The sequence below is a fragment of the Modicisalibacter luteus DSM 23508 genome (genome assembly GCF_000378505.1).
GTDB lineage: Bacteria > Pseudomonadota > Gammaproteobacteria > Pseudomonadales > Halomonadaceae > Modicisalibacter > Modicisalibacter luteus.
The window spans coordinates 114546-171525 of sequence record NZ_KB899998.1; the positions used below are offsets into that span (position 1 = coordinate 114546).

General features: G+C 60.6%; 54 protein-coding genes (2 of these 54 only partly in view). 19 read left to right on the forward strand and 35 right to left on the reverse strand.

What is annotated here, in order from left to right; translation table 11 throughout:
* Positions 1-964 carry the 5' portion of an alkaline phosphatase D family protein gene (locus tag F568_RS0115265; protein ID WP_019019620.1) on the reverse strand. The gene continues 788 nt to the left of window position 1, outside the view, so only the first 964 of its 1752 coding nucleotides appear in the window; the start codon lies at positions 962-964; its stop codon lies off the left edge, out of view.
* Between the two features lie 134 nt (positions 965-1098).
* Here F568_RS0115265 and ubiD point away from each other — a divergent pair, with 134 nt between their 5' ends.
* The 6 genes from ubiD (at position 1099) to F568_RS0115295 (ending at position 6488) form a co-directional block, all read left to right on the forward strand.
* Positions 1099-2586, forward strand: coding sequence for a 4-hydroxy-3-polyprenylbenzoate decarboxylase (gene ubiD / locus F568_RS0115270; RefSeq protein ID WP_019019621.1), 1488 nt, complete (start codon positions 1099-1101; stop codon positions 2584-2586).
* 30 nt (positions 2587-2616) lie between these two features.
* Positions 2617-3411: an NAD(P)H-flavin reductase gene (locus F568_RS22990; protein ID WP_019019622.1), complete on the forward strand. Its 795-nt coding sequence runs from the start codon at positions 2617-2619 to the stop codon at positions 3409-3411.
* Entirely contained in the window at positions 3408-4121 is a 714-nt protein-coding gene (folM, locus tag F568_RS0115280) for a dihydromonapterin reductase (RefSeq protein ID WP_019019623.1), read from the forward strand. Before F568_RS22990 ends, folM begins: the two co-directional genes overlap by 4 nt.
* A 68-nt stretch (positions 4122-4189) precedes the next feature.
* The gene (locus F568_RS26105) at positions 4190-4318 is read left to right on the forward strand and encodes a hypothetical protein (protein ID WP_019019624.1); all 129 of its coding nucleotides are present in this window, start codon (positions 4190-4192) and stop codon (positions 4316-4318) included.
* 554 nt (positions 4319-4872) lie between these two features.
* Positions 4873-5943 carry a 3-deoxy-7-phosphoheptulonate synthase gene (locus F568_RS0115290; protein WP_019019625.1) on the forward strand — a complete coding sequence of 357 codons (1071 nt, stop codon included), beginning with the start codon at positions 4873-4875 and terminating at the stop codon, positions 5941-5943.
* A 29-nt stretch (positions 5944-5972) separates the two neighbouring features.
* A complete protein-coding gene (locus tag F568_RS0115295; protein WP_019019626.1) occupies positions 5973-6488 on the forward strand; it encodes a DUF3087 family protein in 516 nt (171 codons plus the stop codon).
* 1 nt (position 6489) lies between these two features.
* On the opposite strand, the gene F568_RS0115300 is transcribed toward F568_RS0115295, so the two are convergent.
* Positions 6490-7251, reverse strand: coding sequence for an NAD(P)H-dependent oxidoreductase (locus F568_RS0115300; protein WP_019019627.1), 762 nt, complete (start codon positions 7249-7251; stop codon positions 6490-6492).
* An 89-nt stretch (positions 7252-7340) separates the two neighbouring features.
* On the opposite strand from F568_RS0115300, the gene F568_RS0115305 reads away from it, so the two are divergent.
* Positions 7341-8234 (forward strand): LysR family transcriptional regulator, encoded by an 894-nt coding sequence (locus F568_RS0115305; RefSeq protein WP_019019628.1) that lies wholly within the window; start codon positions 7341-7343, stop codon positions 8232-8234.
* Here the strand turns inward: F568_RS0115305 and F568_RS0115310 are convergent.
* The 13 genes from F568_RS0115310 to F568_RS0115370 form a co-directional block, all read right to left on the reverse strand.
* Positions 8213-8947, reverse strand: coding sequence for a hypothetical protein (locus tag F568_RS0115310; RefSeq protein ID WP_019019629.1), 735 nt, complete (start codon positions 8945-8947; stop codon positions 8213-8215). The genes F568_RS0115305 and F568_RS0115310 overlap by 22 nt on opposite strands.
* Positions 8944-9438, reverse strand: coding sequence for a hypothetical protein (locus F568_RS0115315; RefSeq protein WP_019019630.1), 495 nt, complete (start codon positions 9436-9438; stop codon positions 8944-8946). Before F568_RS0115315 ends, F568_RS0115310 begins: the two co-directional genes overlap by 4 nt.
* Positions 9435-10724 (reverse strand): hypothetical protein, encoded by a 1290-nt coding sequence (locus F568_RS0115320; RefSeq protein ID WP_019019631.1) that lies wholly within the window; start codon positions 10722-10724, stop codon positions 9435-9437. The genes F568_RS0115315 and F568_RS0115320 overlap by 4 nt, the downstream gene beginning before the upstream one ends.
* Positions 10721-11743: a type II secretion system minor pseudopilin GspK gene (gspK, locus tag F568_RS0115325; protein ID WP_019019632.1), complete on the reverse strand. Its 1023-nt coding sequence runs from the start codon at positions 11741-11743 to the stop codon at positions 10721-10723. Before gspK ends, F568_RS0115320 begins: the two co-directional genes overlap by 4 nt.
* On the reverse strand, positions 11743-12348 hold the full coding sequence (locus tag F568_RS0115330) for a type II secretion system protein GspJ (protein ID WP_019019633.1): 606 nt from the start codon (positions 12346-12348) through the stop codon (positions 11743-11745). The genes gspK and F568_RS0115330 overlap by 1 nt, the downstream gene beginning before the upstream one ends.
* A complete protein-coding gene (locus F568_RS0115335; protein ID WP_019019634.1) occupies positions 12345-12725 on the reverse strand; it encodes a type II secretion system protein in 381 nt (126 codons plus the stop codon). Before F568_RS0115335 ends, F568_RS0115330 begins: the two co-directional genes overlap by 4 nt.
* Positions 12722-13225, reverse strand: coding sequence for a GspH/FimT family pseudopilin (locus F568_RS22995; RefSeq protein WP_019019635.1), 504 nt, complete (start codon positions 13223-13225; stop codon positions 12722-12724). The genes F568_RS0115335 and F568_RS22995 overlap by 4 nt, the downstream gene beginning before the upstream one ends.
* Positions 13222-13671, reverse strand: coding sequence for a type II secretion system major pseudopilin GspG (gspG, locus tag F568_RS0115345; protein WP_019019636.1), 450 nt, complete (start codon positions 13669-13671; stop codon positions 13222-13224). The genes F568_RS22995 and gspG overlap by 4 nt, the downstream gene beginning before the upstream one ends.
* Before the next feature lie 17 nt (positions 13672-13688).
* Positions 13689-14894, reverse strand: coding sequence for a type II secretion system inner membrane protein GspF (gene gspF, locus F568_RS0115350; RefSeq protein WP_019019637.1), 1206 nt, complete (start codon positions 14892-14894; stop codon positions 13689-13691).
* Between the two features lie 69 nt (positions 14895-14963).
* A complete protein-coding gene (gene gspE, locus F568_RS0115355; RefSeq protein WP_019019638.1) occupies positions 14964-16487 on the reverse strand; it encodes a type II secretion system ATPase GspE in 1524 nt (507 codons plus the stop codon).
* Positions 16484-18562, reverse strand: coding sequence for a type II secretion system secretin GspD (gene gspD, locus F568_RS0115360; RefSeq protein ID WP_019019639.1), 2079 nt, complete (start codon positions 18560-18562; stop codon positions 16484-16486). Before gspD ends, gspE begins: the two co-directional genes overlap by 4 nt.
* Positions 18559-19455 (reverse strand): type II secretion system protein N, encoded by an 897-nt coding sequence (locus tag F568_RS0115365; protein ID WP_019019640.1) that lies wholly within the window; start codon positions 19453-19455, stop codon positions 18559-18561. Before F568_RS0115365 ends, gspD begins: the two co-directional genes overlap by 4 nt.
* Positions 19452-21182, reverse strand: a complete 1731-nt coding sequence (locus F568_RS0115370; protein ID WP_019019641.1) for a bifunctional UDP-sugar hydrolase/5'-nucleotidase — start codon at positions 21180-21182, stop codon at positions 19452-19454. Before F568_RS0115370 ends, F568_RS0115365 begins: the two co-directional genes overlap by 4 nt.
* Positions 21183-21452: 270 nt before the next feature.
* Between F568_RS0115370 and F568_RS0115375 the strand changes: the two genes are divergently transcribed.
* Positions 21453-23621, forward strand: a complete 2169-nt coding sequence (locus F568_RS0115375; RefSeq protein ID WP_019019642.1) for a PhoX family protein — start codon at positions 21453-21455, stop codon at positions 23619-23621.
* A gap of 97 nt (positions 23622-23718) precedes the next feature.
* Here F568_RS0115375 and ppk1 read toward each other — a convergent pair whose 3' ends face one another.
* Positions 23719-25929: a polyphosphate kinase 1 gene (ppk1, locus tag F568_RS0115380; RefSeq protein ID WP_019019643.1), complete on the reverse strand. Its 2211-nt coding sequence runs from the start codon at positions 25927-25929 to the stop codon at positions 23719-23721.
* A gap of 46 nt (positions 25930-25975) precedes the next feature.
* Positions 25976-26944, reverse strand: coding sequence for a porphobilinogen synthase (gene hemB / locus F568_RS0115385; protein ID WP_507236283.1), 969 nt, complete (start codon positions 26942-26944; stop codon positions 25976-25978).
* 281 nt (positions 26945-27225) lie between these two features.
* Here hemB and elbB point away from each other — a divergent pair, with 281 nt between their 5' ends.
* Positions 27226-27885: an isoprenoid biosynthesis glyoxalase ElbB gene (elbB, locus tag F568_RS0115390; RefSeq protein ID WP_019019645.1), complete on the forward strand. Its 660-nt coding sequence runs from the start codon at positions 27226-27228 to the stop codon at positions 27883-27885.
* Positions 27886-27931: 46 nt separating this feature from the next.
* Here elbB and tatC read toward each other — a convergent pair whose 3' ends face one another.
* The 13 genes from tatC to F568_RS0115455 form a co-directional block, all read right to left on the reverse strand.
* Entirely contained in the window at positions 27932-28726 is a 795-nt protein-coding gene (gene tatC, locus F568_RS0115395) for a twin-arginine translocase subunit TatC (RefSeq protein ID WP_019019646.1), read from the reverse strand.
* Positions 28723-29175 carry a Sec-independent protein translocase protein TatB gene (gene tatB, locus F568_RS0115400; RefSeq protein ID WP_019019647.1) on the reverse strand — a complete coding sequence of 151 codons (453 nt, stop codon included), beginning with the start codon at positions 29173-29175 and terminating at the stop codon, positions 28723-28725. Before tatB ends, tatC begins: the two co-directional genes overlap by 4 nt.
* Positions 29176-29181: 6 nt before the next feature.
* Positions 29182-29442, reverse strand: coding sequence for a Sec-independent protein translocase subunit TatA (tatA, locus tag F568_RS0115405; RefSeq protein WP_019019648.1), 261 nt, complete (start codon positions 29440-29442; stop codon positions 29182-29184).
* Between the two features lie 30 nt (positions 29443-29472).
* Positions 29473-29811 (reverse strand): phosphoribosyl-ATP diphosphatase, encoded by a 339-nt coding sequence (locus tag F568_RS0115410; protein WP_019019649.1) that lies wholly within the window; start codon positions 29809-29811, stop codon positions 29473-29475.
* Between the two features lie 60 nt (positions 29812-29871).
* Positions 29872-31494: a ubiquinone biosynthesis regulatory protein kinase UbiB gene (ubiB, locus tag F568_RS0115415; protein ID WP_019019650.1), complete on the reverse strand. Its 1623-nt coding sequence runs from the start codon at positions 31492-31494 to the stop codon at positions 29872-29874.
* Entirely contained in the window at positions 31491-32135 is a 645-nt protein-coding gene (locus F568_RS0115420; protein WP_019019651.1) for a ubiquinone biosynthesis accessory factor UbiJ, read from the reverse strand. The genes ubiB and F568_RS0115420 overlap by 4 nt, the downstream gene beginning before the upstream one ends.
* Positions 32136-32142: 7 nt before the next feature.
* Positions 32143-32889 (reverse strand): bifunctional demethylmenaquinone methyltransferase/2-methoxy-6-polyprenyl-1,4-benzoquinol methylase UbiE, encoded by a 747-nt coding sequence (ubiE, locus tag F568_RS0115425; protein WP_019019652.1) that lies wholly within the window; start codon positions 32887-32889, stop codon positions 32143-32145.
* Between the two features lie 122 nt (positions 32890-33011).
* On the reverse strand, positions 33012-33395 hold the full coding sequence (locus F568_RS0115430; RefSeq protein ID WP_019019653.1) for a gamma-butyrobetaine hydroxylase family protein: 384 nt from the start codon (positions 33393-33395) through the stop codon (positions 33012-33014).
* A gap of 74 nt (positions 33396-33469) precedes the next feature.
* Positions 33470-34798 (reverse strand): ATP-dependent protease ATPase subunit HslU, encoded by a 1329-nt coding sequence (gene hslU / locus F568_RS0115435; RefSeq protein WP_019019654.1) that lies wholly within the window; start codon positions 34796-34798, stop codon positions 33470-33472.
* Positions 34799-34815: 17 nt separating this feature from the next.
* A complete protein-coding gene (gene hslV, locus F568_RS0115440) occupies positions 34816-35334 on the reverse strand; it encodes an ATP-dependent protease subunit HslV (RefSeq protein ID WP_019019655.1) in 519 nt (172 codons plus the stop codon).
* 169 nt (positions 35335-35503) lie between these two features.
* A complete protein-coding gene (locus F568_RS0115445) occupies positions 35504-36193 on the reverse strand; it encodes an SPOR domain-containing protein (protein WP_019019656.1) in 690 nt (229 codons plus the stop codon).
* Between the two features lie 3 nt (positions 36194-36196).
* Positions 36197-37882: an arginine--tRNA ligase gene (gene argS / locus F568_RS0115450; RefSeq protein ID WP_019019657.1), complete on the reverse strand. Its 1686-nt coding sequence runs from the start codon at positions 37880-37882 to the stop codon at positions 36197-36199.
* Between the two features lie 160 nt (positions 37883-38042).
* A complete protein-coding gene (locus tag F568_RS0115455; protein WP_019019658.1) occupies positions 38043-40289 on the reverse strand; it encodes a primosomal protein N' in 2247 nt (748 codons plus the stop codon).
* Positions 40290-40447: 158 nt separating this feature from the next.
* Between F568_RS0115455 and rpmE the strand changes: the two genes are divergently transcribed.
* Together rpmE and F568_RS0115465 are read left to right on the forward strand one after the other, a co-directional pair.
* Positions 40448-40663, forward strand: a complete 216-nt coding sequence (gene rpmE, locus F568_RS0115460) for a 50S ribosomal protein L31 (RefSeq protein WP_019019659.1) — start codon at positions 40448-40450, stop codon at positions 40661-40663.
* Between the two features lie 238 nt (positions 40664-40901).
* Positions 40902-42173, forward strand: a complete 1272-nt coding sequence (locus F568_RS0115465) for a malic enzyme-like NAD(P)-binding protein (protein ID WP_019019660.1) — start codon at positions 40902-40904, stop codon at positions 42171-42173.
* A 92-nt stretch (positions 42174-42265) separates the two neighbouring features.
* Here F568_RS0115465 and F568_RS0115470 read toward each other — a convergent pair whose 3' ends face one another.
* A complete protein-coding gene (locus tag F568_RS0115470) occupies positions 42266-42982 on the reverse strand; it encodes a PRC-barrel domain-containing protein (RefSeq protein WP_019019661.1) in 717 nt (238 codons plus the stop codon).
* 469 nt (positions 42983-43451) lie between these two features.
* Between F568_RS0115470 and F568_RS0115475 the strand changes: the two genes are divergently transcribed.
* Complete coding sequence (locus F568_RS0115475; RefSeq protein WP_019019662.1) at positions 43452-45122, forward strand: methyl-accepting chemotaxis protein; 1671 nt, start codon at positions 43452-43454, stop codon at positions 45120-45122.
* Positions 45123-45296: 174 nt separating this feature from the next.
* On the opposite strand, the gene F568_RS0115480 is transcribed toward F568_RS0115475, so the two are convergent.
* Complete coding sequence (locus tag F568_RS0115480) at positions 45297-46301, reverse strand: aldo/keto reductase (RefSeq protein ID WP_026300582.1); 1005 nt, start codon at positions 46299-46301, stop codon at positions 45297-45299.
* Positions 46302-47020: 719 nt separating this feature from the next.
* On the opposite strand from F568_RS0115480, the gene F568_RS0115485 reads away from it, so the two are divergent.
* The 4 genes from F568_RS0115485 to F568_RS0115500 all read left to right on the forward strand — a co-directional run bounded on the left by F568_RS0115485 (position 47021) and on the right by F568_RS0115500 (position 51675).
* On the forward strand, positions 47021-48034 hold the full coding sequence (locus F568_RS0115485; RefSeq protein ID WP_026300583.1) for a DUF4917 family protein: 1014 nt from the start codon (positions 47021-47023) through the stop codon (positions 48032-48034).
* An 83-nt stretch (positions 48035-48117) separates the two neighbouring features.
* Entirely contained in the window at positions 48118-49047 is a 930-nt protein-coding gene (locus F568_RS0115490; protein ID WP_019019665.1) for a hypothetical protein, read from the forward strand.
* Positions 49048-49128: 81 nt separating this feature from the next.
* Positions 49129-50133, forward strand: coding sequence for a S1 family peptidase (locus F568_RS0115495; RefSeq protein ID WP_019019666.1), 1005 nt, complete (start codon positions 49129-49131; stop codon positions 50131-50133).
* 204 nt (positions 50134-50337) lie between these two features.
* A complete protein-coding gene (locus tag F568_RS0115500; RefSeq protein ID WP_019019667.1) occupies positions 50338-51675 on the forward strand; it encodes a deoxyguanosinetriphosphate triphosphohydrolase in 1338 nt (445 codons plus the stop codon).
* Position 51676: 1 nt separating this feature from the next.
* Here F568_RS0115500 and F568_RS0115505 read toward each other — a convergent pair whose 3' ends face one another.
* Positions 51677-52483, reverse strand: coding sequence for an ATP-grasp domain-containing protein (locus tag F568_RS0115505; RefSeq protein WP_019019668.1), 807 nt, complete (start codon positions 52481-52483; stop codon positions 51677-51679).
* A gap of 145 nt (positions 52484-52628) precedes the next feature.
* On the opposite strand from F568_RS0115505, the gene F568_RS0115510 reads away from it, so the two are divergent.
* Positions 52629-53414: a ribonuclease T2 family protein gene (locus F568_RS0115510; RefSeq protein ID WP_019019669.1), complete on the forward strand. Its 786-nt coding sequence runs from the start codon at positions 52629-52631 to the stop codon at positions 53412-53414.
* Here the strand turns inward: F568_RS0115510 and F568_RS0115515 are convergent.
* Positions 53411-54322 (reverse strand): nuclease-related domain-containing protein, encoded by a 912-nt coding sequence (locus F568_RS0115515; RefSeq protein WP_019019670.1) that lies wholly within the window; start codon positions 54320-54322, stop codon positions 53411-53413. The genes F568_RS0115510 and F568_RS0115515 overlap by 4 nt on opposite strands.
* A gap of 168 nt (positions 54323-54490) precedes the next feature.
* On the opposite strand from F568_RS0115515, the gene F568_RS0115520 reads away from it, so the two are divergent.
* Complete coding sequence (locus F568_RS0115520) at positions 54491-55363, forward strand: NAD-dependent protein deacetylase (RefSeq protein ID WP_019019671.1); 873 nt, start codon at positions 54491-54493, stop codon at positions 55361-55363.
* A 96-nt stretch (positions 55364-55459) separates the two neighbouring features.
* Entirely contained in the window at positions 55460-56128 is a 669-nt protein-coding gene (locus F568_RS23000; protein WP_019019672.1) for a hypothetical protein, read from the forward strand.
* A 64-nt stretch (positions 56129-56192) separates the two neighbouring features.
* Here the strand turns inward: F568_RS23000 and F568_RS0115530 are convergent, their stop codons facing one another.
* A protein-coding gene (locus tag F568_RS0115530; RefSeq protein WP_019019673.1) for an aldo/keto reductase crosses the window boundary here: on the reverse strand, positions 56193-56980 show its 3' portion. 211 nt of this gene lie beyond the right edge of the window; 788 of the gene's 999 nt are visible here — the last part of the coding sequence; its start codon lies beyond the right edge, outside the window; the stop codon is at positions 56193-56195.

A 56980-nucleotide genomic window follows, 5' to 3' on the forward strand; every position in this document is an offset into this window, starting at 1 on the left:
CGTCACGCGCGATGATTCGAGTGTCGAGCATCTGTAATGCGACGAGGTCGCCGAATCGGAAGCTGCGATAGATAGTCTCTTTGTCATCCTCCCTGGCCGGCCGGATAGGCAGCCACTCGAAGTAGGCCTGCAAAGCCTGATACTTCCGGGCCGTGAAATCACCTTCTCCCTCATTGTGATTCTCGGCACCACTTTCCCAGGCGTCGTTGGTGACTTCGTGATCGTCCCATACGACGATCCACGGTAGGCGGGCATGCAGTGACTGCAGATCGGTGTCAGTACGATAGAGCGCATAGCGCTTGCGGTAGTCGGTCAGGGTCAACAGTTCCGTGGCGTTGTCCTCGGGCAGCGTGCGGCCCAATGCCTCGGCGGCGTCGGTCGCATAACCGCCCATCCCGTATTCGTAGAGGTAATCGCCTAGGTGGAGTACGGCATCAAGCATCTGGCTGTCCGCTTGGTCTGCAATCGCCGCATAGGCATGGAAATAGCCGGCTGGATAGTTGGAGCAGCTGACCACTGCCAGACGCACTTGATCGGTGGTCAGCGGTAGGGTAGCGGTGATCCCCGTCGGTGAGCTTATCCCGGCGGCACGAAACCGATAATAATAGCGCGTACCTGGCAGCAGGTTGCGAACGTCAATCTTGACGGTATAGTCGTGGGCAGCGCTGGCGGTCATCTGGCCATCGTGGGTCAGGTCAGTGAACGCGGCGTCGCGGGCGACCTCCCAATTCACGCTGATGCTGCCACCTTCATCAAGGGGAGTGATGCGTGTCCACAGCATTACGCTGTCGCTGAGCGGGTCGCCACTGGCGACGCCATGCTGGAATTCCACGACGCGGCTGTTGGCGTTCCCCGTATTGTTGCCGTCGCTATCGCTACAGCCAGTCAGGCCGAAGGAGACCGATAGCGCACCAGCTGTCAGGGTCGATACCTTGAGGAACTCGCGTCGAGTCAGAGTGGGCATGATCGGGACCTTGAGAGTATTAGAACGTCTCGATGGTAAGGGTGACCCATGACGTCGGCGTGACTACACAAATGGCAGCCAGCCAGCACGTTGAGTGATACCCTGAGAGCATTCAATCGGACAGGAAAAGCCACATGAAATATAAGGACTTGCGCGAGTTCGTGGCGGCCCTGGAGTCGATGGGCGAGCTGCACCGCGTGAGCGCTGAGGTCGATCCCTATCTTGAAATTACCGAGATCTGCGACCGGACGCTACGAGCCTGTGGCCCGGCTTTGCTGTTCGAGAACGTCAAGGGGCACCACATGCCAGTGTTGGGCAACCTGTTCGGCACTCCCAAGCGGGTCGCGCTAGGCATGGGACAGGAGTCGGTCGAGGCATTGCGTGAGGTGGGCGAGCTGTTGGCCTTTCTCAAGGAGCCGGAGCCGCCCAAGGGATTCCGTGATGCCATCGACAAGCTGCCGGTATTCCGCCAGGTGATGAGCATGGGCCCCAAAACGCTGCGCAAGGCGCCAGTACAGGATGTCGTGCTCGAAGGTGAGGCAGTCGATCTCGATCGCATACCCATCCAGCACTGCTGGCCCGGTGACGTGGCGCCACTGGTGACTTGGGCGCTGGTGGTCACCAAGGGCCCGCACAAGGCTCGCCAGAATCTGGGAATCTACCGCCAGCAGAAGCTTGGCAAGAATCGGCTGATCATGCGCTGGTTGTCACATCGCGGCGGAGCGCTGGACTTTCAGGAGTGGCAGCAGGTCCATCCCGGCGAGCCGTTTCCGGTTGCCGTGGCACTGGGGGCCGATCCGGCGACCATTCTCGGTGCGGTGACGCCCGTACCGGACACGCTCTCGGAATACGCCTTCGCCGGGCTGCTCCGAGGCTCGCGGACCGAGCTGGTCAAGTGCGGGCATGCCGATCTCGAGGTGCCGGCCTCCAGCGAGATCGTACTGGAAGGTTTCATCTATCCCGACGATACCGCCCCGGAAGGCCCCTACGGAGACCACACCGGTTACTACAATGAGGTCGAGACCTTCCCGGTCTTTACTGTCGAGCGCATCACGCATCGTCGCGATCCCATCTATCATTCGACCTATACCGGCCGCCCCCCGGACGAGCCCGCAATCCTTGGGCTGGCGCTCAACGAGGTCTTCGTGCCGATCCTGCGCAAGCAGTTCCCCGAAATCGTCGATTTTTACCTCCCGCCCGAGGGATGCTCCTATCGCATGGCAGTGGTAACCATGAAGAAACAGTATCCTGGCCACGCCAAGCGGGTGATGATGGGCGTCTGGAGCTTCCTGCGCCAGTTCATGTACACGAAATTCGTGATCGTGCTCGACGACGATGTCGATGCCCGTCAATGGGAAGACGTGATCTGGGCCATTACCACGCGCATGGACCCGGCACGTGATACGGTAATGGTGGAGAACACACCCATCGATTATCTTGATTTCGCTTCACCGGTGGCCGGGTTGGGTTCGAAGATGGGGCTCGACGCCACCGCCAAGTGGCCCGGTGAAACCGAGCGCGAATGGGGCACACCCATCGTCATGGATGCCGAAGTCAGGGCCCGTGTCGATGACCGCTGGGACGAGTTGGGCATTCCGTTGCCCGCTGCGACGCATCGCTGATGCTCCCCGATCTAGCCATTTGAGGAAAGCATGACGCCAAGGACCCTGACCTGCCGGGTCATCTCGGTAGAGGACCTGACACCCGATGTCTTTCGCGTGCAACTGGAAGGCCGCAGCGAAGCGGTTGCCCACGCACCTGGACAATATCTCGAGCTGCTGCTCGATGACCAGACCTGGGTCCCGTTCTCCATCGCCAATGCCCACCGTGGCGACGGTACCATCGAGCTGCATATCCAGCACTGGCCGGAGCGTTCCAATTCGCAGCGCATGCGAGAGCTGATCCAGCAGTCGCAGCGGCTGACGATTCGCATGCCCAGCGGCGAATGTGTGCTGGATACAACAAGTGGGCGACCGATGCTGATGGTGGCGGCGGGGACCGGGTTCGCCCAGATGAAAGCCCTGCTCGAGGCAGCCTTCGCGGCCAACCGTGACCTGCCGGTCTCATTCTGGTGGGCGGTGCGTGAGCGTCGCGATTTCTATCTGGAGGCGCTGGCCCGCGAGTGGGCCGAGACGCATCCCAACTTCACGTTCCATGCCGTTTCGGAAACGCCGCTGGATGACGATTTTGCTGGGCCTCGCATCCATGCCCATCTCGGTCGTATCGATGAGGCGCTGGCAGCGACGCTCTCGGACGTTTCTGGCCATGACGTCTACCTGTCCGGCTCTCCGGGGATGGTCTATGCCTGTGTCGATGCATTGGCTCCGCGAGGGCTCGACGCGGCCCGCGTGCGCTCCGATGTCTTCGCCTACGCGCCGCGCGATCCTCTGATCCAGGTAGCCGACGACACTTCAGGAGACGATGTCGCTCGGGAGGACCGATCATGAGCGCCTCGCCGATTCTGATCACCGGAGGTGCCCAGCGCCTGGGACGTCACTGTGCCGAGCGCTTGGTCGACGATGGTCACGACGTCATCATCACCTACCGCCGTGAACGTGCCGAACTCGACGTGTTGCGCCAACGGGGGATTGTCACGCTGCGAGCGGATTTCTCCAGCGAGGCCGGTATCCTCGATTTCATCGACCACTTGAAATCGCAGATTCGCTCGCTACGTGCCATCGTGCACAATGCCAGCGACTGGGCGCCGGACTCGAGCGGCGAGGATGCCGGAATCAACTTCGAGCGCCTGTTCCGGGTGCATATGCAAGCCCCCTACCTGATCAACCTGCATTGCCGTGAGTTGCTCAATGCCTGCAGCGAGCCCCAGCGCGACATTGTGCACATGACCGACTACGTGGCCGGCACGGGATCGAAGAAGCACGCTGCCTATGCCGCCACCAAGGCAGGCCTGGAAAACCTCACGCTGTCGTTCGCTGCGATGTTTGCGCCTGACATCCAGGTCAACGCCATCGCCCCGGCACTGATCATGCTCAACGAAGGTGATGACGAGGCTTACGCCGCCAAGGCGAGGGCCAAGTCGGCTATGGCGATGGTGCCCGGGCCGGGCGTGATCTACCAGAGCCTGCGCTATCTGCTCGATAATCGTTATGTGACCGGCATTACCCTGCCTGTAGATGGTGGGCGCCACCTGCGCTGAGTCTGCGCTCGGTGTTGGTGTGCGCTAGGATGCAGTCATTCTTTCACGATTACGTTGGAGACAATGGCATGGCTGAATACGACCCCAATTTCAAGGACACTAGCGGTTTCATGACGCTCTTTCTGGGACTGGTCGTGCTAGTCGGCATGAGTTGTCTGCCGGCGACCATCGTCTGGGTCAAATATTTCGGGCTGTAACGTTGACCTGGGGCGGGGTTGCCAAACGGCATCATCCGTGTAGGATGAAAACTACGCTGAGTGATACGCCCTTAGCACACTAAACTCGGAGACGACCATGTCCGCCATTTCCGCCGCACACACAATCGTTGCCCAGCCTTCGCTGGTGGGTATGCGTGCGTGCCGTTGGGCAGGTTATGGCTATTGGTATTGGTTTAGTCGCGGTGCGCCCGGCGGTCCGGCCAAGATGGCCTGAGCCAAGAGGCGCACCCTGACCAGCAGGGTTGCCTCCATTCAAAACCCCCGGTCGGCAACCCGATCGGGGGTTTTCGTTTAGTACCACAGCACGTTTCACGTTCTCGATAAGGAGCCAGGCAAATGACCACCGCACCCGTCGTCCTCACCACGTATGGCAAGAACTATTACGGCTATGGCGAAGGGTATTGGCGATTTAGCGTCGCCCGGTCGGTCCAGTCAGCCGCCTCCGGCCGGGGCATTCTGGGTGGCACACGACAATCACGATGTCTTGATAAATAGTGACGCTCGCTACGGTGAGCCAGCCAGGAAATGCAACCATGACTGCTTCATTGCCCCAGCTCGAACCCCTGCTCGACCCCACCCCCACCCGCCAGAACGAGAATATCCTGCCAAGCCCGGTCGAACTGCGCCGGCAGGTCCCGCTCGATGGCGAACTGCGGCAAACCATTGCCCAACATCGCCAAGCCATCCAGGCCATACTCGATGGTAAAGATGAGCGTCTGTTAGTGGTGGTCGGCCCCTGTTCCGTTCACGATCCGCGTGCCGCGCTGGAGTACGCGGAACGCTTGGCGGCCCTGTCCCGTCGCGTCGAGGATCGCCTGCTACTAGTGATGCGCGTCTATGTCGAGAAGCCGCGCACCACGGTGGGCTGGAAGGGACTGGCCTACGATCCGCATTTGGATGGTAGCGATGACATGGCTCATGGCCTGGCCCTGTCGCGTCGACTGATGCGCGATGTCGCGGCCCTGGGCCTGCCGGTCGCCACCGAGTTGCTTCAACCGATGGCGGCGGCCTACTTCGATGACCTGCTTGCCTGGGCGGCAATCGGGGCACGGACCACCGAGTCGCAGATCCATCGTGAGATGGCCAGTGGGCTGGAGGCGATCGTCGGTTTCAAGAACGCCACGCATGGCGGGGTTGGGGTGGCCATCGACGCCATGCGCGCCGCCGCTCAGGGGCATCGCCACTTCGGGATGGATTTACATGGCCGGCCGGTGATGCACGAGACGCAGGGCAATCCGCATACACATATCGTGCTGCGTGGCGGTGATGGCGGTCCCAACTACGATGCCGAGAGTGTCGTCGACTGTCGGCGGCAACTGGAAGGGGCCGGCCTGCGGCCCAACCTGATGGTCGACTGCAGCCATGCCAACTCGCGCAAGGATCATCGGCGCCAGAGCGAGGTCCTGCTCGATGTGCTGGCGCAGCGTCTGGCCGGTGAGACCGCGCTCATCGGTGTCATGCTTGAGAGTCATCTCAACGAAGGCAAGCAGGCGCTCGACCTGGAGGCGCTTCGTTACGGTGTCTCGGTAACTGATGCCTGTCTGGGATGGGAGACCACCGAACATCTGCTCGATCATGCGGCGGCCCGTCTGCGCGATCAATAATACTAGCCGTTCAGGAGGAACTGCCCGGCATGCGTTTTCGTTTCGAGACCCACGATCCTGCACAGTACCGCCGCAAGGCGAAGTTCATGGCGGTGATCGTGGCCGGGCAGTTCATTATCTTTGGGTTGCTGTTTTCCCAGTTGCTGACGTCCCGCTTCGGCTCTAGCCTGGGCATGAACGCGCTTGGCGTGCTGCTCGGGCTATTGGCGACCAGCGTCGTCGTCGCCGTGCTGCGCGATCGGCCTGGGATGCGTGACCAGCGCTACGCTTGGGAGCTCAAACGTCAACTTTCCCGGGTCAGTGCCCATCTGCCGGCCTTGCGCCAGGCGGGGCTTGAGCAACATGATCCGCAGGCGCTGGATTTGCTGGCGTTCTACCATCAGGGCATGCAACAACTCGCTGACCTTAACGGCAGAACGTTCGACGATGATAGCGAGCGCTTGGCTGAGCGTCTGCGGGTACGTCAGGCTCGCGAGGAATGCCAGCTTCCCGAAGAGGTCGATGATGTCGACCTCAAAACACTGGAGGCATTTCGCCCAGCTTAGCTCAGGAAATAACGGCACCTGAATGCAAGGGGGACACAGGAAACTTGGCGGAGCCATCCTGATGCCAATCGGACCAACCATTGAATCTCAATGGCTTTTCCTCCTCCAACTGCGTTAGCCGACGGGACCAATCCAGCTTGAGTCTTTCCAGATGCGCTCGGAAGCTAGCCTCGGCTTGGTAGGAAAGCCCGCCGCCCTGAATGCCGTGGGAGAGAAAAGGCGAAAGAACGTCATAGCCCATGTAATACAGCGAATAGTGAATTGGCCACATAAGCCGCTCGATATCGCCTCCGCGCCCGCCGGGACCGAAGGCTGTCTGCGGCGCCCCGGTCGTGACCGAGCATATGGCCCGCCGTCCACGAAAATGCCCTTGATCGTAGCGCTGCCGCCCGGTGTATAGCCCGCCATAAACAAACACTCGATCGAACCAGCCCTTCAACATGGCGGGCTGCGCATGCCACCACAACGGAAACTGAAAAATCAGCAAGTCGGCCCGTTCCAGCCGGCTTATCTCCCGTTTTACATCTGCCGGGAGCCGGTCATGGTCGCTGGCGCTACGTTGCTCGGTAAGGGCGGAAAAGTAAACGGGGTCCTGTCGATGCGGATAGTGTTGCGGGCCTTCGACGGGATCGAAGCCTTCGGCATAGAGATCGGACACCTCCACATGATGGCCCTGCGCCTGCAGCGTGTCGATGGCGATATTCTTCAATCCCGCATTGAGCGAGTCGGGCTCGGGGTGGCTGTGGACAATGAGGACGTTCATGGCTGTCTCCTGGTGGGTGCGATGCATGTCCTCACGGTATCCTTTGCAAAACTGAAGTGGTATTCCTGATCGATGCAAAGGAGCTTTGCATGAATGAACAGAAGTTGCAGTGGGATGACCTGAGAATTGTGCTGGCCATTGCCCAGGAAGGCTCGCTTTCAGGGGCTGCCCGACACCTCAAAGTGAGCCATGCCACGGTCTTCAGGCGATTGGAAAGCCTGGAACGTCGGCTCGGCGCCAGGCTGTTCGAGCGGGGGCGACGTGGTTATGTACCGACGATCGCTGGTGAAGACCTATCGTCAACGGCAGCGCGCATGGAGGCGGAGTGGCTGGGGGCTCAGCGGCGGATCGCTGGTCAGGACCTTCAGCCCACCGGGACATTGCGAGTAACGACTACCGATGCGTTGTTCGAGGGACTGTTGGCCCCAATGTTTGCAGAGTTTCGCAACGCCTATCCTGAAATCGCGCTCGATGTCGTCATTTCCAATCAACTGTTCAACTTGACCCGGCGCGAAGCCGACATCGCGATCCGTCCTACTTCCTTTCCACCTGATACCTTGGTCGGCCGGCGCATAGGTAGACTCGCGCAAGCGGTATATGGTGCCAACGCCTTGGGCCATCAAGAAGCCGATACCTGGATCGGAGCCGAGGAAGGGTTGGGATACCGGGTTCTGGATCGTTGGATGAATGAGCAGGGCGCCAACATGGCATGCGCTTACCGTGTCGATAGCGTGCTCGGCATGCGAGCGGCGGTCCGTTCCGGGGCGGGCAAGGCCATACTGCCGTGCTACTTGGCTGACGATGAGCCCGGCATGGCCAGGCTATCGGACCCTATCGAAGCGATGGCTACCGACCTGTGGCTGCTGACCCATCCCGACCTGCGAGGCACGCTGCGAATACGCCTGTTCTTTGACCATATCGCCCACGCCGTCGCTGATGCCCTGTCACGCAACGCTTCGGACTACCAGGCGAACTCTCGGTGAACCTTGTCGTCCGTGGCGTTCGGTTCCAGCAAGCGCCGCCAGGTCGCCAGAGGATGATCCTGGGCGAGGCGACCATTGAGCTCACCGTGGGCGCCTCCACTGGCTGCCACGTCGAGCGTGCTGGCCAGTTCGAGCCCCGGCGGATCGTTCACGCTGAGTTTCAATCGATAATCGCCGTCGCTGCCACAGGTCAGGGCCAGGCGTGCTTGCCCTAGCGGGATGGGGTCCGGTGTCAGTAGTGTCAGGTCATCGCTGGTCAGGACGCCCTGCGTATTGACGCACCGTTGGCCACGGGTGGTCACAGCAAGCTTGCCTAACCAGTCGCCGGCCGGGGTGAGCGGCAGCTGCGACGTGTCGATGGCATGCAGCGAGCCGCCTTCGAGTTGCCATTCAACCGTCATACCGTCGATACGTGCCGTCAGTGACCAGGCATGGGCTGCCTCGCCCAGTGTGAGGTTAAGTTGTCCTGGCCACGTCACTTGCCAAACCGCGGGGCCTACCACGAGGGGGAAGGCGCCTTGCCGAGCGAATGAGAGCCGCTCGATTCGGCCATCCAGTAGACGCCCTTCGACACCCTGCCAGCCGATCCCGGTCGCCAGATCGTCTTTCACCCAGCCTGCCAGTACGGGCAGCGGCCAATAGAGCGACAGGGTGACGATAAAGACCAGTGCAATGGGCACTGCCACGAGGCCACGTAGTACCCAGCGTGTCATGGCGTTGCCTCCTCAAGTGCCGCCATCGGTTCGCGTTCGAGCTGGGCGACGAAACGCACCTCAACGGCCAGGCCGGCCTCATCGTCTCGCGCAAGCGTCCAGTCGAGCGCCCACCAGCCCCGCTGGGCCGCCCAGGCGCTAAAGTGCTCAAACGCGTCGAGGTTGTCGGCACGGCCGACCAGGCGCCAGCCATCGTCGCTTGCCTCCAGGCGGTCCAGGACCAGGGAGTGGCGCAGCGCTCCCTGCCGCCAGGTATCGGCAGTCATCGTCGTGACGGGAGGAAGGTCGGTAAGCAGGCTTGCCTCGTACTGCGACGGTGCATTCCACAATTCAGCGTTTATCATCTTTGCGAAATCGATCTGCTGAGCCAGTAAATAGCCGACCAGGGTCAGGCTGATGCCGGTGCCGATACTCAACCGCAGTCGCTCTGCCGCAGGACGGCGCTGCCAGGCCTGGCGTGCATTGGCAAATAAAGGTTTGGCGGGAATCATGAGCGGACCTCCTGAGTCAGCGCCACATGCAGCGACAGGCGTTGCGGCCTGGCTTGCCATTTGGCCTCGCCCAAGGCGGCGAGGTGCTTGGCGAGTTCGGCACCGTCGCTGGTAGCGTCTTCGTCGACTTGCCAATGCAAGGTCAATTGCGTGCCGGTGACATTGAGATAGGTCAGTTTCAGCGGTAGGGGACGGGTCTGCTGGTCTATACGCTCGAGCGTTGCCGTCAGCCACTGATTGCGTTGCTGGAGGAATTGCAGGGCGGCGTGCCTATCCTGTACCCGCTGCAGGGATGGGAAAGCGCCATCCTCGGGAAATATGTTTTCGAGCCGGGCCTGTGCGTTATGGGCCGAGGCGCGCTGATCGAGATAGCCTTGCCAGCCGACAGCCCCTAAATGCAGCAGCGCCAAGGCTGCAACAGCTATGGCCATGCGGCGTGTCGTACGAGAAAAGGGCAAAGGAGCGCGTCGTAGCGAGCGCGGTGACGGTGTTACGCCCGGCATGGATGGCAGCGTTACCGGCAAATGACGAGCATAGCGTTGCAAAATTTCGGTGGAATCCGTGCCAGACGCCGTATCGGCAATGTCATGCCACGGCCAGTGCCAGGTTTTCTCGCGTATTGCCGTGGGCAGGCGTTCTTGCCACTCGCGGGGCCAGGCCAGCCAATGCTCCGCGGGGGGCGCGTGCGGGGCCGGTGGCTCCGCCAGTGTCTTGATCATCAGACGGTGCGTGTCGGCTACTATGCTGACGTCGTCGGCCGATGTCGGAGAAGGCTGGGCCATGAAGACCGAGGCCCAGTGTGTCGTGCGAATGCCACGCGCCGCCAGCCAGCGTTGCCATGCCAGGAGTCGCTCGCGACCGATCACGAGCAGTTCCAGGTGACCCTGCCCCTGTTGTAGCGCTGCCAGTTCCAGTACTTCGCCATCAGTGCATAGCTGATCTTCGATGAGCAGCGGCCATTCGCGCTGACGTAGTCCTTTGGGGGCCGCCAGATGGAAATGACTGGTAGCGGTGGGGCCCAGCAGCAGCACGCTATCGTATTGCTGGCTGAGCTGCGCAAGCCGGGCGGGTACTGAGGCGTTGCTATTGGCGATCCGCCCAGCCTCGTCGCTGCCAGGCAGGCCTGTCATGGCCCAGTAGACAGCGACATGCTCGGCATCCGTTGATAAAGGCGCGGGCGATTCGCAAAGCAACAGTAGTCTAGGGCGCGACGAATCGACGGCACCGCGGCGGTTGGCAGGCAATCGTAGCCGGCCAAGAGGCAGCGAACGAAGCGAGGCTGTCATGGGGCGAAACCTTGAGGTGAAGAAGGGGGCGACATCATCCAGGCACTCAGGTCGTCGGTACGGGAAAGAATACGAACGCGCGATGCCGGCACGTAGGGTGACCAGCTACTGACGCCTTCTGCCTTGAGGAGGCGTCGAGTATGGAATCGGTATTCTCCGACCTCGACGGTAACGTCCAGCTCGAGGTAATCGGGCGTCAGCGTCAAACGATCGCCGTAGCGTTCGAGCCACTCGCTATCGCTACCGAGCTGAGCGCGCACCGCATCGATCCCCGAATAGCCGATGGCAGGGCGGGCATTGATCAGGCGGATCAGGTCGCCGCGAGCCACTTGACCTTCGAACAGGGCCTCGAGCAAGGGCAATTGTGCCAACTGCACGCTGTTAAGATTGAGGCGCCAGGCACCCATGTCGGGCAGTACGCATAAGTCTTTCAGGGTCTGGAAGCGGGCGCTGTCGAGCGGCTCCAGCCAATTGAGTTCGCTTATGTCCACCAACAATGTGTCGGCACTGACTCTTTGCGGCGAACCACGGGCGTAATCGACGCCATCCAGGCTGTTTTCGCGCGGCCGGGTATCGGCATCGATCCAGTCGGCAAGTCGGGCGACGAAGGCTGTCGGTGTCAGGTCGCCCAGGGCGGAGGGCGGACGGTCGGCTAGCAATCTGGTAAGTTGCTCGGCGGCGAGTGCCCCATTGCTACCGGCCAGGGCGTTGAGATTGAAACAGGTGCGCAGGTCGCGAACGACCAAGCGAATACGGCCTTCATCGGTAGGGTAGTCCAAAGGCTTGCCGGCCAGGCTTTGCCACCACAGGCTGGCTTGGCGTACGGCGGCATCGGTGAGGGCGCGTCGGGCGATGATCTCGGCCCCCTGGATATGAAAGCGAGCCTGGGTTTCTGCCTGCAGCAGGCCCAGGCGATGAATGTCGTTGCGACCGTCCTCGGCCAGCGAGGACAGGACCATGCCAACCAGCGCCAGGCACAACAGCACCATGAGCAGTGCGACACCACGTTGTCGTGACATCACGAGGCCTCCCAGTGTGGCAATAGCGCGCTCATCTGGTAACGGGCGCCATTTCGCCACCACTGCAGGCGAATACCCGACGGCAAGGCATTGTCGGGAGGTGATGCTACCCAGCGAGCTCCGTTGTAAAACTCGATCTGCACCCGCTCGACGTCGTCGAGCTGGGCCGCGGTCTGCCACTGAGGCGTGCCGGCGTCATCGAGCAGCCCCGTCGATGCCAGCCATAGGCGATGCTGCTCGCTATCCCATACCAGCCGCTGGCGGCGCAGGCGGGTGTAGTGATCGCCGATGGGCAGCGGCCAATCCCCTTGGGCTACCCATTCCAGCATGTGGGTATCTGGCAGGTAGTCGAGTGGCGCATTGAGTAATGGTTGCCCCTGGGCATGTACGGGCCGCACGACTAGCGCTTCCAGACGCCGCTCGAGAAGCTGGGCGAGGCGCGTATCCTGGCGCAGGGCTGATGGCTCATTGAGGCGCTCGCGTGTCGTCAGCATGCCGTTGACCAGTGCGGCAACGGTGACGCCGATCAGCGCGGTCAAGGCGATGGCGACAATCACCTCAAGCAATGTGAAGCCCCGTTGCGAAGGACGACGATAGCGAGTCATGGCGAAAAGAACAGAGTGAAACGAAAATCTGCGTGCTCGCGGTCGGCCTCGTCGAACAGGCTCAGCGTGCCTCGTCGCATGTTGCGCACCGGCGTGGAATCGACATCCAGTTGCCAGTAGCAGGGCTGGCCGGCTTGGTAGAATTCGCCTTCGTGGCGACCCGTGCTGGGCCAGTAGCGGGTCAGTGTGAACTCGGTACCCAGCGCGCGGGCACATAGGATTAGTGGTACGCGCTGCGTTTCGGCAAGACTGGCACGGGTGCGCTGATGCACGCCCTGACTGACCGCCACAGCCAGAATAGCCAGGATGAACAGCGCGATCATCACCTCGAGCAACGTGAAGCCGCTGCCGGAGCGCTTGGTGAAGCTTCGTGTCATAGGCGGCCCATCGCCTTGACACGATAGATGCCCAGCGCATCGACCTCCAGAGCACGCTGCGTGCCACCATGGCCAAGAATCAGTCGCCCGCCGATCACTTCGCCATTGGGCCACCACACCAATCGGGGCATGTCGGTATCGGGCGCTGACGGCGCGTTGGCGGAGACACTTTCTACCGAGAGAGGTATCGGCCAGGTCTGCGGAGCCAGGCGATGACTTTCGAGCGGCACCCAGCGCCACACGCCGGTGTCGGGTTCATAACGCCAGGTGACGAAACGGTAGCCTTGGGCATTCGCCTGCCAGCCGATGATCTGCTGGTCGAGGAAGGCCACGTCACGCGCCAGGGACAGGTCGCCGTGCAGCCGCTCGGCGGCGGCATCCAGACGCCGATGGTCATCGCCGCCCAGCCAGGCGATACTCAATGTCGTGGCCAGCGAGACGATCACGACGACGACCAGGAGCTCGAGCAGCGTGAAGCCGCGGGCGTGCCCAGGAGTCATAGCATCCAGTTGCCGATGTCAGCATCCAGGCCTTCACCGCCAGGCGCACCATCGGCCCCCAGGCTGTAGATGTCCACACTGCCATTCTCGCCCGGGCTGCGATACTGATACTCGTTGCCCCACGGATCGCTGGGCAAACGGCGAATGTACCCCTCTTCGCGATAGTTCCTGGGCTGCGGCTCCTGGCGCGGGGCCTCGACCAGCGCCAACAGGCCCTGGCGGGTGGAAGGGTAGCGATAGTTGTCCATGCGGTACATATCCAGCGCCTGCTCCAGCGTCGACAGGTCGGCGCGCGCCTTTTGCCGCATGGCGTCGTCCTGGTTGCTGAGCACGTTGGGCGCGACGATGGCGACCAGCAGACCAATAATGAAGATCACCACCATGATCTCCAGCAGGGTGAAGCCGCGTTCGCGACGGTAAGAGCGGGAAGGGCGGTAGTGTGTCATGGACTTTCCTCGGCAGTTCAATATTGCATGGCGCCGTTAAGACGCATGATCGGGAGCAGAATGGCCAGGACAATGGTCAGCACGACGCCGCCCATGGTCAGGATCATCACGGGTTCGAACAGGGCCAGCGCCATGTCGATGCGTCGATTGAAAGAGGTTTCCTGAGTATCGGCCACACGCTCCAGCATGCGGTCGAGCGTACCGCTGGATTCGCCGCTGGCGATCATGTGCAACATGGTCGGCGGAAAATGCCCGGTCTCGATCATGGCGCGGTTGAGGCTGACCCCGGTGGCGATACGTTCGGCCAGAATATCGACGGCGTTACGCATCACCAGGTTGCCGAGGGTGTCGCGGCTGACCTTGAGCGCGTCGAGCAGAGGGATGCCGCTGCGGGCCAGGATGGCCAGCGTGCGCGTCAGGCGGGCGGTATCCAGTAGCACGATCAACTCGCCCAGGCGCGGCAGGCGTAGTAACCAGGCATGCCAGCGATGTCGCACGGCGCGCCGACGCAACAGCCGTTGCGTGATCAGGGCGCCGAGCACGCCAGCGACCAGCAACCCCGGACCGGCGAGCTGAAGAAATTCGGAGACGGCGATCAGTGCGCGGGTCAGCCAGGGCAACGCCATGTCAGAACGTTCGAATTGCTCGGCGAGACGAGGCACGACGTAGGTCATCAGGCCCACGACGACGGCGATTGACACGGCCACAAGCACCAAGGGATAGACCAGCGCAGTGCGCGCCTTCTGACGCTGCTGCTGGACCCGCTCCAGATGGTCGGCCAGGCGCTCCAGAACCTGGGCGAGGCGCCCGGCCCGCTCTCCGGCTGCAACCAGCGAGCGATAGAGCGTATCGAAGGTGGCCGGATGCGTGCCCAGGCTGTCTGCCAGGCTATAGCCTTCGCGAATGCGAGCCACGATATCCAGCAGCATGGCGCGGGGGCGCTCTTTCTGGGCTTGCCGTGACAGCGCATCGAGGGCGTCGCCGATCGGAATGCCGGCATCGACCAGCGTCGCTAGCTGGCGGGTCAGTAGGGCCAGCGTTTCGTTGTCCACCCGGCCGCGTCGAGAAGCGCTTTTCGTCTTGTCGCGGACCGGTATCAGCTGGCGCGGGAAGAGGCCTTGGTCACGCAGCAACTGGCGCGCCTGACGCTCGCTATCGGCCTGCAAGACGTCTCTTCGGCGAGCGCCTTCAGGGGTCAGGGCAAGATAACGATAGGTCGGCATGCGGCTTCTCGTGCTGGTTTTCCTTTCCACGCGTGAGCGTGCCAGAGTCTTGTTGCAGTTTTCGGTCGCTTATTGGTGAATTGCCCGCAGCACCTCGTCGACACTGGTTTCCCCGGCCTGAAGGCGGTTCACGGCGCACTGCACCAGTGTCATGTGCGTGGCGAAGGCATGCCGGGCCATGTCCGATTCGGTTGCGCCGTCGTGAATCATCGTCGCCAGGGTGTCATCGATGGCAATGAACTCGTAGATGCCCAGGCGGCCCCGGAATCCGGTGTGGTAACAGGTCTCGCAGCCGACCGGCTCGGCGATACGCCCGAGTGTTCCCATGCCCTTGAGCCGCCCTGTGTCGGCGGCGGTAATGTCCCGCCAGCGTCGGCAATCCGGACACAGCCGCCGGACAAGGCGTTGGGCCATCACGCCCTTGAGGCTGGTCGCGAGCAGGAACGGTTCGATGCCCATGTCACGCAAGCGGGTCACGGCGCCCAGTGCGCTGTTGGTATGCAGGGTGGAAAGCACCAGATGGCCGGTGAGGCTGGCCTGGACTGCAATCGCCGCGGTTTCCACGTCGCGGATCTCACCGATCATGATCACGTCGGGGTCCTGGCGCAGGATGGCGCGCAGCCCCCGGGCGAAGGTCAGCCCGGCATGCGGGTTGACCGGCGTCTGGCCGATGCCGGGTATGGCGTATTCTACGGGGTCCTCGACGGTAAGAATGTTGCGCTGGCTGTCGTTGAGGTGCGCCAGGCTGGCATAGAGTGTGGTGGTCTTGCCCGAGCCGGTGGGGCCGGTATTGAGCAGGATGCCGTTGGGCCGGGCCAGCGTCGCCCGGTAGGCCTCAAGCATGCGGTCGGGCATGCCGATGGTGCTCAGGTCGAGCATCGAGGCCTGCTTGTCGAGCAGACGCATGACGACGCGTTCACCGTGGATCCCGGGCAGCGTCGAGACGCGGATATCGACGTGCCGTCCTGCCGTGCGCACGGTAATGCGTCCGTCCTGGGGCTGGCGCTTTTCGGCAATGTCGAGCTTGGCCATGACCTTGATGCGCGAGATCAGCATTGGCGCCAGGACGCGTGGCGGGCGCAGCGCGACGCGCAGCGCCCCATCCACACGTAGCCGTACCGTCAGTTCGTGTTCGAAGGGTTCGACGTGAATATCCGACGCTTCCAGGCGCAGGGCTTCTGAAAAGATGCCATTGATCAAGCGGATGACCGGGGCTTCGTTTTCGGCGTCGAGGAGATCCTCTGTGCGCGGCAGTTCCTGCAACAGATGGTCGAGGTCCACGTGCTCGGCGAGCCCCTCCATCAGGGCTTCGGTGCTGGCGCGACTGGCATCGTAGAGACGCCCGAGTCGGCTGTCGAAAGCATCGTTACTCAGCCACTCGCAACTCAGCGGGTCGCCATGGACGCGCTGGATTTCCTGCAGGGTGACGATGTCGACATCCTCGCGGCAGAACAGATGGTATCCCGCGTCGTGCCATTCTATAGCGGCCCCGCCACGCCGCGCCAAGCGATAGGGCAGCATCTTCTCGCTGGCAGGGGCCTTCAGCTCCGGCGCCGATGAAGCCGCCGGGAGGCTTTCCAGTGGTGTATTCATGGCGCCAGCGCCCCCAGCCGATCACGCGCCGATGGATAGAGGTGGTTTAGTGACAGGCTCGTGTTCTGAGTATCCAGTTCCGGCAGGGTCTGGTCGGCATCGAAATCGTTGAGCAGCTGCTGGGCGCGCATGAAGCGGTACTTCTCCGCCGTAGCGGCATTTAGGGTCTGGGCATCGCGTAACACGCGGGCGCGGATGAAGACCATCAAGTTCTGCTTTTCGTTGGAGCGGCTCGAATAGCGAAACAGGTTGCCGAGCAGCGGGATGTCTCCCAGCAGTGGCACGCGCTGCTGGGTATCGCTGCTCTGATTGCTGATCAGGCCGCCAAGCACGATGATGCCGCCATCCTGGGTGAGCACGGTGGTCTCGATCTCGCGCTTGTTGGTGACTACATCACTGGCATCCACGTTATCAGCGATCGACGAAACTTCCTGGGTGATCTCCATGCGAATGGTGTTGTCGGCGCTGATCGACGGTCGTATATGCAGGCTGATGCCGACATCCTCGCGCTCGATGGTCTGGTAGGGGTTGGCATTGTCGACGGTGGTCGAGCCAGTCACGAAGGGCACTTCCTGGCCGACCAGGATATAGGCCTCGGCATTGTCGAGTGTGGTCAATGACGGCGTGGAAAGCAGGTTGGTGTCGGTGTCGCTGCGCAGGGCATTGAGCAGGGCGGCGAAGCTGATGCCGCTGTCGCTGAGGCGGCCGACGCCCAGCGTGACGCCATTCAGGCTACCGAGCAGCGAGCCCAGTGCGCTGGTGTCATCGGTGGCTATGGCCCCGGCGATCTGGTTGATGCCTGCCGAGGAGGAAGTCGCATAGTTAACGCTACCGACGGGAAAGGTACCGCTGCCGCTGGTATCGGCGAATAACCACTGTACACCGAGTTCGCGTGCCCGGGATTCTGTTATCTCGGCGATGATCGCCTCGACGGCGACCTGGGCACGACGTATGTCGAGGCGCTCAATGATGCTTTGATAGGCGTCCAGCCGCGAGGATGGGCCGGTCAGTACCAGTGCGTTGGTGGAGGGGTGTACCGCAAAGGCTACGCTATCGCTAGCGATCACTCGCCGGGCGCGCGTGGTGATGCCCTCATTACCCAGCGTCGAGCCCTCGTTACCTGGCGGGACATTCTCGCCGCCAACCGGCATGCCTGGCACATTGTGGGCATCGGTGTCGGCTGTTTCGATGCTGGAGACATAGCCGCCTCCGTCACGCAGGTTACGCAGCACCTCGACCACGGTCTCGGCACTGGCGTGATTGAGATAGATAACCCGGGTGTTGGTGCTCTGGTGCTCGCTGGGCTTGTCGAGGGCGGCAACCAGGCGCTGGGCGCGCTGCCGGTCGCGCTGACTGCCGAATACCACCAGGGCATTGGCGCGCGGTGCGGCAATCACCCGGGTTTCGCCGCCGGTCCCCTGAAGTGCGCTATCGATGGTCTCGGCCAGTTCCTCGGCATCCGCATAATCTAGCGTTATCACCTCGGCACCGGTGTCGCGGTTACTGTCGAGCAGCGTTGCCAATCGGGTCAGGCGCTGCAGATTGTCACGCCAGTCAGTGACCACCACCATATTGCTGTCCGGATACGGGGTAATCGTGCCGACGCGGGCATCGACCAGTGGCTGAAGAATGTTCGCCAGGGTTGCGGCATCGAGGTGTTGGGTTTCGATGACCTGAGTGGCCATGACATTGCCACTGTCGGTTTCATTGCCCAGCGGTAGCGGCTGGCTGCGTGCCACCTGGTCGGGCACGATGCGTACCTGGTCGTCGCCAAGCTCGATCGTGGCATAGCCGTTGATCTGCAGCTGGTTCTGGAATACGCGATAGAGTTCGTCGGCGCTCAGGCTACGTTGGCTTTCGAGGCTGATGTTGCCGCGCACTCGGGGGTCGACAATGAAATGCTTGCCAGTGATGCGACCGACGCTGTCGATGAATTCCTGCAGACTGACATCGTTGTAATCGATCTCGTAGCGCGGTGCGCCGCTGTTGGTGTCAGTAGGATTGACCGTCTGGGCGAGCGCCGACGAAACGGCCGTCGTGAGCAGGAAGGCGACGAACGTATGTCGGATCGTCATGAGGAAAACTCCACTTTCAACGTGATCGGTCGTCCGTCGCGCTGCAACTGGACATGTAGCGAACGGGCCTGACGCAGACGCTTCTGAATCAGGGGGAAGGCATCGCCTTCGCGTATGGGATGCCCCTCGATAGCCGTAAGAACATCGCCGCTTTCCAGCGGCAGAACCTCAAACAGCGAGGCATCGGTGCCGGGGCGCAAGCGGTAGCCCTTTAGCTGTTGGTCTTCCAACACCGGAGCCGCCTGGAAGTAGCGCAGCAGTGGCGTGGGGTCGTTGAACAGCGACTGGAGATAGTCATCACCGAAGCGGGACGTAAACGCCTTGTCTGGCCAATCGACCGGCCGCGGGGTGGCGTCAGCGTCGCCGGCTTGGGACGAAGGTGCCGGAGCGGCTGGCGACTGTGAGTCTATGGAGACGATGGGGGCGCTATCGGCAGGCTGAGCCTGTGGCCATGGAAGGCTTTCCTGACGCCCGCGGTTATCGAGAGTCAGGCCTTCATCGGTGATGTCGACGAGGCGCACCTGGTCGTCGATGCGCTCACCTAGTGTCACGACCTGCTGACCGGTGGGCATGTCCAGGATGAGCACCGAACGGCTCAGGGGCATGCCGCGCGCTACGCCGACGATGGTCAGGGGCAGGCGGGTCAGCGGGAGCGCCGGACCCTGAGCAGAAAGGTCGCGTTGCCATAGCGTGTTGCCCACGACTGGTAACGTCGCCACGGGAGGCGTATACGCCGATGTTATCGCCGTGGAGGAGTGGGAGAGACGCCAGACCAGGCTGGCACCATCGGCGAATACGCGTGCGCTTAGCCAGGCAAGCAGGCACCAGGCCAACCAGCGCCATACCGGGTTCAGCCGCGCGAGGGGCGTAAGCAGAACGCGAAGCGTGTTCATGAGCCGAGTCGGGCTTCCGGATGCCAGCCGGGGTGCCCTTCAATATAGGTGAGCGTACCTGCGGGGCGGGGCGGCAACGACCAGTCCGTCGGCTGGGCACTCAGAAAGCGCTCCATGACCTGCCACAGGGGCTCACCTTCGGGGGCGCCGGGACGAATGCTCCAGGTCACCAATTGCGGAATGTCGCCGATAGGTAGGGTGATCCGGTGACCGATGTCGGCGCCGTAGCGGCATTGCCAGTCGGTAGCGTCGAGGCGAGGCAGGTCCTCGGCATTATCGAGCAATAACGGATAACCGAAGCTCTGGTCGCAGGCGCGCTCGAAGAGCGAGCGAACCGACTCGTTATCGGCATTGACCGTAAAGACCGGGGCGTCATGCCCGCCACTGAGCACGATCAGATGTTCACGGGTAATCGCGTCGCCGGGTGCGACTACCACGTCATAGCGCAAGCCGGGCGACAACGTGTGGACGTCCGCCACTTCCTGACGCAGTGCGGCGCTGACCAGGGCATCCCAACTGCCGCTGACCACATCGCGTCGCCAAAGCCATTCAGGCGCGCGTGCCAGGGGGCGGTCGAGCCATTCTGCATAGGGGGCGCGTTCCGCATCCAGCTGGGCCTGGAGGGCATTAGCCTCGCGGGCTTCCTCGCCACTCAGCGTTTCTTGGGAAACCGCATGAAACTTTGCGGCAACCTGCCAGTGCCCATCATGGAAGCGGCAGTCGAGATGGTATAGGCCGATGCCTCGAGTGCCGGCCAGGCATACCGGAATAGGGCTGCCGTTGCGGCGGGTCACGTCGATGGTTTGCGGCCAGAAATCCTGCCCGCGTGCGCACAGCATTAGGTCGGCATCATTCAGGCGCTCGGCCAGCCACAGGCCCGGACCGGTGCCGACATCGGCAAGCACCACGACCAGATCGGCCTTTTCACGGGCCTGCTGGACCTGGCGACGGGCATCGTCGTACCAGGCGTCCAGGCCGCGGGTCTCGTCGTAGGCGTAGGGGTCGCTGACGCCGACAACCGCAACGGTCACGCCACCACGCTCGAATAGTGAGAATGGTGTAACCAACCCTTCGGGGTTCTGCTCCGGCGTGAGTGTGCCTAGTACCGGGGAGGCGAACTCACGGTAGCGGGCGGCGATGCTATCCGCCCAGATATGGCGCTCGTTACTGCTGACTCGAGCGTCGGCGCCTAGCAAGTGGCTTCCGGTAACGCCGGAGCGGCCCCGGGTGAAATAGCTTAGGCCACTGCCGTTCCAGCACTGGCCGTTTTCCAGTGTCAACGTCTGCGGGCCCAAGCGCCGACGCAGATACGCCAGCTTGGTAGCCAGTCTGGCGTATCCACCAAAGCGCTGTTGTACCGCCAGAGCCGGGTCGGTGAGTTGGCGTGTCGTTGTATCCAGAGGGCCGGTCAGGGTCACCACGCTGGTAGCGGTTGCCCAGGGGGCCTGGCCCAGTCGCTCACTGGGCCCCAGGCGCGTCGCGGGGACGATGGGATACTCGGGCTGGCGGGTATCCAGCGTATCGGCATAATAAAGCAGGTCGATTCGGGCCGAACCACTCCCGGTTTTCAATTGGCGCTCTTGCCCAGTCGTGGCGCAACCGGCGAACCAAGGCATCAACAACGCAGCACCGCCGCCCTGCAGCACATCGCGGCGCGAAAAAAGAGGGGCTTTGCGCGATAACTTGTTGGTCGCACGGGGTGTCTTTCGGTTAGTAAGCAAAGCCATACTGGACGGACTCTTTTTGCCCGGTGGGCGGTTAGTGAGCGCGATGGTGTTCAAGAAAGCTACCGAGTGGGCTTCCTTTTTAGAATGTTAGTGACTGAACCATGACACTTTTGTGATGGAATCGAGACCTTTTTTTTCACGATAAATACTTGGCTTTGTCCTTGTTCGTTAACCTGCTTGTCATTTTTCCAATCTAACGTCTCTCCTCACGTCAGGCTGAAGTTGCAAACAGAAAAAATCTGTCTACCGTACCTACTTAGCGAGGGGATCATGAGCAAGGAAATCGAGAATCACCGCGTCTTGAACCGCAGCGCCAACGAACCGTTCTCTTCCATTCTGGAAAAGCACGTCTCGCGTCGCAGCATCATGCAAGGTGGCCTTGGCGTCGCTGCGATGTCGGTACTGGGTGGTTTCGGCCTGGCGGGCTGCAGCGACAGCGACGACGGTGGCGAGGCACAAGCGGGAGAGCTGCCGGAAAAGACCGCATTGGCGCTGGCCTTTGAGTCCATCGCCGGCTCGATGACCGATGCCGTAGTTGTGCCCGAAGGTTACACCGCTCAGGTCCTGATTCCCTGGGGTACGCCACTGAACAATATGGCGCCGGACTGGAGCGCCGACCGTACAATGACGTCGGAAATTCAGGCCAACAGCGTCGGTATGCAGCATGACGGCATGTACCATTTCCCGCTGAGTGAAGCTGAGGCCTCCAGTGATTTCCTTCTCGCCCTGAACAATGAGTACATCGATCAAAGTGCACTGTGGGCACCGCAAGGTGGTGCGACAAATGCGGACAGCGGCGCACGTCCTGCCGACGAAGTACGCACTGAAATCAATGCCCATGGCGTGACCATCGTTCGCGTACAGAAGCAGTCGAATGGTACTTGGACCCATGTCCCAAATTCGCCGTATAACCGGCGTTTTACCAGCGCCACCCCGATGGAATTGAGCGGTCCGGTGGCGGGTAGCGACTATGTCGTTACCGCCTATTCTTCCGATGGCACTATGACTCGCGGTACTAACAACAACTGTGCCAGCGGTTATACCCCGTGGGGCACCTACCTCACCTGCGAAGAGAACTGGCCCGAAGTCTTCGTCAAGGATAGCGGTCGCGAGATGGACGATGACCGTCTGGATATTCCGACCGGACGCGGACGGTATGGTTGGGAAACCGCAGCTGGTGCCGCCGGCGAGACTCAGAACGAATTCTCACGCTTCAATGCCACGCCCAGCGGCGCTACTGCAGCCGACGATTACCGCAACGAGCCGCGCACATTCGGGTATATCGTCGAAATCGACCCCTACACCAATACGCGTGCCGTCAAGCGCACTGCATTGGGACGTTTCCGCCACGAAGGTTGCTGGCCGGGCAAGCTGGTCGAAGGCGAGCCGGTGGTCTTCTATTCCGGTCACGATTCACGTAACGAGTACATCTACAAGTTCGTCTCAGACGCTCTCTGGGACCCCGCTGATGCCAACCAGGCCGGTGGCAACTATGACCGCCTGGCTATCGGCGCCAAATACATGGACCAAGGCACGCTCTACGTTGCCAAATTTAATGCCGACGGTACCGGTCAGTGGTTGCCACTGACGCCGGATGCAACTACTCAGGATGGTCAGCGCCTCTCCACCGCTCTGGGTCTGGCCAGCGACGACCTGGCCGGAATCATCATCCACACCTGTGACGCCGCCGACCTGATGGGGGCTACGCCGATGGACCGCCCGGAGTGGGGCGCTGTCGATCCGGTTTCCGGTGAGGTCTACATGACGCTGACTAACAATAGCCAGCGTACCGAGGCAGGCACGGCCCCGACCTACACTAACAGCGGTAGTGATATCGATGAGCTGGGTGTAGGTTACGCCACTGCTCCGGTTAATGGCCCGAACCCGCGTCCCGACAATGAAGGCGGTCAGGTCATCCGCTGGCGCGAGCCGTCGCCAGACGAGACCACCTTCGAGTGGGAAGTATTTGTCTTCGGCGCGGCGGCTACGGATTCCAACAATTTGTCTGGCTTGACCGAACTCAACCAGTTCGCCAGCCCCGACGGCTTGTGGTACGACGATCGTGGTGATGGCCAGGGCATCCTGTGGATCGAAACCGATAACGGCTACGACGGGGTAGCCAACTACACTAACGACCAGCTACTGGCGGTGGTGCCGTCTTCGGTCAGCCTGGCCGAAGGCGACGCGGCGGTGATTGACGCCAGTGACCAGGCGCAGCTCAAGCGTTTCGCGGTAGGCCCGAACGGCTGTGAGGTGACGGGCATCTTCGCCACGCCGGACAAGACCGCGCTGTTCATCAACATCCAGCACCCGGGCAACTGGCCGGCCGATCCCAATGCGAACGTGCAGGACGCCACTACAGTAACCAGCGGCGACGTTCGCCCGCGTGCCTCCACGGTTGTGATCCAGAAGGCCGACGGCGGCCAGATCGGCGTCTAAGAGACAGGGACGCCGACATCGGTCGGCGTCCTTCACGCATCACAACAATAAGAAAACCCACGGTATTCGCCGTGGGTTTCTTGCTTCAGAAGGCAGCTCAGGACTTTGCTGCATAGGCATAGAGTAGGGTTTCCTGCGCGCTGATGGGGGCGGCCTCGCCGGATTCGTTGCGCTGGTAGCTGCCGTCTTCGCACAGAATCCAGCTCTGGCAGTTATCGACCAGGTAGGTTTCGAGATCCTTGCGCACGCGCTGGGCCAGCTTCTTGTCGAGGATGGGGAAGCAGGTCTCGACGCGATGGAACATGTTGCGTTCCATGAAGTCGGCACTCGACGCCCAGACTTCCGGTTTGTCGCCATTGGCGAAGTAGAACACCCGGGTATGCTCAAGAAAGCGGCCAATGATCGAGCGTACGCGTATGTTTTCGGAAATCCCGGGTACGCCGGGGCGCAGACAACACATTCCGCGAATGATCAGATCGCATTGCACGCCAGCGCGTGAGGCGCTGTAGAGCGCGCGAATCAGCTTGGGCTCGGTCAACGAGTTGCACTTGATGATCAGGTGGGCACGCTTGCCCTTTTCGGCGAGCTTGGCCTCGCGCTGGATCATTTCGATCAGCTTGCCATGCAGGACGAACGGAGCGTGCAGCAGCGTCTGAATGTTGCGCGGCTTGCCCATCCCCGACAACTGCTGAAAGACCATATGTACGTCTTCGCACAGCGTCTCGTTGGCGGTGAGCAGGCTGTAGTCGGTGTATAGCTTGGCCGTCTTGGAGTGATAATTGCCGGTACCCAGGTGCGCGTAGTAACGCAGTTCGCCGCCTTCGCGACGCACAATGTGCATCATTTTGGCATGGGTCTTGTACGCCATCACGCCGTAGATAACGATGGCGCCGGCTTCCTGCAGGCGCGATGCCAGGGCCAGGTTGTCGGCTTCGTCAAAGCGGGCACGCAGCTCGATGACCACCGTGACTTCCTTGCCGTTGCGTGCCGCATCGACCAGCGCACCAACGATCGGTGAATCCGCGCCAGTGCGATAGAGCGTCTGCTTGATGGCCAGCACCGACGGATCGCGAGCGGCCTCGCGCATCAGATCCTCAATGGGAGTGAACGACTGGAAGGGGTGATGAAGCAGCACGTCGCCCTGGCGAATGGTGTCAAACAGGCTGCAGTCCGGCCTGAGGTTCTTTGGCAGGCCGGGGGTGAATGGGCGGTAGCGCAGGTCGGGACGATCCACGTCATCGAGCAATGCCATCAGCCGGGCCAGGTTGACCGGGCCGTGCACCCGATACAGGTCCTGCTCTTCCAGATCGAACTGCTTGAGCAGGAACGCTGCCAGGTCATCGGGGCAGTTCTCGGCGACCTCCAGTCGCACGCCGTCGCCATAGCGCCGCGCCAGCAGTTCGCCGCGTAGCGCCGAGGCCAGGTCGGAGACCTCCTCGGGATCGACAGACAGGTCAGCATTACGGGTCAGACGGAACTGATAGCAGCCACGCACCTGCATGCCCGGAAATACTTCCTGGGCATGGGCATGCATCATTGACGACAGGAAGATGTAGTCCGTGAAGCCCTCGCCGGCGAGTTCCGCCGGCAGGCGAATCAGGCGCGGCAATGAGCGCGGGGCGGGGAGGATCGCCAGCCCGCCCTGACGACCGAAGGCGTCGGTACCTTCTAGTTCGACAATGAAGTTTAGGCTCTTGTTAACCAGCCGCGGAAAGGGGTGTGAGGGATCGAGCCCGATGGGGCTGATCACCGGCATGATCTCATCCTCAAAGTAATCGAGAACCCAGGCGCGCTGGGCCTCCGTCCACTGGTTGCGGCGGATGAAGCGTATGCGCTGCTCCTCCAGGGCAGGAATCAGCGATTCGTTGAGGATCCGGTACTGGCGCTCAACCTGATCATGTGCGATGCGCGAGATCCCGGCGAGCACCTGATTCGGTGTCATGCCGTCGGCACCGGTCTCCTCGCGCCCCAGCATGCGCTGGTGCTGCAGGCCGGCGACGCGAATCTCGAAGAACTCGTCGAGATTCGACGAGAAGATCAGCAGGAACATCAGCCGATTGATCAGCGGGTGCGATGTATCCAGTGCCTGTTCGAGGACGCGAATGTTGAACTGCAGGTGGGAAAGTTCGCGATTGAAATAGAGCGAAGAGTCGTTGAGGTCGGCCTCCGGCGAAGGTGTCGGTTTGGCGTGAATGCCGGTGCGGGTCCGGTTGACCCGCAACGGTGCATCGTTGACCGACTCGGTGTTGAGCGATTCCTGACCGTCTTCCTGGGTGGCCGACGGTTCCTGGGCACGCGACTCTTCCATCGCAAAGGCTCCTGTGTCGATGAGAGAGTCGGGGCCGGCTCTCCCGTTATTGGTTCAGTAATTGTGCCGCGCGCTTGGCGAAATAAGTCAGTACACCATCGGCGCCGGCTCGCTTGAAGCACATCAGGGACTCAAGGATTACGCTGTCGGCGTCCAGCCAGCCGTTTTCGAACGCCGCCATATGCATCGCGTACTCGCCGCTGACCTGATAGGCGAAGGTCGGCACCTTGAGCTCCTGCTTGACGCGGCGGACCACGTCCAGATACGGCATGCCGGGCTTGACCATGACCATGTCGGCGCCTTCGGCGATATCGAGGGCGACTTCGTGGATGGCTTCGTCGCTGTTGCCTGGATCCATCTGGTAGGTGCACTTGTCGGCCTTGCCGAGATTCGCTGCCGAGCCCACCGCATCGCGGAACGGGCCGTAGTAGCGCGAGGCGTACTTGGCCGAGTAAGCCATAATCCGAGCGTTGTGCAGGTTTTCCTGCTCGAGTACCGAACGGATGGCGCCAATCCGGCCATCCATCATGTCGGACGGAGCGACCACGTCTGCGCCGGCCTCGGCATGCGACAACGCCTGCTTGAGCAAGGTCTCGACGGTGCGGTCGTTCAGCACGTAACCCTGCTCGTCGAGGATGCCGTCCTGGCCGTGGCTGGTGTAGGGATCAAGGGCCACGTCGGTGATGATGCCCAGTTCGGGACAGGCGTCCTTGATAGCCCGCACTGTACGCTGAACCAGGCCGCTGGCGTTATAGGCCTCTTCGGCCAGTTCGCTCTTGTGGCTGGCGTCGATTACCGGGAACAACGCAAGGGCGGGGATACCCAGCGAGGCGGCTTCGCGCGCCTCCTGTACCAGCAGGTCGATCGACAGGCGCTCGACACCAGGCATTGAGGCTACGGCCTCGCGGCGATTGTTACCGTCCAGCACGAAGACCGGCAGGATCAGGTCATCCGGCGTAAGTGTCGATTCGCGCATCAAGCGGCGCGAAAAGTCATCCTTGCGCATGCGGCGCATGCGTGTCGCGGGGTACTGACGTGAAGTGAGCTGACTCAAAACACCTTCTCCAGTCGTTGGGTCGCGACCGCCGTGGCATCGAGTGTGAGACTGATCGGTGACAGTACGATGACAGCAGCGGCAAATGGTCTGCCAGTATAGCAATGGTGCGGTATGGGATCCCTTTGGCGCCTTGTCGCACCTTGCGCGACCTTCTAAATTGTAATTTCGCCGTGCATTCCGGCATGGTGGCTTCACGATAGTGAAACGGCAAGATGCCGGCAATAGACAAGGAGAGCGGCATGAGCAAACGGGTTGCGGTGATCCTATCCGGCTGCGGCGTTCAGGACGGTTCGGAAATCTACGAAACGACCTTGGTACTGCTGCGCCTGGATCAACTGGGTATCGGTTATCGCTGTTTTGCGCCCGATATCGAGCAACGCCAGACCATCAACCATCTTACCGACGAGCCGATGCCCGAGGAGTCACGCAACGTGCTGGTCGAGTCAGCGCGCCTGGCACGTGGCGATATTGCCTCACTGGAGGAACTCGAGGCCGAAGATTTCGATGGTGTCGTGCTGCCTGGCGGCTTTGGGGTGGCTCGCAACCTGTCGGATTTTGCCGAAGCTGGATCCGACATGACTGTCCTGCCACAGCTACGCGACAAGATCATGCCGTTTCTTGAGGCTGAAAAACCCATCGCCATGATGTGCATTGCGCCGGTACTGGTGCCCCGGCTACTGGGGAAAGCCATTCCCGTCACCGTGGGGCAGGATGCCGGCGTCGCCGGGGCCATCAGCAGCATGGGGGGGTTGCACAAGAGCTGTAGTGTCGAGGACGTGGTTATAGACCGCGAGCACCGGGTGATCACCACGCCGGCCTTCATGCTGACCGAGCGGATCAGCGAGGCGGCCAAGGGTATCTTCAAGCTGGTCGACAAGCTCAGCGAAATGATGGACTAGATGAAGCCATCAACGAACAACCCCGCCGTTTGGCGGGGTTGGCGTATCAATCCCGGGCTTCCTCTTCTTCTTGCTCTTTCCTGATTTGACGGCGACGTACGGCACGTCCGAACAGGATACCGACTTCGTAAAGCAGCCACATGGGAATCGCCAAGAGGCTTTGCGAGATCACGTCCGGCGGCGTCATGAGCATGCCGATGACGAAGCAGCCGAGGATCACGTAAGGGCGCTTCTTCGACAGGCTTTCGACGGTGGTCGCGCCAGTCCAGATCAAGAGGAACGTGGCGATGGGTATCTCGAAGGCGATACCGAAGGCGAAGAACAGCTTGAGAACGAAATTGAGGTACTGGTTGATGTCGGTCATCACCGCGACGTTCTCCGGGCCGGTATGCACGAAGAAGTCGAACAGCAGCGGAAACACCACGTAATAGGCGAAGGCCGCGCCGCCATAAAACAGCGCTACGCTCGAGACCAGCAACGGTATCGCCAGTATCTTCTCGTTCTCGTAGAGGCCGGGGGCGACGAAGGACCACATCTGGTGTAGCACAAAGGGAATGGCCACGAAGACGGCCACCACCAGCGTCAACTTGAAGGGGGCCAGGAACGGCGAGGCCACCTCGGTGGCAATCATCTGCGAGCCTTCGGGTAGCAGCGCCATCAAGGGGTCGGCAACGAAGGCATAGATATCGTTCGAGAACGCGTAAAGGGCCAGAAAGATGAGCACGACGGCGATCACGGCCCGCATCAGGCGCGAGCGCAACTCGATGAGATGCTCGATCAGCGGAGCCTGGGCGTGTTCGGTTTCCGGCTTCTTGTCACGCGGGGAGGGAGCTGCACTCATCGTGACTGGGAGTCCTTGTCATCGGAGGCCGTGGAAGACGTCGGTGTCGTGGACGGTGCGACCGGCTCATGCTCGGCCGGCACGGCATGGGGAACGCCGCTGCCAGCCTCGCTCTGGCGTGGAAGCGATTCGTCACCACTGGCCTCGGTACCATCAGGAGAGGTCTCGGACTGGGTCTTTTTCGCAGGCGAGTCGGCGTAGCTTTCGACTTCCTGACGTGCCCGGTCGAGACTCGCGTTAAGCTTCTTCTCCTGCTCGCTGAGCTTCTGACGAAGGTCCTCGGCTTCCAGTTGCGCATTGATTTCACGTTGCATGTTGGCCACGGTGCGCTTGGTCTTGCCGATCCACAAGCCCACGGTGCGAGCGGCCTTGGGTAGCCGCTCGGGACCGAGCACCAGCAGGCCCACTACGCCGATGATCAACAGTTCGAGAAAGCCGATATCGAACATGGCGGGTTATTTCCGCTCTTCCTTGTCTTCGACACGCTGCTCGGGCTTGACGTCGTATGTCTCGCCCTTGTCGTCATGCTGGACCTGGCGATGGGTGGTGTCGTCATCCTTGCCCTTGTCGATGTCGTCATCGTTCATGGCTTTCTTGAAGCCCTTGACCGCACCGCCCAGGTCGCCGCCCACGTTGCGCAGTTTCTTGGTGCCGAAGATCAGGATGATGATGCCGAGCACGATCAGCAACTGCCAGATACTGATACCACCTAACATATGTCGTTCTCCCGTCGGGCCGGAACCCAATTATTTCGTTGTGCGGGCGGCCTTCTCGTCCAGCCCGGATATACCGAAACGGCGTGCCAGCTCATCGAGCACCTCTTGCGAGTCGATGCCCAGATGCGACAGCATCACCAGACTATGAAACCACAGGTCAGCGGTTTCGGCGACCACTGCCTGACGTTCGCGCTCAACGCCATTTTCGGCGTCCTTGGCGGCAAGGATGGTCTCGGTCGCTTCCTCGCCCACCTTTTCCAGAATCTTATTGAGCCCCTTGTGATGCAGCGAGGCGACATAAGACGATTCCGGGTCGGCATGGCGGCGCTGGTCCAGCACCTCGGCGAGCTGGTGAAGAATATCGCTCATCGATGACAATCCTAAGTCAGTGTAGAAGAAAGCAAAGCACTTCAATACCTTAGTTTTGGCCTATCGCCAGGCGAGCAGAACCACGCCCACAATCGCGGCGGCCAGTACCGGCCACGGCTGATTCATGGCCCATGCGGACAGTGGCTGCCAAGCCAGCGCCAGGGCAAGGATCAGCAGACCGAGGCGCAAGCGGCGACCGCTGCGTCCCGCCCTGGCCAACTGCTGGTCGAGGCGGGTCAGTGCCTCGGCCTGTTGACGCCGCTGGCGCAGGTCGTTGTCCGCCCGTGACAGGGCCTGGTGCGCCAGCATTGGCAACTCGGGAATCTGCTGGCTGAGCTCGGGCGCCTGTTTCTGCAGCGAGGCCCAGAATCCACGTGGCCCGGCGCGATCCTTCATCCAGCGCTCGAGGTAGGGGCGGGCAGTGGTCCACAGGTCCAGGTCGGGGTAGAGCTGACGGCCCAGGCCCTCGATGTTGAGCAAGGTCTTCTGCAGCAGGACGAGCTGAGGCTGGACCTCCATGTTGAATCGGCGCGCCGTCTGGAACAGGCCCAGCAGTACCTGGCCAAAGGAAATCTCCTTGAGCGGCCGTTCAAGGATCGGTTCGCACACGGCGCGGATCGCTGCGGCGAATTCGTTGGCCCGGGTGCCTTCGCCGACCCAGCCCGATTCGATATGCAGCACGGCGACTTCGTAATAGTCCTGGTGGAAGAAAGCGAGCAGATTGCGGGCCAGGTAGTCCTGATCCTCGCGGGTCAGGCTGCCTACAATCCCGCAGTCGATAGCAATGTACTGCGGATCCTCAGGATCCTCGCGGGACACGAAGATATTGCCCGGGTGCATGTCGGCATGGAAAAAATTGTCGCGGAATACCTGGGTGAAGAAAATCTCAACGCCACGCTCGGCCAGCTTGCGCAGGTCGGTGCCCTGAGCCGCGAGCTGTTCCATGTCGGCGACAGGAATGCCGTGGATGCGCTCCTGCACCATGACTCGTTGACGAGTCAACGGCCAGTGGATGGCGGGCACGTAGAGCAGCGGTGAATACTTGAAGTTGCGCTTGAGCTGCGAAGTATTGGCAGCTTCCTTGCGCAGGTCCAACTCGTCGAACAGAGTGGCCTCGTAATCCTCCACCACTTCGACCGGGCGCAGGCGGCGTGCTTCAGGAACGCGCTTGAGCAGGCGAGCGAAGGCGTACATCAGGCCGATGTCCTGGCGCATGACATACTCGATGCGAGGGCGAATTACCTTGACCACCACGTCCTCGCCAGTGTGCAGACGTGCTGCATGCACCTGGGCGATGGAAGCCGAGGCCATCGGCACCGTGTCGAATGCGGCGAAACATTCATCAATGGTGCGTTCGAGCTCTTCTTCGATCAGGGCACGTGCCTGTTCGCCGGGAAACGGCGGTACCTGATCCTGAAGACGCTTGAGCTCGTCGGCGATATCGGGTGGCAGCAGGTCTCGGCGTGTCGATAGCATCTGGCCGAACTTGATGAATACCGGCCCCAGCGACTCCAAGGCCAGGCGCAGACGTCGCCCACGTGAATGACCACGGGTCGGAAACAGCCGCAATGGCGATAGCCGAAATGCCAGGCGCAGCAGCGGCGGCAGCCGCTCCAACGGAATCAGGGTGTCCAGGCGATAGAGGGTCACTACCCAGAAGATGCGCAGTAGACGCAGGCTCACTCGCTGGCCTCCTGATGGTTGGCGAGCTTGCGCTGCAAGCGGGCCAGGCGTGCTTCGAGCCGGTCGGTGGCGACCTCGAGCTCGGTCAAGTGGTCGCGCAGTGTTTCGCGCTGGGCGTGGCCGGGCAGCAAGCGAGCCTCTTCGAAGATGTACTCGGTGAGATCGGCACGCAGTTCGCGCTGACTGCGCATCCCGAAACGGGCGAAGCAGCGCAGGCCCTCGGCCAGGCTGTTTGCGGGCAGGTCGCCAAACCATTCGGCCAGTGCGCCTTCCCAGTCGAGATCGAGATCCATGAGCAGGGCCCGGGCATCCTCGAGCAGATGCGTCTGGCCGCGGATGGACAGACGGCCGTTAAACATCAAGCGCTCTAGCGGTTCACCGGCCAACAGGTTACCCAGTGCCTCGCTGTCTACCTCGACGATGGCGTTGGCATCGCCCTCCTCGGCATGAGGATGGCGCATCAGGCTCAGGCCATGGTCGTGAAAGGCCACCAACAGGTCCATGCGAGGCTGCTCCAAACGCAGCAGCAGCCGCTTGCCAGCTAGCCGGCGCAGGCGGGTGGGCGCGGCCGGGTCGCGGGAGAGCATGGCGTTGAGGCATTTTTCGGCACAGGCCAACAGCAGTGTCGGGGTCAACGACATGAAATCCTCACAGCTTGATGCCGCGATGCAGGGCGACGATGCCCCCCGTCAGGTTGGTATACTCCACCCGCTCCAACCCGGCATTTTCCATCATTGCCTTGAGCGTTTCCTGGTCGGGATGCATGCGGATCGATTCGGCCAGGTAACGGTAGCTGTCAGCGTCGTTGGCGACCAGTTGGCCCATGCGCGGCAGTACGTTAAAGGAGTAGTTGTCGTAGACCTTTGATAGTACCGGGTTGTCCGGCTTGGAAAACTCCAGCACCAGCAGACGGCCGCCGGGCTTGAGCACGCGTGCCATCGAGGCCAGGGCGGCGTCCTTGTCGGTGACGTTACGCAGGCCGAAGGCAATGGTGATGCAATCGAAGGTATTGTCGGGGAAGGGTAGGCGCTCGGCGTTGGCCTGAACGTACTCGACATTGCCGCCTACGCCGTTGTCGAGCAACTTGTCGCGACCTACCTGAAGCATCGACTGGTTGATATCGGCCAACACCACGCGACCGGTGGGGCCGACCAGACGCGAGAACTTGAGAGTCAGGTCGCCGGTGCCACCGGCGATATCGAGCACGCTGTGGCCGCGGCGAACGCCGGCGCGCTCCAGTGTGAGGCGTTTCCAGAGGCGATGAATGCCCAGCGACATCAGGTCGTTCATGATGTCGTAGCGAGCCGCCACCGAATGAAAGACATCAGCCACTCTGGCAGCCTTCTCTTCGACCGGTACCTCTTGATAGCCGAAGTGAGTCGTACGCTTTTCCATGTTGGTCGTCGATCCTTGTCGGGCCCGGGCGGAATAAAAAGAACTGGGCGACATTGTAGCGTCGCCCAGTAGCGTTTGTCTTTTTCGTCGCCGGTTGGTCAGCGGTTTTGCCGCACTGGGTTCTAAACCTGTTTAACGGGAATGCCCAATGGCTCCCGGGACGCACCGGCCTTTTCCAGGCGGCGCAGGTACTGCTCCCAGTAGGCATCGTGGTGTGTCGCCAGGTCGTATAGATACTCCCAGCTGTATAGCCCCGTGTCGTGACCGTCATCGAAATGCAGCTTGAGCGCGTAGCGTCCGGTCTGGGTAATGTTCTGCAGGCCAACGTATTTCATGCCGATCTGCAGCACTTCGGTATCCGGCCCATGGCCGCGCACCTCGGCCGAAGGTGAATAGACTCGCAGGTACTCGGCGCTCAACCGGTAGCTCTCGCCGTTGGCATAGCCCAGCTCGAGCTCGCGGGCCTGCTTGTGATAGTGCACGCGGGTAGGAATAGGGGCGCTCATGACTGTCTCCTGGCTGCGAGCATGGAACGACGCGCTCGGGCGGGCGGTGCGGCCCGACGCGCGTCGCGCATGGCTTAAAGGATATACCGTGACAGGTCTTCGTCCATCGCCAGCTCGCCGAGCTGGGAGTTGACGTAGTCGGCATCGATGACCAGCGGGCCCTGCATGTCGCCCCCCTGGAACGAGGCTTCTTCGAGCAAACGCTCCATCACCGTGTGCAGACGGCGGGCGCCGATGTTTTCAGTCCCTTCGTTGACCTGCCAGGCGATCTCGGCGATGCGCGCGATGCCATCATCGGTGAACTCAATCTCCAGACCCTCGGTGGCCATTAGCGCCTGGTACTGCTTGGTCAACGCGGCGGAAGGCTCGGTAAGGATGCGCTTGAAGTCATCCGGCGACAGCGCCTCGAGTTCGACACGGATCGGCAGGCGACCCTGCAACTCGGGGATCAGGTCGGACGGCTTGGAGAGGTGGAACGCGCCGGAGGCGATGAACAGGATATGGTCGGTCTTGATCATGCCGTGCTTGGTCGAGACGGTCGATCCCTCGATCAGCGGCAGCAGGTCGCGTTGCACGCCCTCGCGGGAGACATCGGTACCACTGGTCTCGCCGCGCTTGGCGACCTTGTCGATCTCGTCGAGGAAGACGATGCCGTTCTGTTCCACGGCCTCGACGGCACGACGCTTGATCTCCTCGTCGTTGACCAGCTTGGCGGCTTCCTCGTCACGCAGCAACTGCCAGGCGTCCTTGACCTTGACCCGCTTGGTCTCGGTCTTCTGCTTGCCCATGTTGGAGAACAGGCTCTGCAACTGGCTGGTCATCTCCTCCATGCCCGGCGGAGTCATGATGTCGATGCCGGCAGATTGCGGCGTGATCTCGATATCGATCTCCTTGTCGTCGAGCTGTCCCTCGCGCAGTTTCTTGCGGAACATCTGACGGGTGGAGGAATCGTCACGGGCGCTGTCGTACTCGCTGCCACGCGGCCGGGGCAGCAGGGCATCCAGGATGCGATCCTCTGCGGCATCCTCGGCGCGGTTGCCCACTTCTTCCTTGGCCTGCTCGCGAACCATCTTGATCGCCATCTCGACCAGGTCGCGGATGATCGATTCGACATCGCGGCCAACATAGCCGACTTCGGTGAACTTGGTCGCTTCGATCTTGATGAACGGCGCGCGGGCCAGCTTGGCCAGACGGCGGGCGATTTCGGTCTTGCCCACCCCGGTGGGGCCAATCATCAGGATGTTCTTGGGGGTGACTTCCTGGCGCAGCGTCTCATCGAGCTGCATGCGACGCCAGCGATTGCGCAGGGCAATGGACACAGCGCGCTTGGCATCGTGCTGGCCGATGATGTACTGGTCCAGCGCATGGACGATTTCACGAGGCGTCATCTGGGATTGGGACATGGCTCCGGACTCTTTGCTCACAGCTCTTCGAGCGTGATGTGATGATTGGTGTAGACGCAGATATCGGCGGCAATGTTCAGTGACTTCTCGGTGATGTCACGGGCCCCCAGATCGGTGTTCTCGAGCAGGGCCAGCGCCGCCGACTTGGCATAGTTGCCGCCGGAGCCGATGGCGATGATGCCGCGCTCCGGCTCGAGCACGTCACCGGTACCGGTGATGATCAGCGAGGCGTTCTTGTCGGCGACGGCAAGCATCGCTTCGAGACGCCGCAGGGCACGGTCGGTACGCCAGTCCTTGGCCAGCTCGACGGCGGCCTTGACCAGATGACCCTGGTATTTCTCCAGCTGAGACTCGAAACGTTCGAACAGGGTAAAGGCGTCGGCAGTACCACCAGCGAAACCGGCCAGGACTTGACCGCGGTAGAGGCGGCGGACCTTGCTGGCGTTGCCTTTCATTACCGTATCACCCAGCGATACCTGGCCGTCACCGGCAAGTGCGACCTGTTCACCGCGACGCACGGATACGATCGTCGTCATGTGAAAAAACTCCCTGAGGGCAGGCAAGGCCCGCCCGATGAATGGGGGTGCGTGCCGACGAGGCACGCACCCGATCCGGAATCATTGACAGGAAGTGTGGGCACGGTGCCCGGAAATCAAGCGGTGGCCATGCCTAAACATGGCGCGAAGCTGGCGAGTAGCGTCACCGTCAATTCTGGAGTTTGATCAGCAGGGGCTCGATACCCTGGGTCATCATCAGGTCCTGGGCGCGATTGAGTTCGCGGGTGTCCTTGTAGGGGCCGACCTGGACGCGATGCCAGGTCTGGTTGCCCTGAGCCTTAACCTCGGTGATCTTGGCCAGCAGGCCGAAGTCCTGCAGGCGTCCGGCGAGCCGCTTGGCGTCGGCCGCTTCCTTGAAGGAGGCGGCCTGCAGCATATAGCTCGCCTGGCTCTCGGACGGTGCCGGGGCGGCCGGCTTCTTGGCAGCTGTCGTGGCCGGCGCGCTGGCTTCGACCACATCGGCGACAACGGTGGTGGCCGGCGTGCTCGGCACATCCTCCACCTTGGGCGCGATGACCTCGGATTCCGGCAGCAAGGTGTAGAACTCGAAGGTCGGCATGCGTGGCTCGCTGGCGGCCGCGGGCGGCTTCTCGCCTGCGGGCGCCTGCGATGGCTGGCTGGCCTGCTGGGTGCTCGGCGGCTTGGGTACGACGGTAGCCAGCGGCGGCGCGCTTTCCTGCAGGTACTGCGACAGCGCGAAACCGGCGATCAGGCCGGTAAGCCCCCATAGCCAGCCCGGTACGCTGCGCCGCTCCTTCTGGCGCGGGGCGCGGCGAGTCGTTGCACCCTTGGGTGGGGCACGACGGCTGGAGCTTTGCGAGGCGCTGCGGCGGGCCATGGTTTACATCTCCTCGGGTGCGCTGACGCCCAGCAGGTCCAGGCCGTTGCGAATCACCTGGCGGGTGGCCAGGCCCAGGGCGAGACGCGCATTGCGCAGCGCGTCATCCTCGACCATGACCTTGACCGCGTTGTAACAGGTATGGAAATCGGCGGCGAGGTCTTGCAGGTATTGGGCGACCTGTTGCGGTTCGCGGTTGAGCGCGGCGTGCTCGACAACCTCGGGGAAACGCGCCAGACGGTTCATGAGCGCCTTTTCCTGATCCGCTTCGAGCTGTGCCAGGTTGGCGAAGCCGAGTTCGCGATCGAAGGGCATGCCGTCAGTTTCGGCCTTGCGCATCACGCTACATAGACGGGCGTGGGCATACTGCACGTAGTAGACCGGGTTGTCGTTGGACTGCGAACGTGCCAGGTCGATGTCGAAGGTCAACTGCGAGTCGGCGCGCCGGGCTGCCAGGAAATAGCGGGTAGCGTCGCGGCCGACCTCGTCGATCAGGTCGCGCAGGGTAACGTAGCTGCCAGCACGCTTGGAGAGCTTCACTTCTTCGCCTGAGCGAGTGACCAGCACCATCTGGTGCAGCACGTAGTCCGGCCAGCCCTGGGGGATATCGGCTTCCAGCGCCTGCAGGCCGGCGCGCACGCGGGTCACCGTGGAATGGTGGTCGGCGCCCTGTTCGTTGATGACCTGCTTGAAACCGCGCTGCCACTTGTCGAGGTGGTAGGCGACGTCGGGCAAGAAGTAGGTGTAGCCACCATCGGTCTTGCGCATCACCCGGTCCTTGTCGTCACCGAAATCGGTAGTGCGCAGCCACAGGGCACCATCCTGCTCGTAGGTGTGGCCGTTGTCGATCAGGCGCTGCACGGCCTGCTCGACCTTGCCGTCGCGGTACAGCGAGGATTCCAGAAAGTAGACATCAAACTCGACACCGAACGCCTTGAGATCCAGATCCTGCTCACGGCGCAGGTAGGCCACGGCGAAACGCCGGATCGCCTCGAGATCATCGGCATCGGCGGCACCGGTGACATGCTGGTCGTCGGCATGGATGGTCTCGCCGGCCAGATAGCTATTGGCCACGTCGACAATGTAGTCGCCCCGGTAGCCGTCGGCGGGCCAACTCGGGTCCTCGGGCGTCAGGCCCTTGGCGCGCGCCTGGACCGATAGCGCCAGGTTGCTGATCTGAGCACCGGCGTCGTTGTAGTAGAACTCGCGCGTCACGTCATAACCGGTGGCCTCGAGCAGCCGGCACAGACAATCGCCAATCGCCGCGCCACGGCCATGGCCGACATGCAGCGGCCCGGTGGGGTTGGCGGAGACGAACTCCACCTGCACCTTCTCGCCAGTGCCCCGCATACTGCGGCCGAAGGTATCGCCGGTATTCAGGATGGTAGGCACGATCTGCGCCACGGCATCGGTGGCGGCAAAGAAGTTGAGAAAACCGGGGCCGGCGATCTCCACCTTGCTCACGGCGTCGGTGGCCGGTAGTGCCTGGACCAGCGCCTCGGCCACGTCACGGGGCTTCTTGCCAGCGGGTTTGGCGAGCATCAGTGCCAGGTTGCTGGCGTAGTCGCCGTGGGCCTTGTCCTTGGTCGGGTCGACCTTGAAGGAAGGAGAAACGTCATCGGGCACGAGACCCTGCTGCTTGAGCGAGGCCAGCGCCTCTTCGAGCAGTGCGGAAATAGTATCTTTCATGGATATGCGTGCTTGTCCTGTGGCCCTGGCGGCGCGCGAGCGGGTGGCGAACGAGGCTCTCGCGGCGGTGCAGCGGCGTCAATTCGGCGCTCATCTTTCGAGCATGGCCGCTCATTATCGGCAATTGCGGCCCGGCTTTAAACCTCTGTCGACTCACGCTTCAGCTCAACGATTGTGGATCGATATCCAGATTCCAACGGGCGCGCCGGGCCAGCGGTGATTGCTCCATCCATCCGGTCAGGTAGGCACAGGCCTCATGAAGCGGGCTGCGCTTGGCTGCAGACAGCATCACCTGCACGTGGTAGCGGTTTTGACGGCGCTCCATCGGCGCAGGAACCGGGCCCAGACAGTCCACCGCCAGGCCGCGTTCCGGCAGCCATTGGCGAAGGGCAGTGGCCGCTTCGCCGGCCAGTGTCAGGCCGTCAGCCTCGCGGGGGCTCTCAAGGCGTAATAGGGCCATGTGGCGATAGGGCGGAAGGCCGGCGATACGCCGTTCTTCGAGCAGACTCTCGGCCAGCGCGTCGTAGCCGCTCTCGGCGAGCAGGCGCAGGTGCGGATCGTCGGGGTGGAGGGTCTGGACCAGCACGCGCCCCGGTCGCTCCGCACGGCCGGCGCGGCCGGCGACCTGGATCAACAGCTGGGCGCTGTGCTCCAGGGCGCGGAAGTCGCTGGCATACAGGCCAGCGTCGGCATTGACCACGACCACCAGTGTGACATGCGGCAAATGGTGTCCCTTGGCGAGCATCTGGGTGCCGACCAACAAGCAGGGCTCGCCACGGCGTATCTCGTTCAGGGTGTTCTCGAAAGCATCCTTGCGCCGGGTGCTGTCACGGTCGATACGGTGTACGCAGACACCTGGAAACAGTTCGCCCAGGCTCTCTTCGCTGCGCTCGGTACCGGTGCCCAATGGACGCAGATCGGCGCTGCCACAGTCAGGGCAGGCCTCGGGAATACTGCGCTGTCGCTCGCAGTGGTGGCAGGTCAGCTGCGGCGGCTGGCGGTGCAGGGTCAGGCGTGCATCGCACCAGTCGCATTCTGCCAGCCAGCCGCAGTTATGGCAGGCCAGCGTAGGCGCGAAGCCGCGCCGGTTGATGAATACCAGTACCTGCCCACCGGCCCCCAGCGTCCCCTTGATGGCATCGATTACCGGTGGAATCAGCCCGCCCTGGCGCGAGCGACCGCGCAGGTCGATCAACTCCAGGCGGGCCGGGGCATGCGAGCTGGCGCGGCGCGTCAGGCGCAAGTGGCGGTAATGACCGGCACGTGCCTGCACCAGGCTTTCCAGCGAGGGTGTGGCACTTCCGAGAACGATCGGAATATCATGTTTGTGGGCGCGGGCGATAGCCAGGTCGCGGGCATGGTAGCGCAGGCTGTCCTGCTGCTTGTAAGAACCGTCGTGTTCCTCATCGACGATGATCGCCCCGGGCCGGGCTAGCGGCGTGAAGATCGCCGAGCGCGTACCGATGATGATGGGTGCGCGTCCGGCGCGGGCAGCCTCCCAGGCATCCAGTCGCTCGGCATCGGTCAGCCCTGAATGCAGCGCCACCACCGGTACCCGGAAGCGCCGGCGAAAGCGCGACAGGGTCTGCGGGGTCAGGCCGATCTCCGGTACCAGCACCAGCGCCTGGCGACCCTGGGCGACGATGGCCTCGATCAGTTGCAGATAAACTTCGGTCTTGCCGCTGCCGGTCACTCCCTGCAACAGGCACGGATGGTAGCGGTTGAGTCCTTGATGAAGCTCGCTCAGCGCCGTGGCCTGCTCGCGATTCAATGTGAGTGCCGGCTCGGCGAGCAGCGCGCTGCCCGGCGTGGCGGGCGAGGCCATGAGCGGTTCCTCGTGGCACTCGGCCAGCCCCTTTTCGGCCAGCGCCTTGAGCTGGGCGCGGGTGAAGCCCTGAGCGCTGATCACCGAGCCCACCACGCCACGCGGATGCTGACGCAGCAATTCCAGCAGTTCGGCCTGGCGGCGAGCCCGCCCTAGACTGGCAGCGTCTTTGCTCTGACCGGTGGCCGTCAGTTGCCAGCGTTCCCGGGTGCGCGCCTCCAGCGGTCGGCCCTGGCGCAGCAGTACCGGCATTGCCTGATGCAGCGTATCGCCGAGGGCATGCTGGTAATAACGCGCCGTGAAGCGACACAGCCATAACCAATCCGCCGGTAATGGCTGGCTGTCCAGACAGGCGCTGACCGGTTTCAGCGAGGCGAGATCGAGATCGCTGGTATCGCGACACTCGACGACGATGCCCACGACGTCGCGACGCCCAAGGGGCACCCTGACACGCATGCCCGGTTGCCAGCCGGCAGACGGCCCCGGTTGACATGGGCGATAGTCGAACAGCTTGCGCAGCGGGGTGGGAACGGCAACACCCAGCACCTTGGGCGTGGACGGTATGGCGGGCGATGAAGGCAATTGGACTCCCTTGATGGCTCTGCTATAATGCCCGGCCTTCCTGAACGACGCCGCACGTTCGCGCCGTGGGAGGAAACCGGTTCACTCAACCCGTGTGCGGTGCCTGACCTAACATATTCAGGATCAGGTGGCGGTACACCGACTCGTGAGGCATCAAGATGAAACAAGGTATCCATCCGGAATACAAGAAGGTCACGGCGACCTGTTCCTGTGGCGCTGTTCATTCAGTCGGCAGCACCGCTGGCGAAGACCTGTCACTGGACGTTTGCTCCAACTGCCACCCGTTCTACACCGGTAAGCAGAAGCAAGCGACCACCGGCGGCCGCGTCGAGCGTTTCAACAAGCGTTTCGGTGCCGCTATCAAGCGTGGCTAATTATCGCTTGGATCAAAAAACCCGCCCTTGTGGCGGGTTTTTTATTGCCTGAGTTTCGGCGGCAATAAGCTGCGACTTATGCTGGAAGTGACAGGCATAAGTTGCAGCGAATATCTGGAAACGTTTTCAAACAAGCGGCTAAAAGCAAAGAAAGACAGTAACTTGGATCAAGTTGTCCAGCTGTGCTTTTTTCTATATTCTTGGCGGACTTCTCAAAGATCATACCGGATTTAGACGCATGACAGACGCGAAAAAGCAGGCGGCTCTGGATTACCACTCCCAGCCGATTCCCGGCAAGTTATCCGTTGAAATCACCAAGCCGACCTCATCCGCCAAACACCTGGCTCTGGCTTACAGCCCCGGGGTTGCCGAGCCGGTTCGCGAAATCGCCAAAGACCCGGAAAACGCCTACCTCTATACCGGCAAGGGCAATCTGGTTGCGGTCATCTCCGACGGTAGCGCCATCCTCGGCCTGGGTAACCTGGGCGCGCTGGCCAGCAAGCCGGTCATGGAGGGCAAGGGGCTGCTGTTCAAGCGCTTTGCCGGTATCAACTCCATCGATATCGAAGTCAACGCCGAGAGCCCTCAAGCCTTCATCGATACCGTGGCACGTATCGCCGATACCTGGGGTGGCATCAACCTCGAGGACATCAAGGCGCCGGAGTGCTTCGAGATCGAACGCGCGCTGATTGAACAGTGCAATATCCCCGTCTTCCACGACGACCAGCACGGTACCGCCATCGTGACCGCGGCCGGTATGCTCAACGCACTGGATATCGCCGAGAAGAAGATCGAAGACGCGCGAATCGTCTGCCTGGGTGCCGGCTCTGCCGCCATCGCCTGCATGAAGCTGCTGGTATCTTGCGGCGCCAAGGCCGAGAACATCTACATGCTCGACCGCAAGGGCGTCATTCACAGCGGCCGTGATGATCTCAACCAGTACAAGGCGATGTTTGCCACCGAGACCGAGCTGCGCACGCTGGACGAAGTCATCGAAGGTGCTGACGTATTCATTGGTCTGTCCGGTCCCAACCTGCTGAGCGCCGAGCAGCTCAAGAAAATGGCCGACAACCCGGTGGTCTTCGCCTGCTCCAACCCGGACCCCGAGATCCACCCGGACGTGGCCAACGAAGCGCGCCCCGACGTGATCATGGCGACTGGTCGTTCCGACTACCCCAATCAGGTCAATAACGTACTCGGTTTCCCGTTCATCTTCCGCGGTGCATTGGACGTTCGTGCCACTCGCATCAACGAGGAAATGAAAGTCGCCGCTGTGCATGCGCTCAAGGACCTGGCCCGTGAGCCGGTACCGCAGGAAGTCCTCGAGGCCTACGAGGTCGACGCCCTGGAATTCGGCCGTGGCTATATCATCCCCACGCCGATGGACGCGCGCCTGCTGGATCGTGTTTCGTCCGCCGTGGCTCAGGCTGCTGTCGATACTGGCGTCGCCCGTCGTCCGTATCCCTCGCACTATCCGCTGACCAGCGTGGACGACGTCTACGGTGGCTAAGCCATAGCGCGAATGCTGATAAGAAAAAACGGCAGCTGATTCCAGCTGCCGTTTTTTTCGCCGTTAAGGGCGTCATGCACGCAATGAGCCGCTCAAGACGATCCGCTGCCGCTGCCGCTGCCGCTGCCGCTGTTGCGGTTACCGGTGCTGTTGCCGTTGCCGCCGCTGGTGCCGATATTGCCCTGATACGATCCGGTCTGTTCGATGTTGCTCTGTGAATAGGGTACGACAAGCATCCACTCGGGACTGACCCAGCCAAGCTCGGTGGGAATCCAGTAGTTGTCGGTTTCCAGGCCGTCCGGGTCGATGATGGCGCTGGTCACTTGGCCCTGATCGTTCACGACCAGGTCCTCGACCTCCGCATAGGCCGAACCGCCGACCTGCACGCCCATGCCCAGCAGGGAGCTGGCGCTGAGCCGGTTCTGGTCGAACAACTCCTGTGGGGAGCGGGTGATTTGCTGGTTGCCGAATTCCTGAGATGTCTGGTTGATCGATAGCAGGGCATCCGCGGGCTCGAAGAGCTTTACCGGCCACTCGACAGTACGAAAGCCGCGTTCCACCTGGTTGCCGTTGGAATAGACCAGCAGCGACTGAATGTTTCCCTGAGCATCAAGGATCACGTCAGCGACTTCGCCGACCTCGGTATTCTCGCCTGCGATCACGTCGTCGCCCAGCAATTGAGTCATCGTCCATGCTGTTGAGGGATCGCTGCGTTGATTCTGCCAGTCGTTCAGGTTTTCTGGGGCTGCCACCGCCGTGAAGGGCAGAGCAGCGGCACAGAGCGGGATCAAGCGATGTAGATGTGTCATGAGAGACCCTTTCTCCAGACTTCCAAGGGGTGCAAGGACATCGTTGCGATGAGGCAGGCCGGCTCCGCCTGCTGCTTGCCTGCGCCGCGCTCATCGGCAGACCCTGACGAACGCCACGGCAGGATGCCGTACAGGCAAAGCCCTACACGGCATGGAGAGTAATTAACTGCAACGTAGAAGCGAGAGGAGGAGGGCGTCAAACGGGACTAAAGTCATCGACAGATAAGCAACAACGAAACATTCCTTCGCTGAGCTGTGTATAACAATGAAAACATCATATTTCGCAGCGACAAGCCTCGATGGCTCATTGCTACTGAGGATGAATCACTCGACTGGCTATTTGCTTTCTTTGCCGCAATATTTCCTGTCAGTGTGATTTTTCTCTACACCTTTCGTCTGACCTGCCGATAGTCCCAACGGGTCACCGTTCCCCAGGCTATCCGGCCCATAGCGACGAAATGAGTAGATGATGAAGAACTGGTCCATTAAGCACAGTCTGACTGCAGCTCTCGTACTGCTAGTTGCCCTGAGTGCCACCATCAGTGGCTTGGGGTTTTATTCAAATAGTATCAGTGCCAAGTCGATTAGCGAATTGGCAGAAATCAACGTCAAGCAGAGCAACACGCTCAACCGTGCGCAGGTCAACATTTTGCGTTCCCGAGTCATGCTGGAGAAGTATGCTGCCAGCATGGTGAGCATGGATGACCCAGAGTTTCAAAGGCTACCGGGCGATGCAAGGCAGGCACTGGAAAAAGCGAAAGCACGCTTCGCGGCTTTCGAGGCTATCAAACTGGGCGAAGATAGCCGTCGCGATCCCTATGTGGATGCCATCAAAACCGCATACCAGGCATTGGTAATCGACACGATGGAGCCGCTGTTGGCCGATAACCCCGACCGTTTTGAGATCCGCATGGCGTTGGGCGATCTTGCCGAGCACTCCACTGCGTTGGACGAAGCGGTAAAAGAGTTCATTCATTACGCCGAAACGCGCGGTCAGGAGCTGATTGCCGAGACCGATCGCACAAGCCATTTCGTTGAAATTACCGGAATCGTACTGCTCATCTTGGCGCTGGGCGCCGCGATCCTACTGCGAGTCGGGCTGATCCGAATCGTGATCCGACCGCTGAACGATGCATTGACTCATTTCGACACGATTGCCAAGGGCGATCTGACCGGAAATGTTGAAGACCGCGGCACCAACGAAATCGGCCAGTTGTATGCCGGCCTGAAGGGCATGCAGGAAAAGCTGACCACGCTGGTGAAATCACTGCGTAGCAATAGCGATAGCGTATTCACCGGGGCGGGCGAGATCGCCTCCGGCAGTCAGGACCTGTCGTCGCGTACCGAAGAGCAGGCCGCCGCGCTGCAGGAAACCGCATCCAGCATGGAGCAGATGACCTCAACGGTGCGTCATAGCACGGACTCTGCCCTTGAGGCCGACCGGTTGTCAGGGCTGGCATCTCAGGCTGCCGAGAATGGCGGGCAGGAAGTGCAGCAGACTGTCACACTGATGCGCGAGATCGCCGCGAGCGCTCGCAAGGTCAATGACATCATCTCGGTTATCGACTCGATCGCCTTCCAGACCAATATCCTGGCCTTGAATGCTTCTGTCGAAGCGGCGCGTGCCGGCGAACAGGGCCGTGGCTTTGCCGTGGTGGCCAGCGAAGTCCGCTCACTGGCCAGCCGCAGTGCGGCATCCGCCAAAGAAATTCGTGCCCTGATCGAAGCGACGACCGCCCAGATCGAAACCGGTGCCCAGCAGGCCGAGCGCAGCGGAGAAACCATCAACGAGACGGTTACCTCGATTCGTCAGGTTTCCAAGCTCATGTCCGAAATTTCTTCGGCAACCCGCGAGCAGAACAGCGGCATCGAGCAGATCAACGTCGCCATCACCCAGATGGATTCCGTGACCCAGCAGAATGCCTCACTGGTCGAGCAAACCAGCGCGGCGGCCGCATCGCTGGAAGAGCAGGCGCAGCAACTCGCCAACCTGATCGCCACGTTCCGGATCGCGGAGTCGGCCAAGGCGATGCATTCTTCTCAGGCACAGGCATTGCCTCAACCTCAATCCAAGGCCAAAAAGCCAGTCGTGCCAGCCAAGAAGGCAGTGGAACAAGAGGAAGAGTGGGCTGAGTTTTGAGCCGGACAGAAAGATAGTCTTGCTGTCGCCCCGCGTATGCGGGGCGATTTGTTTTGGAAGGCGTCAGTAACTTTTATCTGAGCTTCGGTTTTGGCCAAGGTTATATGGGTGGTTGCCGCCTTCGATTGGGCCGTAGGCCACACCAAGAGAACTCTCAGTTCGCAAAGGGCAGAATCACGAAGCAAACTCCTCGGAGTCGATGTCTGCCTGCTGGGCCTCGCTATACCGGCCTCCGGCCACTTGGTCTGGGGTCATCATTGCGTTCAGTCGAGTCACGGTCTCCAAATCCAGATGAAGGGAGTCCGCCGCCAAGTTCTCCCGCATATGCTCGATGTCACGAGAGCCAGGGATGGGAATGACATCATCTCCCTGAGCTTTTAGCCAGGCGAGGGCGAGTTGGCCGGGCGTAACGCCCAATTCGTTCGCTATGGCTAGAAAATCTTCCAACAGGCTCAGGTTCCTGGGGTAGTTCTCTTCGTTAAAGCGCGGCATTCCTCGACGCATGTCGCCCTCAGCGAGGCTCGCGGCATCGCGGATGGTTCCCGTCAGAAAGCCTCTCCCCAACGGGCTGAAAGCCACTAGTGCCGTGCCCAACTCTCGACATGCCTGGATCAGGGCTATTTCAGGGTTACGCGTCCATAGAGAATATTCGGACTGTACCGCCGCGATGGCATGTTCAGCCTGGGCTCGGCGCAGCGTCGTCGCTGAAACCTCGGAAAGCCCGACACCCCGTATCTTGCCTTCCTCCACTAAGCGCCCCAGCGCGCCAACACTCTCCTCGATGGGAACCTGGCGATCCAGGCGGTGCAGGTAATAGATATCCAGATGGTCGGTCCGAAGGCGTAGAAGGCTCGCCTCGCACTGAAGCCGTATTGTCTCGGGGCGCCCATCAATAACTTTCTTACCGAGGTCAGGATCGATGTACATACCACACTTACTGGCGAGCAGAACCTGGTCTCGCTTGTTCCTTAGCGCCTTGCCCAGCAAGGTCTCGTTGGCCGTAGCCCCGTAGAGAGTGGCTGTATCGAAGTGGCGATAACCCATGTCGAAGGCTGCATCCAACGCCCGAAGTGCTTGGGACTCAGGCACTGGGCTTCCGTAACCGTGGGAGAAGTTCATGCAGCCTAAGCCGATAGTAGGTGAGCCAACTTCCTTGAGACGTAGAAAGACAGGTGACATTGGGATTCCTCTGGAATGGCAAGACAATGGCTGGCATGGCCGCTTACGGGATAATGCCGAGCTAACCCATGGGATCGCAAGCCGGAGAAAAGGGATATGCGAGCTGATGCGGCTCGATACTGGCCAACGTGGACAAGCGTAAGCAAACCGTGACACACCGACACTACTGTCATTTATTACTTACGAGGTATGAGATATAACATGACGATTAGAAACATTGGCTTTGGTACATTTTGTCCCACGCATCACTAAACGTTCCAAGACCTTTGCTCCTGGCGCCTGGGTCAATGCAATGCATGGCGCTCAGGTTGTAGCCGGGCGTTAGGCCTACGAGTCGAGATAGCGATCACTGCCCTGCGCCGTGGTTTCGCTATGGGCCAGGGCAAGATGCCCCACAAAGCGCCATTAGCCGCACAGGTCGTTGCAGTTTAACTACACCGGAGGGGGTTGGAGGCAAGTGGGTAATGGTACTACGGGAGAGGATGTTGATAAGCATTCTAGAGCCACGCATACGCTACTTAGCTAGGTTCCAAGCCTAAATTTACTTATCGCATGAGAGCCTTTGGGGGTAGGGTGGCTCAATGCTGTGCATATGTTAATGTCTGATGACGACCCAAAGCGGATGGTCCGAGGACGGCCGCAAGCACGTTCAAGTCAATAAACGAGCGCGCTGTCTAATATCTGTTATGCATTTTATGGTTTCTCGGAAAGGGGCATCGATGCCAGAGATTAAAATTGACGAAAACTTAGTTGAATGGGACGAGCTATCTGAGTTGGAGTGGAAAAACCTGCTTCTTGGAAATGGTTTTAGTATCAATATCTGGAATCGATTTGGGTATGGAACACTGTTTGAGGTTGCTCAGAGGGAAGATATAGACCATCAACTCACTGCGCAAAGTCTTGCCCTCTTTGAGCATGTTGGCAGCGCTAACTTTGAAGATGTTTTGAGAATCCTGTATCACGCGAAGCTCGTAGATGAGCAGCTTGGTAGCCTTCAAGATGCCGAGATTACAGCTCTATACGAAAGCGCTAAGAATGCCTTGGGTTCAGCTGTCAACTTTGCCCACATACCGCCAGCACTTGCTAACGTCGCTGAAATTAATGCAAGGCTTAGGGATTACAAGAATGTTTTTACCACGAACTATGACCTGATCCCTTATTGGGCAATCATGGACTCCGATACATGGAGATTTAAAGATTATTTCTGGGGGGAAGGTGGTTGCTTTGACTCATCTGATACAGCTGTTCCCGCAGACAGAACAAAACTCCATTACCTACATGGCGCTATCCACCTCGTAGAGCTTCCGAATGGAAAGACTAAAAAACTAACCGCCAATGGTCTGAACCGGCTATCAGAACTCTTCGATTTAGACCACCCAGAGCAGTTTCCTCTATTTATCACCGAAGGCAGCTCTAAATGGAAGCTGTCGCGGATTAAGCGGAACGACTATCTCCGCTTTTGTTACGAAAAGCTTGCAAGCAGCAAGAATGAATTGGTAGTGATTGGGCATTCTTTGCATAAAGATTATGACCAGCACATTATCGATGCGATCCTGCAGAGCGATTCCAGTAAAGTCGCAATCGGTGTTTGGCCGCACCAAGATGTAGAGGAAATTATTGCCCTGAAATCTCGGCTAACCTTAGACCTGAAAGGGAAGGAACTATATTTCTTCAATTCGGAAAGCCATCCTCTTGCTTCAGCAGACCTGAATGTTCCAGACGAAGATGCATAACAATCGCCAGCACGGGGACAAAGTTTACGCTGCGCTTCAACTTTGCCCGTGTGGCGGGCGTTATAAACCTAGGGAGGTGTTCGGTGGGTAGCAAAATCCCTGAAGCCAAATTGGTCTCTGGTAAAAAGACCACGGCTCTGAATTATGAAAAAAAACCGTTCGGCGACGTTTTTTGTTGCTCACCTGGGTGCGATGCGCAACTCTCATTCGTTAAACGCCATGACAGACGCTATGCAAAGAAAACTATCGAAATTGCCCCATGTTTTCGGCTCAAAAAAAATGAAGACCATGATTTAAGCTGCAGATACAATATTGGAGGGCAGCTCAAGATAATTGCAAAAGACTCTGAGTCAGAGGTCTTTTCTGCGATATCGAACTCTAAATATGAGTTTAGGCTTCACATTTTAATAAAGGCTCTATGGGAATTAAAAAATAGCAACATCGAAACTAAAGGAAAGGGCTGGGGCGGAAGTGGAGAGCAAAATAAACAATACTCAAACAAAGGCAAGCTCAGCAACTACTTGAAAACCCTGCGTCAAGTGCTGGAGCTTAGAGCCCTATGCGAAGATAACCAAGAACTGAAAAAGCTAGTTACTTTAAAGCTCAAATCCAAGAAAGTTACGTGGGAAAACTTTTACTTCGATCATGAGAACTTAGAGCGCTTCGTTCAGGTACACGGCGCCGATGATTTTACTATGCCGCTTGCCATATCAGGGCGCATTAACGAAATAAGGAGCCCGAATGAAAAGTTTAATTTCCATGTTGTCGAGCTGAACTCGCCGTTCATAGAGCCTGATGAGAATGGAATAGTGAGAAAGCCCGTGCCTCAGATAGTGCTCAAGAATTCGTCATTGCTAAAGCATATTGATATAGAAAAAGAGTATATATTTTTCGGGCAGTGGAAAGCTCGCCTCCGTGAAAGAAATGGACGAGGATCAAGTAGTACTAGAAAATGGATTTTTGAGAATATCGAAATGTACATTGACCACAAAGACCATTTAATTGAATGCTAGGTTTATAACAAGTCACGGAAGGCGGACGCGTGATACGCGCCGCTTCGTTTGTCGTTCTGCATATAAGGTAAAACTTCTGAAATGAGCGATCGTAAATCAAGGTATGCCAAGCTTGCACCCCTTAACTTCAGGGAAAGTCTGGATTTAGCACTGTCGGCGATCAAATTTTTCCAGCCGCTTTCTTACCGGGAAAACTGCAAAGTTCTTGGAATTACTCTAGAAAAAGGACGAATAGAACCTTTCGATGGATACGATTTTATTCGGTATCTTGAGATAACTGAAAAGCTACCGGGTGCAGATCGTTACATCTATCTTATTCGAAAGCTGTTATCAGACCTTGAGAGAGCACAACTTTTAACTTTCTACGGCCTAGGAAAGAACCCGACCAGCGGCCCCGCGTACTACTGCATGCGCGAGTTTACCAACATCGAAAAGAAAGGTTTTTTGTGGCTTGCGCCTGCGCTTGGCCCAGAGCTTGTACTATTTGCCTATTCGGATATTACAGTTCAAATTACAGGGGTTACTCCTGCAGGTGATGTACACGCTGGGACAGGAATAATTATCTCCCCAACCCATATTCTGACCTGTGCACATGTTGCCAATGGAATGAAGATAGATCATTGCCAGAGAGCCAGCAACACAACATACAACGTAGCTGGCATCATCAGCCACGAATCGAAGGATGTTGCAATAATTCGATCTGACAATGAACTGCCAATCTTACCGGGGATGGGGTTTAGAGACCCGTTAATCTCAGAGGGGGTGTATACCCTTGGCTATCCTCGTATTCCGTTGTCCACAGAACCGTCCCTGGTAATGCAGCGGGGAGAGGTGACGAATCCAGAAGTTACAATGTTTTCGGGAGATAAAGTTTTCCTCTATTCTGCGGTCGCTCGGCCCGGGAATAGCGGTGGGCCGATTATTTCAGAATCTGGGCATGTAGTTGGAATTGTGACTGAGTCTCTCGAAGAAAATACAACTCAGTCAGGTATGCCGTTCCATGCGGGTATAAAGACGGCAGAACTCACGTCAGCCGTAGCTGAGCTCGACGCTAATATTGAATTGCCCATCGAAACCTATGAATAAAGCAGAACAAGTGCGTCAACGGGACCGCTTTGTTCCGCTGCCGCTCCACAAATCGGCCCGTTACGCCAGCGTTATATCTACTCTGGCTTAATGTCTGCTCATGGCCGGAAGCGGACCTGACGAACCCTACATTTAGCGTTCGTGTGACGTAAACTATCCCCACCATTCGTCACCGCGCTTTCGCGCCCCGACTGAGGATGCTTCATGACGCAGATGCATTGGGAGCGCTTGCTCGACCCGCATCGCCTCAACGACAAGCCCCGCGGCTCGCGGGATGAGATCGGGCGCAGCCCGTTCCACAAGGACCACGACCGTATCGTGTTCGCCGGCTCGTTCCGGCGGCTGGGTCGCAAGACTCAGGTCCACCCGCTGACCGACAACGATCATATCCACACCCGGTTGACCCATTCGCTGGAGGTGGGGTGTGTGGGACGCAGCCTGGGAATGATCGTCGGCGAGGGGCTGCGTGAACGGTTGCCGGCGTGGATCACCCCGGCTGACCTGGGAGTGATCATTCAGGCGGCGTGTCTGGGGCATGACATCGGCAATCCACCGTTTGGCCATGCCGGGGAATACGCCATCCGCGACTGGTTCAAGCGCGCCGAGAAGGACGGCAGCGGATTATTGGAGGGGTTGACCGACACCCAGCGCGCCGACTTGCTCACCTACGAGGGCAACGCGCAGGGCTTCCGCATCGTCACGCAGATCGAATACAACCAGTTCCGGGGCGGCATGCGCCTGACCTACGCGACGCTGGGCACGATGCTGAAATATCCGTGGACGGTGGAGCACGGCGGCAAGATGGGCAAGTTCGGTGCCTACCAGTCGGAAAAGCACATGCTCGTCGAGGTTGCCGAGCGGCTGGGCCTTTGCGCACGCGGCGAATCGGCGTGGTGTCGCCATCCGCTGGCTTACCTGGTCGAGGCGGCCGACGACATCTGCTATGCGCTGCTGGATCTCGAGGATGGCCTGGAAATGGGCATTCTGCGCTATGACGAAGTGGCGGAGGTACTCACCCAGATCGCCGGCGGCGAGCCACCGGAATATCCCCGCATGGAACAGGATGGCGTGTCGCAGCGCCGGCGCATCGCGACGCTGCGTGGTGCGGCGATGGAGCGGGCGGTCAACGAGGTGGGCGAGGTATTCGTCCAGCATGAGCAGGAAGTGCTCAACGGCGCGTTGCAGGAAGACCTGCTGGAGCTTTGCCATCCCGATCTGGGCTGGGGCGTGCAGGCCGCCAAGCAGCTGGCCCGTGAGCGCATCTTCCAGAATGAGCGCAAGGCCAAGCTGGAGATTGGCGCCTACACCACACTGGGCATTCTGCTTGAGGCCTTCATTGGGGCGGCCCATGAGTTGCATTACCACGGCAGCTCGTCGTTCAAGCATCAGCGCGTGCTGGCGTTGATAGGCGAGAACACGCCGCGCCCCTCATGGAACCTCTACGACAGTTACCGGCGCATGCTCGACTTCATCGGCGGCATGACCGACCACTACGCAGTCGATCTGGCTCAGGAGATGGGCGGGCGCCTCAAGGGCGAATGACCTAGCCGGTCAGGCCGAACGGCGGACGGCTGCCGGGACCCATGTCGTCTTCGCGTTGCAGGGTTCGCAGAATGGCCTGGCCCAGCCGCCGGGAACTGTCGGGAATGCCCTGATTGCCGAACAGGCGGTTGAATTCGAAGACGAAGGGGTGACCCCAGGCCATGGCAATGTCGAAGCCGGCATGGTTGATGCCCAGTTCCCTGGCCAGGCGTCGTGCCAGGGCGATGGCCTCGTCGGGAATGGCGTCGTAGTCCACCTGGCCGCCCTGGTTGACGTTGGAACGGTAGCCGCCCAGCGGTGTGACTCGCCAGTAAGCAGTGAGCACCTCTTCACCGACCAGGACGATGCGCAGGTCTCGGTCGATGGGCAAGCGCTCCTGAATGTAGAGCACCGTTTCCGCCTCGGCGTGGCGTTCGAGCTGGGCCCGATTCTCGATCAACGACACGCCTTCACCCATCGAGCTCTTGATACGCTTGGCGATCATGGGATAAGCGAAACGGCGGTCAATCAGCTCAATGTTGTCACGCGTGCTGGCACGGATCTCGGTAGGAGGAACATGCTCAGGGCACAGGGCCATGAAGGCACGGGTCTGTTCGACCTTGTCATGGCCCAGGTGATAGCTGGCGAGGCTGGGGAAAATGCGCTTCTTGAGCGCATAGACCAGGGTATGGACTTGCCAGTATTCGGGAAACAGCACCCAGTCGGCACGTTGGATATCGTCGAGATGTTCGTACATGCGTTCGGGCTTGATGTAGCGGACGCCAGGCAGGCCCAGGGTGCGAAATGCATCGAATGAGACGATATTCATCGGCAGCGGATGGCGAAATCGCCGTCTCCTGAATAGCTACGACGCGGCGGATTATAGCCGGCATTACTTCCTCGGCAAGCCCCTGCCATGCGACTTTTTTGAAGGGGTGACGAGCATTGCGTGAGGCGATAAGGGAGAGGGAATCATGGGGGTGACACACGGGAAAAGCGCCGTGAAGGCTTGTCTGGTCCTGGTGTTGGGCTGCCTATTCGTAGGGCCGGCAGCTGCCGTTGAACCTCTTGAGGCCGAGGGGTTCGATCACTACACGCTGGCGCTGACTTGGCATCCCGGCTTTTGCCAGACCCAGGGAAGCCCGCCCCGCGAATGCCGGGAGCCGTCGTTGCGTGAAAGTGCCGATGAAGGCTTCGTGTTGCATGGTCTGTGGCCATCGCTGCCCGAGCGCTTCGCCGATAAGGGTGTGACGCGCCAGCGCTGGTGGTCGCAGGGCTGCTTTCTCGAACGGCCGCGTGCCGATGGCGGCTTCTGTCGCGCTCACGCGCCGTTCGATTTCGAGGACTCGCTGGATGACGAGCTCGACCATGCCATGCCGGGACGCGCCAGTTGCCTGGATCGCTATGAGTACGCCAAGCATGCCGCCTGCCTGTCGCTGCCCGCCGAGGACTACTACGAGACCGCGGTCGACCTGCTGGATGTCGTCAATGCCAGCGCTTTCGTTGACTACGTGATGATCCACCGCGGTAGCGACGTGCCGCGCAATGCCCTGATCCAGGCGTTCGAAGCGGCGTTCGGTGAAAATACCGGGCGGGCGTTGAGCCTGCAATGCAACGGTCGCGGCAATCGTGTGCTGACCGAGGTGCGTATCGGTATCGATGCCGAGCGGCTGGCAGGCTTTCCGCAGGCGGATAGCCTGGTGTCGCTGCGGCGAGGGCGCTGTGCGCCTCGGGTGAGCATTCCCGTGATGAGCGGTTAGACCGACGGCCGCTCGAGCTGGCGGTTGTCGAGCAATTCCCCGCGGTGCTCCAGGGCTCGGGCAATGCGGTCATGCGTGGCGTCATCGAGTTCGCCGAGCCGCGCCTCGGCGAGTAGCTTGGCCAGGCCCTCGCCGCTGACCACTAACAGGTCGTCGGGCGATTGCTCGTTATCGATATGCCAGCCCGGCAGCACCAGCACGCCTCGCACCGGTACATCGAGGCCATGTTCTCGGGCCAGCCATTGGCGCATCCAGCGAACTGCCTGACGAGTCTTGCGCAGTGGCTGGCGCTCGCTCCAACCGGGAAAACGCAGGCGCTCGCTTTCTATCGCTACCGTGCGCTGAGGCTCGCCGTCTGGGCTCAGCGGCTGGGTGCGTGCTCGGGTCTCGATCACGAACACGCCATAAGGCGTCAGTGCGACATGATCGATGGTGAACGTGTCGCTGGGAATATCGTGAAAGACGAAATAGGGGTGGGCCTCGGGGCGGATCAGGCGCGCGAGTTCCTGGCCGACGGCCAGTTCGCAAGCCAGGCCGAGCTTGATGCGCTGAATATGCTGGTAGTCGCGCATCAGCAGGAAGCTGAACAGCAGCGCCAACAACGTGGTCAGCAGGCCGTAGATCATCCACTCCAGCCAGTTCTGATGCGGCGCGAACAGCATGCGACCCATACCGTAGACCATCGGCGTGAGCACGGCGATGGGGCCCAGCGCGCCATTGAGGAACAGACGGGCGAAGGCTCGGTCGAGCCGGTCGCGTAGCGTCTGACCGGGCTCACGCAGCATGTGGGCGTCGAACGGCGAGCGCACCCGGGCATCATGCAGGTTGCGCAGGGCCAGGACGACGACCGTGGCGGCCCCGAGCGGGGCCAGGAAGATCAGTGGTAACAGGTATTCCAGCCAGGCCATCACGTGTCCTTGCCCGAGGGTGAACCGAACGCTCATTTTAACCAAGGGGCGCGGCGGGAGCCATGCACACTATGGGTTAAACTAGCCTAGGTTATTGTGGTCTCAAGATGCCGGGCGCAAGGTGCGTCCACGACCGTTTGCTCCGTGACACAGCCGGTATCGATCTGCATGCTCTCGACCAATGATTTTGCGCCACAGGGTGCTCCCGTCGCCTTGCCGGGCGCTGGCAGCCAGGCGCTGTACGATTTCCTTCAGCAATACCCCCGCCTGATGGTGCTGACCGGGGCCGGGGTGAGTACCGAATGCGGTATACCCGATTATCGCGACACGCGTGGCGAGTGGAAGCGCAAGCCGCCGGTACAGCATCAGGCATTCATGAGTAGTCTGGCGACGCGTCAGCGCTACTGGGCACGCAGCCTGATCGGCTTTCGAGCCATCGAGGAGGCACGGCCAGGACCTGCCCACCATGCCCTGGCACGTCTGGAAGCACTGGGCCATGTGACGGCCCTGGTGACCCAGAACGTGGATGGCCTGCACCAGCGTGCAGGTTCGCGTCGGGTGATCGACCTGCATGGGCGTGCCGAGATGGTACGCTGCATGGGGTGTGGCAGCCAGCGCATGCGCTACGACTTGCATGCTGAGCTGGCTGCCATCAACCCCTCCTGGCTCGATCTCAATGCCGCGGTGGGCCCCGATGGCGATGCCGATCTTGATGGCCTGGATTTCTCGACCTTTCGCGTTCTCGACTGCACGCGCTGCGGCGATGGCGTACTCAAGCCCGACGTGGTGTTCTTTGGCGATAACGTGCCGCGCGCGCGTGTCGATGCGACATTCGCTGCTCTGGCTGACGCCGATGCGTTGCTGGTCGTCGGCTCGTCGCTAATGGTCTACTCCGGTTACCGTTTTGCCCGCCAGGCGTCACGTGACGGCAAGCCCATCGCCTGCCTGAACCTGGGGCGTACCCGTGCCGACGATCTCTACGCCCTCAAGGTCGAGGCCCCGGTGGGGTCGACACTGGAGCAATTGGTCGCGCGGCTGTGATGATGAAGTGATTCAAGTTTCTCCCAAGGATGCCGTTAGTGCAGTTATCGCTTCAGAGGGAGCGATTTCGATAACGACATCACGACAGGGAAAACGATGCGATTCATCAATCATGCCGTACTGGCGGGCGCGCTGGTTGCGCTGAGTATTCCAGCCGGCGCGCTGGCCGCTGATAACTGGTCGGTAGGTGCCGGCGTCGGTACTACGGGTTATGGCGGCAGCGTAAGCTACCGTTTCCACGACAACCTGGCCGTGACTGCCGGCTACAGCGGTTTTTCTTACGACGGCCTGGATTACGAGACCGACGACGCTAACTACGAAGGCGAGTTCGATGTCGACGTGTACGGCCTGACGCTGGATTACTTCCCGTTTGCGGGGCGTTTCTTCCTGTCCGCCGGCGCTATGCGCCCGGACATCGCCATGAGCGTGGTGGGTCGTCCCAAGGCGGGCCAGAGCTATGAATTTAACGGTAACACTTATACGTCTTCTCGAGTTGGCAGCGTGCATGGGGAAGTGACGCTTGCCGATTCCATCCAGCCCTACCTGGGCCTGGGGTGGCGCGGCAGCCACAAGAGTGGCCTGGGCGTGTTCAGCCAGGTCGGTGTCTTCTTCACCGATGCTGAAGTGAATCTCAGCGCGACTGGTGCAGCCAACGATCCGCAGCTACAGCGCGATATTCAGCAGGAAGAGGATGACCTCCAGGACGAAGCAGATGAACTCAGCGTCTATCCGGTGGCCGTCGTAGGTATCGAATATACCTTCTGAGTTGCCAGTTAAAACAACGCCCGGCCTATCAGGCCGGGCGTTGTCGTTTCAGGGCGAATGAACCTTACACATCACGAGTGGGCGGCGCCATGAACTCCGGGCCCACCGGGTCCTTGACGTGCTCGTCAACGATGCGCTCGATCTCGCTAATATCCCCATCGGAAAGCTGCCAGTCGATGATGTCTGCGACGGGGTCGACCTGATCCGGGCGGCGTGCACCCCATAGGGCGATGCCGTTGTCGTGACGGTCGAGCAGCCAGCGTACGGCCAACGCCAGGACACGCTTGCCATGACGCTCCTGGACGAAGCGATCCAAGGCGTCCACTGCCGCCAAATACTGATCAAAACGCGGTTGCTGGAACTTGGGATCCTTGTTGCGCAGGTCGTCGCCGTTAAAGGCGGAGTCGCGATGCATCTTGCCTGACAGCAGGCCGCGACACAGCGCGCCGTAGGTCAGCATGGCCAGTCCCTCGCGCTTGGCGTAAGGGACGATGTTGCGCTCCGCCTCGCGTTCGAACAGGTTCAGCGGGGGCTGGACGGTATGCAGGGGCGCGACGTCACGAAAGGCGTCGCACTGTTCGGGTGAGAAGTTGCTGACGCCGATCGCGCGGATCTTGCCGTCGCGATAGAGCCGCTCCATGGTGCGCGCGGTTTCCTCCATCGGCGCCTTGGGATCGGGCCAGTGCACCTGATACAAGTCGATGGCCTCGACGCCCAGCCGGCGCAGCGAATCCTCAACTTCCTTCTCGATCCGTGCTTGCGTGGCGTTACGTACAACAGCGGCGATGCCCTCGCCCCATTCCAGCGCCACCTTGGTGGCAATGACCAGGTGGTTGCGCTGGTCCGACTCGG

Coding starts and splice junctions, on each gene's coding strand:
- ubiD (WP_019019621.1), top strand. CDS start 1,099: ATGAAATATAAGGACTTGCGCGAGTTCGTGGCGGCCCTGGAGTCGATG.
- F568_RS22990 (WP_019019622.1), top strand. CDS start 2,617: ATGACGCCAAGGACCCTGACCTGCCGGGTCATCTCGGTAGAGGACCTG.
- folM (WP_019019623.1), top strand. CDS start 3,408: ATGAGCGCCTCGCCGATTCTGATCACCGGAGGTGCCCAGCGCCTGGGA.
- F568_RS26105 (WP_019019624.1), top strand. CDS start 4,190: ATGGCTGAATACGACCCCAATTTCAAGGACACTAGCGGTTTCATGACG.
- F568_RS0115290 (WP_019019625.1), top strand. CDS start 4,873: ATGACTGCTTCATTGCCCCAGCTCGAACCCCTGCTCGACCCCACCCCC.
- F568_RS0115295 (WP_019019626.1), top strand. CDS start 5,973: ATGCGTTTTCGTTTCGAGACCCACGATCCTGCACAGTACCGCCGCAAG.
- F568_RS0115300 (WP_019019627.1), bottom strand. CDS start 7,251: ATGAACGTCCTCATTGTCCACAGCCACCCCGAGCCCGACTCGCTCAAT.
- F568_RS0115305 (WP_019019628.1), top strand. CDS start 7,341: ATGAATGAACAGAAGTTGCAGTGGGATGACCTGAGAATTGTGCTGGCC.
- F568_RS0115310 (WP_019019629.1), bottom strand. CDS start 8,947: ATGACACGCTGGGTACTACGTGGCCTCGTGGCAGTGCCCATTGCACTG.
- F568_RS0115315 (WP_019019630.1), bottom strand. CDS start 9,438: ATGATTCCCGCCAAACCTTTATTTGCCAATGCACGCCAGGCCTGGCAG.
- F568_RS0115320 (WP_019019631.1), bottom strand. CDS start 10,724: ATGACAGCCTCGCTTCGTTCGCTGCCTCTTGGCCGGCTACGATTGCCT.
- gspK (WP_019019632.1), bottom strand. CDS start 11,743: ATGTCACGACAACGTGGTGTCGCACTGCTCATGGTGCTGTTGTGCCTG.
- F568_RS0115330 (WP_019019633.1), bottom strand. CDS start 12,348: ATGACTCGCTATCGTCGTCCTTCGCAACGGGGCTTCACATTGCTTGAG.
- F568_RS0115335 (WP_019019634.1), bottom strand. CDS start 12,725: ATGACACGAAGCTTCACCAAGCGCTCCGGCAGCGGCTTCACGTTGCTC.
- F568_RS22995 (WP_019019635.1), bottom strand. CDS start 13,225: ATGACTCCTGGGCACGCCCGCGGCTTCACGCTGCTCGAGCTCCTGGTC.
- gspG (WP_019019636.1), bottom strand. CDS start 13,671: ATGACACACTACCGCCCTTCCCGCTCTTACCGTCGCGAACGCGGCTTC.
- gspF (WP_019019637.1), bottom strand. CDS start 14,894: ATGCCGACCTATCGTTATCTTGCCCTGACCCCTGAAGGCGCTCGCCGA.
- gspE (WP_019019638.1), bottom strand. CDS start 16,487: ATGAATACACCACTGGAAAGCCTCCCGGCGGCTTCATCGGCGCCGGAG.
- gspD (WP_019019639.1), bottom strand. CDS start 18,562: ATGACGATCCGACATACGTTCGTCGCCTTCCTGCTCACGACGGCCGTT.
- F568_RS0115365 (WP_019019640.1), bottom strand. CDS start 19,455: ATGAACACGCTTCGCGTTCTGCTTACGCCCCTCGCGCGGCTGAACCCG.
- F568_RS0115370 (WP_019019641.1), bottom strand. CDS start 21,182: ATGGCTTTGCTTACTAACCGAAAGACACCCCGTGCGACCAACAAGTTA.
- F568_RS0115375 (WP_019019642.1), top strand. CDS start 21,453: ATGAGCAAGGAAATCGAGAATCACCGCGTCTTGAACCGCAGCGCCAAC.
- ppk1 (WP_019019643.1), bottom strand. CDS start 25,929: ATGGAAGAGTCGCGTGCCCAGGAACCGTCGGCCACCCAGGAAGACGGT.
- hemB (WP_507236283.1), bottom strand. CDS start 26,944: ATGCGCCGCATGCGCAAGGATGACTTTTCGCGCCGCTTGATGCGCGAA.
- elbB (WP_019019645.1), top strand. CDS start 27,226: ATGAGCAAACGGGTTGCGGTGATCCTATCCGGCTGCGGCGTTCAGGAC.
- tatC (WP_019019646.1), bottom strand. CDS start 28,726: ATGAGTGCAGCTCCCTCCCCGCGTGACAAGAAGCCGGAAACCGAACAC.
- tatB (WP_019019647.1), bottom strand. CDS start 29,175: ATGTTCGATATCGGCTTTCTCGAACTGTTGATCATCGGCGTAGTGGGC.
- tatA (WP_019019648.1), bottom strand. CDS start 29,442: ATGTTAGGTGGTATCAGTATCTGGCAGTTGCTGATCGTGCTCGGCATC.
- F568_RS0115410 (WP_019019649.1), bottom strand. CDS start 29,811: ATGAGCGATATTCTTCACCAGCTCGCCGAGGTGCTGGACCAGCGCCGC.
- F568_RS0115420 (WP_019019651.1), bottom strand. CDS start 32,135: ATGTCGTTGACCCCGACACTGCTGTTGGCCTGTGCCGAAAAATGCCTC.
- ubiE (WP_019019652.1), bottom strand. CDS start 32,889: ATGGAAAAGCGTACGACTCACTTCGGCTATCAAGAGGTACCGGTCGAA.
- F568_RS0115430 (WP_019019653.1), bottom strand. CDS start 33,395: ATGAGCGCCCCTATTCCTACCCGCGTGCACTATCACAAGCAGGCCCGC.
- hslU (WP_019019654.1), bottom strand. CDS start 34,798: ATGTCCCAATCCCAGATGACGCCTCGTGAAATCGTCCATGCGCTGGAC.
- hslV (WP_019019655.1), bottom strand. CDS start 35,334: ATGACGACGATCGTATCCGTGCGTCGCGGTGAACAGGTCGCACTTGCC.
- F568_RS0115445 (WP_019019656.1), bottom strand. CDS start 36,193: ATGGCCCGCCGCAGCGCCTCGCAAAGCTCCAGCCGTCGTGCCCCACCC.
- argS (WP_019019657.1), bottom strand. CDS start 37,882: ATGAAAGATACTATTTCCGCACTGCTCGAAGAGGCGCTGGCCTCGCTC.
- rpmE (WP_019019659.1), top strand. CDS start 40,448: ATGAAACAAGGTATCCATCCGGAATACAAGAAGGTCACGGCGACCTGT.
- F568_RS0115465 (WP_019019660.1), top strand. CDS start 40,902: ATGACAGACGCGAAAAAGCAGGCGGCTCTGGATTACCACTCCCAGCCG.
- F568_RS0115470 (WP_019019661.1), bottom strand. CDS start 42,982: ATGACACATCTACATCGCTTGATCCCGCTCTGTGCCGCTGCTCTGCCC.
- F568_RS0115475 (WP_019019662.1), top strand. CDS start 43,452: ATGAAGAACTGGTCCATTAAGCACAGTCTGACTGCAGCTCTCGTACTG.
- F568_RS0115480 (WP_026300582.1), bottom strand. CDS start 46,301: ATGTCACCTGTCTTTCTACGTCTCAAGGAAGTTGGCTCACCTACTATC.
- F568_RS0115485 (WP_026300583.1), top strand. CDS start 47,021: ATGCCAGAGATTAAAATTGACGAAAACTTAGTTGAATGGGACGAGCTA.
- F568_RS0115495 (WP_019019666.1), top strand. CDS start 49,129: ATGAGCGATCGTAAATCAAGGTATGCCAAGCTTGCACCCCTTAACTTC.
- F568_RS0115500 (WP_019019667.1), top strand. CDS start 50,338: ATGACGCAGATGCATTGGGAGCGCTTGCTCGACCCGCATCGCCTCAAC.
- F568_RS0115505 (WP_019019668.1), bottom strand. CDS start 52,483: ATGAATATCGTCTCATTCGATGCATTTCGCACCCTGGGCCTGCCTGGC.
- F568_RS0115510 (WP_019019669.1), top strand. CDS start 52,629: ATGGGGGTGACACACGGGAAAAGCGCCGTGAAGGCTTGTCTGGTCCTG.
- F568_RS0115515 (WP_019019670.1), bottom strand. CDS start 54,322: ATGGCCTGGCTGGAATACCTGTTACCACTGATCTTCCTGGCCCCGCTC.
- F568_RS0115520 (WP_019019671.1), top strand. CDS start 54,491: ATGCTCTCGACCAATGATTTTGCGCCACAGGGTGCTCCCGTCGCCTTG.
- F568_RS23000 (WP_019019672.1), top strand. CDS start 55,460: ATGCGATTCATCAATCATGCCGTACTGGCGGGCGCGCTGGTTGCGCTG.